Origin of the sequence: Thermocrispum sp. (genome assembly GCF_002919275.1) — a bacterium.
GTDB lineage: Bacteria > Actinomycetota > Actinomycetes > Mycobacteriales > Pseudonocardiaceae > Thermocrispum > Thermocrispum agreste.
Genome location: NZ_PKFA01000071.1, coordinates 1 through 42,043, shown reverse-complemented (window position 1 = coordinate 42,043; position 42,043 = coordinate 1). Strand labels below are relative to the sequence as shown.

Genomic DNA, 42,043 nt, shown 5'->3' with positions numbered 1-42,043 from the left:
AAACAAAAAACCCAAAGAAACCCAAAAACAGGGCCCAAACAACTGGCTCAAAAGCTCACAAACACACTGTTGAGTTCTCAAACAACACGCTGAGTGCGCGCCGAACTCGTCACATATCGTGAGTCGTTCGGTGGGCTTTCCCCTCGGCGCACACCACTACTCCGATATTCGACATCGGGAGTGATGACAACCTCGGGGCGGACGCTCTACTCTACCCGGTCCGTTTCGCAGTGTCAACCTGCTCGTCCCGGGCGCTTCGGCTGTCCGGCTATCAACCTTACCAGCCTCTGCCCGGCTCCCGCCACCGGGCTCTTGCCCGGTCTTGCGAGCCGCTTGATCGCGTCTGGTGAGTAGATTACACACCCCGCAACCCCCGTTTGAAGGGGGGGTACCTTTTGGCGAAACCGCAGGTCAGAGCCATGATCGCGGCTCGGTCCCCGGCTTAGGGCCGCGATCGGCGGGCGACGGCGGGACCTGTCCTGCTGATCACACTCGCCGTCCGGCGCGGCGGCTTGCCCCGGCGAGCGCTTCGACGCCCTTCGCAACAGGTACCGGAGCCAATCGGAGCCCCCGCCCCGCCGAACGGCCCGGGCTACAGCATCGGCAGCAGCGTCCGCAGTTCGTACGGCGTCACCTCGCGGCGGTAGTTGTCCCACTCTTGCCGCTTGTTCCGCAGGAAGAAGTCGTAGACGTGCTCGCCCAGGACCTCCGGCAGCAGCTCCGAGCGATCCATCTCGGCCAGCGCCTCGCCCAGGTTCTGCGGCAGTTGCTCGTACCCGGCCGCCCGCCGCTCTGCCTCGGTCAGCTGCCAGATGTCGTCCTCCGCGGGCGGCGGCAGCTCGTAGCCCTTCTCGATGCCGCGCAGGCCGGCGGCGATGATCACCGAGTACGCCAGGTACGGGTTGCAAGCCGAGTCCAGCGTGCGTACCTCGACGCGCCGCGACGACGCCTTGCCCGGCGAGTACATCGGCACGCGCACCAAGGCCGAGCGGTTCGCCCGCCCCCAGGACACCGTGGTGGGTGCTTCCCCGCCCGCGGTCAAGCGCTTGTAGGAGTTGACCCACTGGTTGGTCACCGCCGAGATCTCCCTGGCGTGGGTGAGCAACCCGGCCACGAACTTCTTGCCGATGTCGGACAGCTCGTCCGGGTCCTCCGGGTCGAAGAACGCGTTCCGGTCGCCCTCGAACAGGCTGATGTGCGTGTGCATGCCCGAACCCGGCTGGTCGGTGAACGGCTTCGGCATGAAGGTCGCCCGCACCCCCTGGCGCAGCGCGACCTCCTTGATGACGTAGCGGAACGTCATCACGTTGTCGGCCATCGTCAGCGCATCGGCGTAGCGCAGGTCGATCTCCTGCTGCCCGGGTGCGACCTCGTGGTGGCTGAACTCCACCGAGATGCCCATGGCCTCCAGCGTCTCGATCGCGTGCCGCCGGAAGTGGGTGGCCGTGGCGTGCGACGCCTGGTCGAAGTAGCCGCCGTTGTCCGCGGGCCGGGGCGGGGTGCCGTCCTCCGGCAGGTCCTCCAGCAGGAAGAACTCGATCTCGGGGTGGACGTAGCAGGTGAAGCCCGCTTCGCTCGCCTTGGCCAGCTGCCTGCGCAGCACGTGCCGCGGATCGGCCCACGACGGTGACCCGTCCGGCATCGCGATGTCGCAGAACATGCGCGCGGAGTACGCACCGCCCTCCGGCGTCTCCCACGGCAGCACCACGAACGTGGACGGATCCGGCTTGGCCACCATGTCCGACTCGTACACCCGGGCGAAACCCTCGATGGCGGACCCGTCGAAGCCGATGCCTTCGCTGAACGCGCCCTCCAGCTCGGCCGGGGCCACCGCGACGGACTTGAGGAAACCGAGCACGTCGGTGAACCACAACCGAACGAACCGAATGTCGCGCTCTTCGAGCGTACGCAGCACGAACTCTTGCTGGCGATCCATGGCGCGAGCGTAGCCCGGCTTCGCGCGCCGCGACAGCACACGTGCTCCGGCGTGCCCAGTGTTTACCCGTCGTTATCCGTTCTTGCAGCGCAGGCCCTGCGGCGGGAGCTCGCCTTCGATGAGGTACGCCACACCGGCGTCGTCCACGCACCGCACCCCTTGCCCGAACACCGTGTGCTGCCTGCCCTCGAACGTCAGCAGCCTGCCGCCGAGCGCCTTGGCCAGTTGCACCCCGGCCTGGTACGGCGTCGCCGGATCCCCGGTCGTCGAGATGACCAGGACCGGCGGCAAGCCCTCCACGTCCGGCAGGTGGGGCTTGGCCGTGGGTTCGACCGGCCAGAACGCGCACACGTCCCGGTAAGTCACGGAAGGCCGGCCCGGGTCGAGGAACGGCGCGACCTTGAGGTATCGCCGTTCGGCCTCGGCCCGCTTCGCCCTGTCGGTCTCCCTGCGGTCGTCGACACAACGCACCGCCACCAGCACGTCCTGCGTGTTGGCGTACGTCCCGTCGTCCTCGCGGTCCAAGTACTCGTCGGCGAGCGCGATCAGTTGCTCACCCCGGTTGCGCTTCAGCTCGTTGAGCGCGGCGTTGAGGTCTTCCCACCTCGACTCGGTGTAGAGCGCGTAGATGGTGCCCGTGGTCGCGTCCTCGAAGGAGAGCTTCCGGCCGTCCGCCAGGTCGATCTTGTGATCGATCAGCGGGCGCACCAGCTTCTGGTAGGCGCGCACCGCGTGGGGTGCCGACCGCCCGAGCGCACAGTCCGGCCGCTCGACACACCACCGGGCGAACTCGGTGAACGCTCTGCCGAAGCCGGCGCCCTGCTTGACCAGCGAATCCACCACGTCCTGCGTGGGATCCAGCGCGCCATCCAACACCATCGCCCGGACCTTGTCCGGGAACTGCTCGGCGTAGGTGTAGCCGATCCGGGTGCCGTACGAGTAGCCCAGGTACGTCAGCTTCGCGTCGCCCAGAGCCGAGCGCATGACGTCCATGTCCCGCGCGACGTCCTTGCTGCCCAGCGTCTGCAGGAATTGCTTCCCGTACTTCGTGCGCTGCGCGCACTTGCGCGCGAAAGCCCGTGCTTGCCGCTCGGCCGCTGCAGCCGCCGCCTTGGTCCCGGCGACCTCGACGTCGTCCGCTCGGTCGGCGTCCCGCTCGGCGGGGGTGTAGCACTTCACCTGCGGACGGCTGGCTCCGACGCCGCGGGGATCGAACCCGACGATGTCGAACCGGGCGGCGAGTTCCTTCATGGCGGGAGACAGGGTCAGCGCGGCGGCCGCCTCCACCCCGGAGGCGCCGGGGCCGCCCGGGTTGACGAGCAACGAACCGATGCGCTTGCCCGGACCCCGTGCGGGTTGGCGCAGCAGAGCGACGTCGACCGTGGGCCCGTCGGGCTCGTCGTAGTCCAGCGGAACCTTCAGCCGCGTGCACTGCAGCCCGTTGGCCACGCGCAGCACCCGTTCGCCGAGGTCCGTCGAGGCGTAACCGTCACACGGTCCCCACCGGACCTGCTGCCCGTAGAAGCCGCGCAGCTCGGCCGGTCCGTCCGCCAGCGGCTTCGGCGTCACCGGAGCCGGCGTCGGCCGCTGCCCCTGCTCGTCGCCGGTACAGGCCGCCAGGCTCGGCACGGACACCAGCGCAGCGATCAAGACGATCGCGCGAATTCGTGGTCGCACGGGTAGATCGTGCCACCAAACGGTCCGCGAACCCCGCACGGTGGGGAACCCGGTGGAAGAATGCGTCGTTGGAGCTCGCAGGGCGGCAACCCCGTCGCGGGTCTCCGCTGAGACGTCGGACAGCGAACGAAGTACGGAGAGGTCGATGGCGCTCGCGCGAACACCGGTGACGAAGCGGATCGGGCAGGTGTTGCGCCGGTTGATCGAGCGGCCGGCCAGCGTCTCGCTGGCCAAGTACGAGAAGCTGCTGCCGCAGATCGAGCAGCGCGAGGACGAGGTGCGCGCGCTGAGCGACGACGAGCTGACCGCCAGGGCGGGCAAGCTGCGTGACGGGGAGCCCTCCGATTCGTTCAGCAACGAGCAGCTGATCGAGATCTGCGCACTCGGCAGGGAGGCGGGCAGGCGCGCGCTCGGCGAACGCGCTTTCGACGTGCAGTTGCTCGGGGTCATGGGCCTGCTGACCGGCCACGTGGTGGAGATGGCCACCGGTGAGGGCAAGACGCTGGTGGGCGCCTTGGCCGCCAGCGGCTATGCGCTGCGGGGCAAGCGGGTACACGTCATTTCCGTCAACGACTACTTGGCCCGTCGTGACGCCGAATGGATGCGGCCGGTGTTCGAGCTGCTCGGCGTGACGGTCGGCTGGGTGGAACCGTCGCGCACTCACGAAGAGCGGCGCAATGCCTACCACTGCGACGTCACCTACGGCGCGGTCTCCGAGATCGGGTTCGACGTGCTGCGCGACCGCTTGGTGACCGACGTCGAGCAGCGGGTGATGGCCAAAGCGGACGTGGCCATCGTCGACGAGGCGGACTCGGTGCTGGTGGACGAGGCACGCGTGCCGCTGGTGATGGCCGGCTCGGTGGACGCCAACGACGCCGACGAGGAAGTGGCCAAGATCGTCCGCCGTCTCCGGCCCGGCCTGCACTACGAGACCGACCCGGACGGCCGCAACGCATGGCTCACCCCGGCCGGTGCGTCCGTGGTGGAGAAGGCGCTCGGCGGCATCAACCTCTACGACGAGGAAGGTTCCGAGCGGCTGGCCGCGGTGAACGTGGCGCTGCACGCGCACGCGCTGCTGACCAGGGACGTCGACTACATCGTCCGGGACGGCAAGGTGCAGCTGATCAACGCGTCCCGCGGGCGGGTCGCCGAGCTGCAGCGCTGGCCGGACGGATTGCAGGCCGCGGTCGAGGTGAAGGAGCAGCTGCCGCCGTCCGACCGCGGGGAGGTGCTGGATTCCATCACCGTGCAGGCGCTGGTCGGCAGCTATCCCACGGTGGCCGGCATGACGGGGACCGCGGTGGCGGTCGCCGAGACGTTGCGCGAGTTCTACCGGCTGGAGGTCGCGGTCATCCCGCCGAACGCCCCGGTCGTCCGGGTCGACGAGGACGACCGGATCTTCGATTCCCCGTCGAGCAAGCTGCGCGCGATCGTCGCCGAGATCAAGCGGGTGCACGCCGAGGGCAGGCCCATCCTGGTCGGTACGCAGGACGTGGCCGAGTCCGAGGAGCTGGCGGAGAAGCTGCGCAAGGCGGGGCTGGAGTGCACCGTGCTCAACGCGCGCAACGACGCCGAGGAAGCCGAGATCATCGCCGAGGCAGGCAAGAAGGGCGCGATCACCGTCTCGACCCAGATGGCCGGCCGGGGCACCGACATCAAGCTGGGCGGCAGCAACGGCACGCCGGAGGAGCGCGCGGAAGTGGTCGAGCTCGGCGGGCTGTACGTCATCGGTACCGCGCGGTATCCGTCCTCCCGGCTGGACGACCAGCTGCGCGGGCGGGCCGGGCGGCAGGGCGACCCGGGCGGTTCGATCTTCTTCGCCAGCCTCAACGACGACCTGGTCGTCTCCGGCGCCCCGGACGTGCCGGACGGCCTGGTGCCGGACGACGACGGCGAGATCAGCCACCCGGCAGCCAAGCGCCACATCGATCACGCGCAGCGGGTGATGGAGGGCGCCAACCTGGAGATCCACCGCAACACCTGGCGCTACACCCGGCTCATCGAACGGCAACGCAGCGACCTGCTGGAGTTCCGCGAGAAGGTGCTCACCACCGACGTCGCCGCGGAGTACCTGCAGTCGGAGGAGTCCGAGGCAAGCAAGCACTACGACGACGTCGTCGAGAAGCTGGGCGAGGACAAGGCCCGGCGCATGGCGCGCGAGGTGCTGCTGTTCCACCTCGACCAGCTGTGGTCGGACCACCTGGCGTTCCTGGCCGACGTGCGTGAGTCGATCCACCTGCGCGCGCTGGGCAAGGAGACGCCGATCGACGAGTTCCACCGGGCCGCCATCCCCGAGTACCACAAGATCATCCCGACCGCGAAGGAACGCCTGGCGGAGACGTTCCGGGACGCCGAGGTGGTGGACGGCGAGCTGGACGTCGCCGCCGTCGGCGTCCGCCGCCCGACGTCGACGTGGACGTACCTGGTGCACGACAACCCGTTCGACTCCGACGCCGAGCAGGCGTTGAAGAAGGTGCGCGGACTGCTTCGCAAGAAGCGTTGGTGAGCCGAGCCGGCGTGCGACACCACGCCGTCCGGTGCACCCGCTGGTGAGGCACAGCACGAAACAGGTATCTGCACGTCGCACCCCAGGTGCGAAAGAATGGCGACGTGCCTGCACTGCGGATCGCTCTTGCTCAGCTCAATCCCACCGTCGGCGACCTGGCCGGCAACGCCGATCTGATCGTCGACGCCACCCGGGAAGCGGCGGCCGCGGGCGCGCATGTCGTCGTCTGCTCGGAGATGGTGCTGACCGGCTACCCGGTGGAAGATCTCGCACTCCGGCAGACGTTCACCTCAGCTTCCCGCGACGCGCTGCCCGACCTGGCTGCTCGGCTCGCCGCGGAGGGCTGCGGCGACGTCCTCACCGTCGTCGGATATCTGGACGACGAGGGCGGGCCACGCAACGCGGTAGCGGCGCTGTGGCGTGGTGAGGTGGTCGCCAGGCAGTTCAAGCACCACCTGCCGAACTACGGTGTCTTCGACGAACACCGCTGGTTCAAGCCGGGCGACGAGCTGACCGTCCTGCGGTTCCACGGTGTCGACATCGGCATGGTGATCTGCGAAGACCTGTGGCAGGACGGCGGCCCGATCGCCGCGCTCGGCGCTGCCGGGGTGGACCTGGTCGTCGCGCCCAACGCCTCGCCCTACGAGCGGAAGAAGGACGACGTGCGGCTGGAGCTGGCCGCGCGGCGGGCGGCGGAGGCGGGCGCGCCCCTGGTCTACTGCAACCAGGTGGGCGGTCAGGACGATCTGGTGTTCGACGGCGGCTCGTTCGTCGTGGACCCGTCCGGCGACGTGGTGGCCAGTGCCGAGCAGTTCGTCAGCAAGGTCGTGGTGGCCGACCTCGACCTCCCCACCGGATCCGGGCACCGCAGCGGAACGTTCGCCGGGCTGCGGGTGGAACGCAAGGTGCTGGTGCCCGATCCGCTCCCGCCGTACCGGAAGCTGGCCAATCCGCAGGCACCGCCGCTGTCGGACGAGGCCGAGGTGTGGTCGGCGCTGGTCCTCGGCCTGCGCGACTACGTGCGCAAGAACGGCTTCTCCTCGGTCATCTTCGGATTCTCCGGCGGCATCGACTCCGCCGTGTGCGCCGCACTGGCCGTCGACGCGCTGGGGCCGGACAACGTGCACGGTGTGGCCATGCCGTCGAAGTACTCGTCGGCGCACTCCCTGGCCGACGCCGAGGAGCTGGCCAAGCGGCTGGGCTGCGGGTTCCGGGTCCAGCCGATCAACGACATGGTGGCCACCTACGTGGAGACCCTCGGCCTGCACGGGCTGGCCGAGGAGAACGTGCAGGCCCGGGTCCGCGGCGTGCTGTTGATGGCGCTGTCGAACGCCGAAGGCCACCTCGTGCTGGCCACCGGCAACAAGACGGAGATCGCCGTCGGCTACTCGACCATGTACGGCGACGCGGTCGGCGCTTTCGCGCCGATCAAGGACGTTTTCAAGACGCACGTCTGGCAGCTGGCCCGCTGGCGCAACGCCGAAGCGGAACGGCGCGGCGAGACACCGCCGATCCCGGAGAACTCCATCACCAAACCGCCGTCGGCCGAGTTGCGGCCCGGTCAGCTGGACACCGATTCGCTCCCCGACTACCCGCTGCTGGACGACATCCTGGACGACTACGTGGAAGGCGACCGCGGCTACGCCGACTTGGTCGCGGCGGGGTTCGACCCCGCCGTCATCGACCGCGTGGTGCGCATGGTCGACATCGCCGAGTACAAGCGCCGCCAGTACCCGCCCGGCACCAAGATCACCTTCAAGGCGTTCGGCCGGGACCGCAGGCTGCCGATCACCAACCGCTGGCGCGAGCACCACTAGCCGGGCTCGGACCGGCGGCGAGCATCACGAGCCCGGATGCACGCCACAGCGGGCACCGCGTCACCGGCGCGAGTTCCCGCCGCGGCGGATTCACGCCGGAGCCGGCACCAGCAGCCGCCGGGCGATTGGAGCACGCGCCCGGGCCGCGCCACCAGCCGCAGCGGCCCGGGCGGCGGGTCTGTCAGTGGAACTCGTGCTCGGGACCGGGGAAGTTCCCGCTCCGCACGTCCTCGGCGAATGCCTTCGCCGCTTCGGTCAGCACGCCCGCCACGTCGGCGTACCTCTTGACGAACCGTGGCACCCTGCCGCGCCGGAGACCGGCCATGTCCTGCCACACCAGCACCTGCGCGTCGCAGTGCGCACCCGCGCCGATGCCGATGGTGGGGATCGTCAGCTCGTGGGTGATCTTCTTGGCCACCTCGGCGGTGACCATCTCCATCACCACGGCGAACGCGCCTGCTTCCTCCAGCGCCTTGGCGTCGGCGAGCAGCTCCTCACCGGCCTTGTCCCGGCCCTGCACCCGGTAACCGCCCAGCGCGTGTTCCGACTGCGGCGTGAAACCGATGTGCGCCATGACCGGGATGCCTGCCGTGACCAGCGCCTTCACCTGTGGGGCGATCGCCCGGCCACCCTCCAGCTTCACCGCGTGCGCCAGGCCTTCCTTCATGAAGCGCACGCCGGTGGCCACGGCCTGCTGCGGGCTCTGCTCGTAGGAGCCGAACGGGAAGTCGGCCACCACCAGCGCGCGCTTGACGGCTCCGCTGACCGCGCGTACCAGCGGGATCAGCTCGTCCACCGTGACCGGGAGCGAAGTGGCGTGCCCGTAGACGTTGTTGGCTGCCGAGTCGCCGACCAGGAGTACCGGAATGCCGGCCTCGTCGAAGATCTGGGCGGTGTACATGTCGTACGCGGTCAGCATCGGCCACGGTTCACCGCGCTCCTTGAACTCGCGCAGGTGGTGGATGCGGATCCGTTTCGGCAGCGTGCTGGTGCCGGTGGACGAAGATCCGGTGCCGTACGGCGCGGGCTCCTCGGCCCGGTTCGGCACCGCGGCAGTTGTCGAGGTGTTCGCGGGCATGACATCCGTCCTTCCTCGAGGCCCTTGTCGGGTCCCCGGGTCGTGACCGAAATGCGCCGACGCCGCTTCACCGCCTGGCCGCCACCGGAGTGGTCGGCCGGCGTCCGCCGCGTCGTCGCGGGGTTGTTGCCCGTTCAGCCTGGCACCGCTGCGGCCCCCGCGCACCCACCATGGGACCAGAGTCACATCCGGAATCGATCACCCGCGCAGCGCGCGGTTCAGCGCGTCGTGCGCTTCCAGCAGCGACGGCCCGTACCAGGTGAGGTGACGGCCACTGACCAGCGCGTACGGCACACCGGGGAAGGCATCGGGTCCGTCCTCGTGGGTGAACTTCCACGGTTCGTCCGGCAGCACCAGCAGGCTCGCCTCGCCCGCCTGGAACCGCCCGCGCAGCTCCTCCAGCTTCGGTCGGGGGTAACGCTCGCGGTGGTCCGCGTAGGCGTGTGCGAAGCCGAGCCTGCGCAGCACGTCACCGCCGAAGGTGTCCCGGCCGAGCACCACCCACGGTTTCCGCCACACCGGCACGATCACCGTCCGCTCCACCGGCGGCACCTCGGCCCACAGCTCCTCGGCCTGTACCAGCCAGTCGGGCTCGGCCAGCCCGAACGCCTGGGTGAGCAACCTGCGCAGCGATCCGAGTGCCGCGGGCACCGTCGCCGGTGCCTCCATCACCCACACCGGGATGCCGTCCGCCCGCAAGCGGCCGACGTCCTCCGGCCGGTTCTCCTCCGAGTTGGCCAGCACCAGGTCGGGCCGGATCGCGCGGACGCGCTCGACGTCGGGGTACTTCGAGCCGCCCACCCGCTCCACCGGCAGATCGGCGGGGTGCGTGCAGTAGTCCGTCACCCCGACCAGCAGTCCCGGCCTGCTGGCTTCCAGCGCCTCGGTCAGGCACGGCACCAGGGAGACCACCCGCTCCGGCGTCTTGCGCAACCGGACTTCCTCACCCAGATCGTCGATCATCGGCGTCAAGCCCTTTCGAAACTCACCGTGCGCCGGTCGACGTCGACATCGACCAACCGGACAGCCACGCGCTGCCCTTCCGTCATCCCGGTCGCCGGGCACTTCGCCAGCACCGGCGGATCGTCCAGCAGGATCTCCGCCTTGCCTTTGCGCGGCTCGTGGTCGCCGCCCAGTTCCGCACCCCGGGCCTTGTCGTCGTCCGACCCGTGGTTGCCGTCGACCCGCAGCACCACCGCCTCGAACGTCTCCCCCACGCGCGGCGCGAGCAGCCAGACCTCGGCCAGGTCGATGCAGGCTCGTTCCACCCGCCCGGCCAGCGTGTCCGAGGCCGACATCACCTCGGGCAGCCTGGGCAGCGCGGCCTTGACCCACTCCGGCACCTCCCGCCCGGCGTTCACCGCCAGGCAGATCTCCGTGCCGTATCGGTCGACCAGGCGCCGGATCGGGGCTGTGACGTGCGCGTACGGCCCGCCGATGCCGGCGTGGCCGTCTTCGGCAGGGGGCGTGCCGTCGAACGCGGTGTAGTCGGCACCGCGCAGCAGCCGGGTGGTGTCGGAGAACAGGGCGAGCGATTCCGGCCGGTCCGGGTCCAGGCTGGCCAGCATCTTCGCCGTGTCCGCGCCGTCCGGCCACGGAATTCCCAGCGCCTGGGCGGAACGCTGCAACCAGCGCTCCGCCTCCGGCTCGGCGTCCGGCAGAGTGCGCAAAATGCCGACCCCGGCCTCGAGCATGATCTGCGCCGCGCACATGCCGGTCATCAGCGAGATCTCCGCGTTCCACGCGTCGACGTCCCCGCGTGGGCGCAGCGTGATCGACCAGCTGCCGTTGCCGTCCGGGACGACCTCTTGCTCCGGCAGCTGCAGCTCGATCGCTCCGCGCTGCACGGCCAGTTCGCGGCGCAGCGGCCCGAGCTCGGCGAGCGCGCGCACAGGTTCAGGAGCCGAGTCGGTGGCGAAGGCGCGTTCCACCGTTTCGTAGTCGTACTGCGCGGTGGACCGGACCAGAGCGCGGCGTACGTCGACGTCGACCGGCTGACCGTGGGCGTCGGTGTCGATCGTCCACAGCACGGCCCGCCGGACTTCGCCGGGCAACAGGCTGGCCGCCGACTCGGACAACGATGGCGGGTGCAGGGGCACCGAACCGTCCGGCAGGTAGACCGTCTGCCCGCGGGTGCCTGCCTCCTGGTCGAGCGCGCCTTCCGGCCGGACGAACGCCGCCAGGTCGGCGATCGCGTAGTGCACGCGGAATCCGCTCCGCCGCCGCTGCACGGCGAGCGCTTGATCGAGGTCCTTGGCGCCGGGCGGGTCGATGGTCACCAGCGGCAGATCCGTGGCGTCGGCGAGCGGCTCCGGCCCGGGCCGGTGGGCGGCTCGGGCGGCCTCCTCGGCCTCGGTCAGCGCCGCGGCGGAGAACCGTGCGGGCAGGTCGAACTCCTCGCGGATGACCGAGAAGTCCGTACCAGCCACTAGTCGCCGTCCCACTCCCGATCGGCCCGGTCGGCTTCCTCGGTGCGCCTGCGGGCGATCTCCAGCGCCCGGCGCGCCGTCTCCTCGTCCGGGTACGGCCCGAGCAGGTCGATCGACCGGGACCGCTTGAGGTGCTCGACCTGACCGGTGCGGGTGTTGTAGTACCAGCCGCGGTCGGGATCAGGGTCGTCGTTGGTCATGGCGCGCTCCTCGTCCGGGCCCTTTGCCGACCACCTTAGCCATCGTCGCGGCATGACGCTGGTCCTCGCGGCGACGATCACCGGTCCGGCCGGTACGGCCGCTCGGTCGGCTCACCGGTCGGTCCGAACTCGAACGGTATGCCTCCGGGTGGAGTCTGGGGTGCGGGCACCACCAGCCCGTTCACGCCGCCGGGCGGAGTGTTCGGCGCAAAGCCACCCGGCGGGGTGTGCGGAGCGAATCCGCCCGGTGGGGTGTTAGGGGCTGCGACACCCGGTGGGGCCGCCGGGACGCCGCCGGGTGGCGTCCCCGGACCGCCGGGCACCCCGTTCGGCCCGGTGGACGCGGCGCTGTCCTCCGCAGGCCGTCCGGACCGCGCCGATGCCCCCGACGGCGGATTGCCGCGCGACGGGGCCGCCTGATCGTGCTGGGCGGGGCCCCGCTTCGGCTGGTCCTGACCGGCGGGCGCGAACGACAGCGGTGGTTCGTGGTGGGCCTTGTTCGGGACCGGCTCCCACACCGGCTCGGGGCCGACGTTCATCGCGGCAGGCCCGGCCTCGGCGGCCGGGTGCGCGCGGCGCGACTGGATCGGGTCCAGACAGGTGACCAGCACCCAGGTCTGTTCCGGGTTCTCCACCTTGCGACCGTTGCGCTCCCGGTAGACCAGGTCGCCGTTGCTGTCCATCTCCACCAGGTATCCGGCCTCGGCGAGCTGTTCCTCGTCCAGGTTGACCAGCAGCTCCTCCCGGGACGGCAACACCCGGTAGCGGGGCCAGTCGAGGTGCTGGTGCATGTGCTGGAACTGCGCCAGCACGGCGGCGGCCTGGTGCTGCCAGGGCAGCGGCATCTGCTCGGCCAGGGCACGCGGAAGGACGATGTAGTCCTCGGTCACGCCGGGCCCGCCCAAGCTGAGCTGATCGGCCAGCGGGGTGCTCGACGCGGGCGGGCCGGACGGCCGCGGCAGCGGGGCAATGGCGTACGAGCTGCGCGGATCGAACGGCTGCGACTGTGGCTTGCCGCGGCGGGCCTTGCCGCGCTTGCCGAAGAGTTTCGCCATGGTCAGCCGCCTCGTCGTCGTGTCGGTGCGCTTTGCTCTTGCTGTCGTTATACCCCGGGCCGCACCGCGACAGGCAGCAACTCGGGCTCGTTGAAGTCGATTTTCCTGGTGTGCACCGGGACACCGCTCTGCTGTGCCTCGACGATCCGCCCGTTGCCCAGGTACATCGCCACGTGGTGAATGGTGGCGGGGTTCGACTTGTCGTAGGCCCAGAACACCAGGTCGCCCGGTTTGGCTCGCTCGATCGGGAGCATCGCGCCCGCCTTGTACTGATCACGGGACACACGCGGCAGGGTGATGCCGGCCGCCTCGTAGGCGCGCAGCATCAGCCCGGAGCAGTCGTAGGCGTTCGGTCCGGTGGCACCCCACACGTACGGCTTGCCGCGCTGGGAGAGCGCGAACTCGATCGCCTTGGCCGCCCTCGGGTTGGGCGGCAGCAGGTTGCCGGTGCCGCGGCCGCACCCGCTGGCGTCAGAGACCTTGCCGAGGTTTTCCACCAGGTAGACGGCCATCGCCTCCCACCGGTGGTAGCGATCCGGGAAGGCCGACCGTTCGACCGCCTGGGCGGCGTCGCCGGGGCGCATGCTCTCCCAGTTCGGCACGCCCTGGAGCACGTTGTAGAACTTGTTGATCGCGTACTCGGGGTCGGTGACCTGCGCGGGCGTGCCCCAGCCCATCGACGGCCGCATCTGGAAGATGCCGAGCGAGTCCCGGTCGCCGTAGTTCAGGTTGCGCAGGCCCGACTCGGTCATCCCGGCCTGGATGGCGATCTGCCATGCGCGCGGGCTGAGATCGCGCTCCTTGCCGATGGCGATGATCTGCTGCACCGTGCGCAGCTGCTCGTCGTCCAGCTTGCTCGCGGCCGCCGCCCCGGCCTGCCGGTCGCCGGGATTGGTCGGGCCGATCATCGCGTCGCAGCTGGCCGGAGCAATGCCCTGGGCGGCGGCCCGCTCGCTCTGCGACACCACGTCGACGACCATCACCACGCTGGTGATCAGTGCGAACAAGACGGCGAGGCAGCCACCCATCAGGACGCCGGCGCGCACGTCTCATTCCCCCTCGGTGTACTCGTTGACGCGCCAGCCGTCCGGCCTCTTGATCACCGTGATCAGCAGCGTCGGGCCGTCGGTGGGCACGCGAACCTGAACCGAGCTGCGGGTGCTGTGCACCGGGCGCACCGTGCCGGTGACCTTGGTCGCGGGGATGTTGCGCAGGTCGACGGTGCGCAGTTGCGGCAGGTACTCCTCGGTGGTGAGCGGTCGCAGCCGCGCCAGCCACTTCGCCTTGGTGGTACCGCGGGGGTGTTCGACCCATGCCTCTGCCCACTTGCGGGCCGCCAGCAACGCCTCCGAGGCGGGCGGCGCCGACTTCGGGGTCAACGGCGACGCCGTGAGCCTGGTCTCGGTCACCTTGGGGGTCGTGGTCGTGGTGGTCTGTTCGACCGTTCCCGCGGTGTTCCTGGGCTCCTGCTGGCCGGCCTTGCCCGGCAGCACCTTGGGCAGCAGAAAGCCTGCCGACGCGATCAACGCCACCAGCACGACCACCGTGGCGATCAGGTGCTTCGGCGACCGCAGCGGTGCGCCCCAGATGCGCCGGTAGACCGCGGCCCGGCCCCTGTTGGTGCGGATCGGCATCTCCTCACCTCACCACCGCATCCGTGTCACGAACGGCCTGCCGGACCTCCAGGCCGCGGGAAGGCCGGTACAGCACGTAGACGGGTTTGCCGTTGACCAGTTCGGGATCCACCCGGCGCGGTTCCGGCCGATCCGGCGGGCTCATCGCCGCGGCGGCGCTCACGTACGGCTGCGCCTGCCTGCGCGGCGGCTCCACCTGGGGGGCCTGCGCCTCCGGCTGGTAGCCGTTCGCCGAGGACGCCCCGAGGATCCGCGAAGGCACGACCACTTGCTCCGCGTCGAGATAGCCCCGGCTGACCGGCTGGCTCGGGATCCGGGGCTCCCACGCCGTGGTCACGTCCGGCCGCCGCGGCGCCTGCGGCAAGGCGGCGCGGACCTGCTGGGCGCTGCCCCCGGTGGGCGGCCCGGTGAAGGCCATCCTGGCGGCGTCCGGGGTTCCCGCAGCGGGCAGGGCCTTCCGGCCGTCCAGGCGCTGCGCCGTCGCGGTGATCATCTGGCCACCGCCTTCCGGCCGCAGTCGGCGCCCGGACGCGGTCGCGGTGCCCAGCGCTCCCGGCGCCTCGACCGAGGTGTCGTCCATCGCACGCACGTTCTGCCAGAACTCGTCCTGTGGCGACGGCCCGTCCGGCTTGCGACGGAACCGCGACAGGAGGCCGGGCGATGCGGGCAGCGCGGAGCCCACGGCCCGCGTGGTGACGTCCACCATCTGCCACAGGCGGCGCACCGGGCGGCCGACGACGAACATCAGGATGGTGACGATGCCCGCGATGGCCACCTGGGTCAGCATCGACAGCGTTCCCGAGGCCGCGAAGATGGCGTTGAGCAGCAGCGCGTGGATACCGGCCAGCACGGACAGCACGACGAGGTTGAACGCGACCGTGCCGACCACCTTGCCGACTTTGCGCAACGTGTCGTGGTGCAGGATGGCGATCAGGCCGAGCAGCGGCGCGGTCAGCGTGAGCAACCGGATCAGCACCTGCGCCAGCAGCACCGCGGCCTTCGCCAGCAGCTGGAACAGCGAGTACGCCATGCTCTGCAGCAGCGCGATGAAGCCCGCCCCGGTTCGCGAGCCGTCCTCGCCGGTGAAGTAGCCCGCCGCCGGTCCCAGGTCGTTGGCCACCCGCTTGAACTCGGCGTTCTTCTGCCGGATGACCGCCTCGTCGCCGTCGTCGCCACGCGCCATCTCACGCCAGGTGAACGCCTGGGCGTCCAGCAGGGCCCTGCCGTGCTTGCGCGCTTCCCGGGAATCCACCTTGCCGAACTCGCCACGCAGCCAGTTCTTGTAGACGATCTCCCGGTGCAGGTTGGTCGGCAGCACGTGCCGCACCACACGCTCCTCGGACTCGTCGACGAAGCCGGCCTGGATGCCGGTGGTGGTGCGCACGATGGCCCGGTCCACGTCGTCGATGTACGACAACAGTGCGAACGACGACGACGCCAGCCACACTGCCCCGATGGCGAACAGCGCCTTCTTGCTCACCGTGGCCAGATCGCCGTTCCAGATGTGCCGGAACAGCCAGATCGCCAGCAGCAGCGCGGCCAGCCCGAAGAACTGGACGTAGATGTTGTTGTAGACCGCCTCGGTGCCCTTTTCGATCGCCTTGTAGATGGGATCGAACAGGCCACCTTCCATCACCGTGTAGTGCAGGCCGTTCGTCGCGCCGACGATGACCTTGGCGACGTTGAACAGCTGATTGCCCGCCCAGGTGTCCAGCGTGGTGTTGGCGTCGGTGACGCCGGACAGCGGCCCGCAATCGGTCTGGTAGACGTGCCACACCATGCCGGCGTAGCCGTAATCGCGGTAGGCGCTGCCCTTCTCCCCTCGCGCTTCGGCCGAGTCCAAGGCGCCGACCATGCCGGTGCCGGGACGCTCCGGGTTGGGCGGCTCACCACACTGCTGCGCCATCGCCGGCGTCGCGCCCAGCACGACGTTGAACGCCAGGATGGCGATCACCACCACCAGCGCACGCGAGCGGGGTGTGCCGGTCCTGGCGGCGCGGCGCGCCGCCCGGACTGCGGCAACGGCGGCGACCAGCGCCACCGTGACCAGCAGCCCGGTCATGCGGCATCCCTGCCGGGCCCGCCGGACTCGGTCCGGCCGACCTTCGCGTGAGCCTGCTCCGGACGTGCTTCGCCTTGGCCTGCGCGGACCGCACCGTTCTCCGCCACGGCCTCGACCTGGATGGCGTCCTCGGACAGACCCAGCTCGCGCTCCGCCGCGCGCTCGAAGTCCTCGTCCGCCACCGGCGGCGCAGGCTGCTGCGCCGCCGCCTGCGTGCCCTGCTCGGCGGGCGGCTGGTCCTCGCGCACGGGCGCAGCCGCCCTGGGCATGGCACCCGGGGTGGTGTCGAGCGCCGCGCGCAGGTGATCAAGATGCGGACCGGAGAAGTCGACCCGGATGCGCTCGATGCCACCCGCGCCGTCGTTGAAGATGAACTGCCGCGGCTCCCGGTCGCGTTCGGTGGACCGGGCAGCGCCCGGCCTGCGGCCGAGTGCCGCGATCACTTGCTCGTACCCGACGCCCACCGGCACCTTGAGCAGGCGCAACGCGTCCGCCTGGACTTCCTCGTCGTCCAGCCTGCCGACGAACACCGAGTCGAGGAGCGAGACGAAGCCCTGGATGCGCAGGAAGTCCGCTGGCACCTGTGAGCTGAGCAGCACTCGCACATTCCACTTACGGGAGTCACGGGCGAAACGGTTCATCAGGACCCGTCCGGTCGGCACCTCGGACAGGAAGAACGCCTCGTCGATCCAGACGCCCTTGCGCTCCTCCTTCGGCCGCTCGTACACCGACCGCTGGGTGAGCCAGGCCGCCAGATTGAGCATCTCCACACCGAGGGCTTCGGCGTCGGTCCAGTGCTCCCGGCCGACGCCGTCCTTCGGCAGCGTCAGCCCGGCCATGGTCAGCACCGTCAGCCGGTCGTCCCGCGCACCGGAGTACGGGTCGTCGTCGTCCGACTCCGGGATCAGCAACGTCATGCGCTCACGCAGCTCGTCGAGGAAGTCGGCGACCACCACCGCGTGGTCGTGGTGCTCGCTGGCGTCCCGGCGCAGCGCGTCGATGACCTGACCGGGGTTGGCGTCGTACCGGCCGCCAACCGCGCGGACCGCCCGCAGCAGCACGATGCGCGTTTGCGGCAACCTGGCCACTTCGTACGGCAGCACACCGGTCAGCACGTCCAGCACCAGGCGCCTGCGGGTGGCGCCCGCCAGCGCGCACTCACGGCGCCAGGCGCGCTCCGGATCCTCCTCGTCCATGAAGTGTTCCAGCTGCGGCTCGGCCACCACCCGGTACGGGTTGAGGATGCCCGGCTGGGCGTTGAGCAGGTTGATGGGCCGGGCGAACGGCCGCAGCTCCGGCAGGTCGCACAGCGCCGACAACGGACCGGACGGGTCCAGGATCGTCCAGTGCGCCCCGGACCGCAGCGTCTTGTACACGATGCCGCCGCCGAGGAACGACTTCCCGCCACCCAGGCCGGCCACCATCGCGGTCAACCCGGACCCGTCCCTGACCTCCTGGGCCATCCACGGGTCCCACGCCACCGGGCGGCGAGTGGCCGTGCACGTCTCGCCGAGCAGGATGCCGCGCCGGTCACCGACCTCGGCGGTCGCCGTGGGCACCGCGGCGGCGGCCCACACCACCGAGCCGCGCCGCTTGTACGCACTGGACGCGATCGGCTCGCCGGGGATGAACTCCCTGGCCAGCGCGTACTGCGCCTCGGGGTGCTCGATCGCGATCTTCGGCTTGTACAGCTCGAGCAGCTGCTGCGCGTACCGCAGCGCCTCCCGCTCGGTCTGCCCGGAGACCGCCAGCCGCCACCACGAGTACACCCTGGTGGCCAGCGCGGTGAAGCCGGAGGTCATCTCGTCGTCGATCTCCAGCACCCGGGACGCCTGGCGGGCCAGCGACTGCGGCGGCTCCAGCTCGTGCTCCTCGGTGTAGTGCTTGACCTGGGAGCGCACCTTGTTCATCTGCCTGCCGAGCTCGCCTGCGACCTCCTCCGGCCTGCGCACGTAGATCCGGGCGGACCACTCGACCGGGACCGGAAGCCGGTCGGCGTGCTGCACCCAGGGGTCGTCCACCTCCGGGATCTGCAGGCCGTGCATCTGCCCGACGGTCAGCACCACGACATGGCTGCTCACCCCGGCGTTGGACCCGGTGCGGCCGCGCACCGTCAGCGTCGGCGCATACGGCTCGGCGTAGAAGTCCGCCGCATCGGTGAACGAGGCGAGGTCCTCCGGCTCCCACGAGGTGCCCGGGACGGCGGGCATGCTGCGCGGCGCGGGCAAGCCCAGCGCACACGACCGGTGCATCAGCCAGGACATCTCCGCCGCGGTGGCCGGCCGACCTTCCAGCCCTGGGCCGCCGATGATCTGGTCCAGGTGCTCGATCTCGGAATCGAGCGCGATCAGCTCGGCGTCGACCGCCTCCGGCAGGATCTTGCGCAGCAGCGGCGCGGTGCGCTCCACCACCCGGTCCACGGTGCTGCGGGTCTGCACCTGGACGCCGAGGTAGACCTCCTTCTCGGCCATCGAGCGACCGAGCACCTGCTGCTGCTCGCCGATCAGGTAGTCGTCGAACGACAGCGCGCCCGGCACGTCCGGCAGCCGGTTGATCGCGTTGTGCACGTGCGCCTCGGCCCACATGCGGATCGGGTACGGGCGCGTGGTGACGCGCAGGTGCAGCCAGCGTCCCTGCAGTTCGGCGTACTGGCCGGCGATGGCCGCGATCAGGTCCCGGCGCTGCGCGTCCGACCGGAAGGACCACCGCTGCGGGGCGAGCCGGTACCAGGCATAGATCTCTGTCGACGTGCGCACCAGATGCCCGTCGATACTGCGGGCTGCGATCGACGGGGTGTAGGCGGGAATCTGCGCCTCACCCGGAAGCCGGCTGCTCTTGCGCCGCGCGGTATGTCTGCGCCCGGACTTGCCGCCCGAGCGCTGCCGTGGCGCCGGCTGCCCGGGGTCACCCCCTTGCCTCTTGCCGCGGCCGAACACGCGCTACCTCCCTGCCCACATCTGCTGCTGACCCCACTGCGGATAGTGCGACTGCTGACGGTGGTAGTGGTACTGGGTCGCGGGTACCGGCCCGCGGTGCGAGACCGGGGCCGCGGGACGCCGGGCGGTCTTGGGCCGCGGGCGCGGGCGCTCGGCACGCACCCGCACCTTGCTCGCGCTGACCGCGCCGCCTTCCCCGGACACCCGCTCCCGTGGTGTGTTCAGCTCGCGGAACGCCATCACCAGCACGGATCCCAACGGGCGCTCGTGCCCGATGCGCGAGGTGATCAGCCGGGTGATCGCGATCGTGATGACGACTGCCCACGCCGTGGAGAAGAACCCGAACTTGATGCCCAGCTGCCGTTCGGCCGTGAGCACCAGGAGGAACACCACGGCCCCCACGCCCCAGGCGACGTAGCGCGCACGCCAGGGGAAGGTAGCCTTGGGCGGCCCGAGCCACACCGCGTCGACTCGGTACACCTCGTCGTCGGTTCGTATGCGCACTCAGATCCCTGCTTTAGCCCGTGAACAGACCGGAGAGCCACTCTCCGATGTCCACCCCGGCGCCGGACACCGCGAACCCGATGATGGCCAGCGCGACCACCACGCCGCCCACCCGGCGCATCACACCGGCGTTGTCGCCCTTCCCTCCGCCGATCCACAGCAGCAGTACGGCCACGGCGAGCAGCAGCAACGGAACGACGTTCTCCTGCAGCCACAGCTGCAGCCCGCCGGTGCTGATCTCCTTGCCCTGCGCTACCACGTCGGCCAGGGTGGTCATGGTGCTCATCGTGAACTCCGTAGTGCGAGGAGTGTGTCCAAGCGGAGCATCGCACGTGCCCCGCTGCCGGTCCAGGTCGTCAGGGTCGCCAGTTCCGTCACCTAAGGTAGCCTTCCGATCCCGTTCTGTTAAGTCGTCGGCCCGCTCGAGCTGCTCGTCATCACTGCATTGTGACGACCCTCAGGCCGCATTCAATAGTGCGGACCACACCGCCACCATCAGCATCGGAGCCCGGAAACCACTGGATCGGAGCAGCACCTCCTCCCGCGAGCGGGCCGCGCGGTGCCCGCCGCGACATGCCGTCGCCCACCTGTCTCACCACCTCGCCAGTACCGAATCCGATACGGAGAGTAGCGGGCGGACGAGTTGGCATGTAAGCCGGATTCTGTACCCGAAGGTGTACTTCGGGTGGCGGCCATCCATCTGGGCCTGCCGTCGCCGACAGGCTCTAGCGGCCTACCCGCGAGCAGGACGGGCCGCCCTGTCGCTCGCGCAGGCGCCCTGGTGGGCGCCCTCTTGGCCTTGCTCCGGGTGGGGTTTACCGAGCCGCCCCGGTCACCCGGGACGCTGGTGGTCTCTTACACCACCGTTTCACCCTTACCTGAGCACCGGGCCCAGGCGGTCTGTTTTCTGTGGCACTGTCCCGCGGGTCACCCCGGGTTGCCGTTAGCAACCACCCTGCCCTGCGGAGTCCGGACTTTCCTCGACCGGGAGGAGCGCTCCCGGCCGCGGCCGCCCTGCCAACTCGTCCGCTACCTCAGAGTACGAGCCGGGCGTCCGGATGGTTCATTCCGGTCCGTGTCGCGGACCGACCGAGCGTCCGGCCACCCGCCGCGGGGCGCACCGGCCGCTGCACCGAACAGGCCGAGCCGGGCTACTCCAGATGGGCGGTGTCGTTGACCAACCGGACGCAGGCGTGCCCGTCCGGGTAGAACTCCACGACCGACAGGGAAGCGATGTCCAGGTGCAGCCGGAACATCAGCTCCGGCCCCACGTTCAGCGCCATCCGCAGCAGGCACTTGATCGGCGTGACATGCGTCACGACCACGATCGTGCGGCCGCCGTAGCGGGCGAGCAGCTCGTCGCGTGCCCGGCGCACCCGCCCGTGGACGACGTCGAAGCTCTCCCCGCCGGGCGGGGCGACGGAGGTGTCGCCCAGCCAGGCCGCGTGCAGCTCCGTGTCGCGCGCGGCCGCCTCGGCGAACGTCAGGCCCTCCCACTGCCCGAAGTCGGTCTCCAGCAGGCCGGGATGCTGTTCCACGGTCGAGCCGAGCGCGGCCGCGACCTGTTCGGCGGTGGCCACCGCCCGGGACAGCGGCGAGCTGATCACCGGCACCGGACCGTCGGGGGCGTCCTCGCCGGTGCGCCACCTGGCGGGGTTCATGGCGGCGAATCGCTTGGCCGCGGCTTGCGCCTGCGCCCGGCCGTGGTCGGTCAGCGGCACGTCGCCCCGCCCGCTGTACCGGCGCTCCAGCGACATCGCCGTCTCGCCGTGCCGCAGCAGGAACATCCGCGTCGGTGCGCCTTGCGCGCCGGTCCATTGCGCAGGCGCGGGCCGGGAATCCGCCTCGGTGGAGGCCGTCTCCAGCGGGATCATGGTCTGTTCCGGCTCGGGCCGCCGCTTCTCCTGCCGCGCGGACCCTCCCGCGGACTGGGAGTCCATGGCCTGATTGGCCAGCCGGTCGGCACGCGCGTTCTGCGCCCGCGGCACCCACTGGTAGGTCACCTCGTCGAACCGTGCTGCGAGCTGCCGCGCCTGCCCGGCCAACGGCTGCAGCGCCGGGTGCTTGATCTTCCACCGGCCGCACATCTGCTCGACGACCAGCTTGGAGTCCATCCGGACGTCCACCCGCGTCGCCCCGAGTTCGGCCGCGGCCCGCAGGCCTTCGATCAACCCGGTGTACTCGGCGACGTTGTTGGTGGTCACCCCCAGGCCGCCCTGCCGCTCGGCCAGCACCCGCCGGCCGTCGGCGTCCAGCACCACAGCACCGTAACCAGCGGGCCCCGGGTTGCCGCGGGACCCGCCGTCCGCCTCGACGATCACCTGCACGTGGTCACAACCCCGATTCGGCGGTGCGCACCAAGATCGCGCCGCAGTTGTCGCACGTCACGACCTCGTCGTCGGCCGCGGCCTTGACCTTGGACAGCGCCACCCGGTCCAGTTCCAGCTGACATGCCCCGCAGCGCCGGGCGCGCAGCAGGCCGGCGCCTCGGCCGCGCGCCTGCCGCACCCGGTCGTACCGCTCGACCAGCTGCGCGGGCAGCTCCTCGCGCAGCTTCGCCCGCTCCGCCTCGCACTTCTCCTCCGTCCGCGCCAGCTCGGCCTGCGCGGACTCCACGGCGGCGCGCGCCTCGGCGACCTCCTGCTCGGCGGCCGCCACGGCTTCGCCCGACTTGCGCTCGTTGATGCCGACGGCTTCCCGTTGCTCCATCAGCTCGAGCAGGTCGTCCTCCAGCGTCTGCTGCCGCTTCTGCAGCGTGCCGATCTCGTGCTCCAGGTCGGTCAGCTGCTTGGCGGACACCGAGCCGGATTCCATCAGCTTGCGGTCCCGGTCGGCCCGGGCCCGCACCGTCTCGATCTCCCGCTCCCGCCGCTTGACCTCGCGGTCCAGATCCGACGCCAGCATCTGAGCCTGCACCAGCGCGTCCTGCGCGGACCGCAACGCGGCCGCGCGCTCGTCCAGCACCTGTTGCTCGGGCAGATTCTCGCGCCGATGCCGGACGCGGTCCAGCTCACCGTCCAGCTCGGCCAGCTCGAGCAGCCGGGCCTGTGTCGCCGGATCAACCTTCACTGCGCCAATCCTCCCTGCTCGCCTGCCGCTCCGCGGATCGTCCACGGGTCGGTGTTGCGCCGCGAGACGTGAACTTCGACGGTACCCTCGCACGCCGCCCGGATGACGCCTGCCGCCTGCTCGCACCACGGCCATTCGCTGGCCCAGTGCGTGACGTTCACCAGCGCGGGCACGTCGCCGTCCGCGAGGTGCTCGCTCGCGGGATGGTGCCGCAGATCCGCGGTGACGAACGCGTCGACACGCGCAGCGGTGGCCACTCCGAGATAGGAGTCCCCCGCGCCGCCGGACACGGCGACGGTCCTGATCACCCGGTCCGGATCCCCGGCGGCCACCACTCCCGGCTCGGTCGGCGGCAACGCGGCGGCCACCCGGGCGGTGAACTCCCGCAGCGTCATCGCCTCCGGCAGCTCGCCGATGCGGCCGATCCCGACCGGCTCCTCCGGGGTGGCCAGCGGGTGCGTGTTCAGCGGGCGCAGCTCGGTCAGCCCGATGGCTTCGGCCAGCGCGTCGGACACCCCGGGGTTGGCCGCGTCCGCGTTGGTGTGGGCGCAGAACAACGCGATGCCGTTGCGGATCATCCGGTGCACCAGCGAGCCCTTGCGGGTGTCCGCGGCCACCGAGTTCACCCCGCGCAGCAGCAGCGGATGGTGCGCGACGATCAGCTGGGCACCGAGCTGTTCAGCCTCGGCCACGGTGGCACGGACCGGGTCGACGCACACCAGCACGCGCTCCACCTCGTCGTCCGGGTCGCCGCACACCAGGCCGACCGCGTCCCACTCCTCGGCCAGCTCCGGGGGGTAGGCGGCCTGCAGAACTCCGATCAGTTCACGGACCTTCGGCATGCCGGCGATCCTCGCACAGCCGCTCCCCGGGGGCGCGACGGCTGCCCGCCTGGTCACCACCCGTGTGCCCGCGGCCTCATCCGTGCAGGCGACGCCGCCCGGCGGCGGGGCCACTCTCTAGGCTGGCAGGCATGCCAGATCGTGACGCGCGCCTTTCGGTCGTCTTCGTCTGCACCGGCAACATCTGCCGCTCCCCCATGGCCGCCGCGGTGTTCAGCGAGCACCTGCGCCGCGTGGGCCTGGCCGACCGGGTGCGGGTCAGCAGCGCCGGGACCGGTTCGTGGCACGTCGGCGAGCCCGCCGACCCACGGGCCGTCGCGGTGCTGAAGGAACACGGCTACCCGATCACGCACACCGCAGCACAGGTCGGTCCCGAGCATCTGTCCGCGGATCTGCTGGTGGCGCTGGACTCCGGGCATCTGCGCAGCTTGCGGCGGATGACCGAGGACCACGCCCGGATTCGCACGCTGCGGTCGTTCGACCCCGCCGCGGGCGACGACGCCGACGTCCCGGATCCGTACTACGGCAGCGACGACGGCTTCACCGACGTGCTGGAGATGATCGAGGCGGCCATGCCGGGACTGATCGACTGGGTGCGCGAGCGACTGTGAGGGTGGAACAGCTGCCCGACGGGCGTCGCGTGGTGGTCAAGCGCGATCCCAGCGCGCAGGCCGAAGCGGCCGGGCTGCGCTGGCTGGCGGAATCCGGTGACGTGGCCGTGCCGGAGGTGCACGCCGTAGACGGCGACATGCTGCAGACGCAGTACCTGCCGCCGTCGAGCCCGACCGAGGCGGCTGCCCGTGAGTTCGGCGCCGGGTTGGCAGCGCTGCATCTGCGTGGCGCGGACGCATTCGGCTGCCCCCCGCCGGGAGGTCCGGCCGATGCGTGGATCGGGCGGGCCCGCATGCGTAACGAGCCGCGCGAGGACTGGGCCACCTTCTATGCCGAGCTGCGCGTCGAGCCGTACTTGCGGCAGGCGCGCGACAGCGGGGCGTTGAGTTCCGGACAGGCCGCGGTGATCTCCCGGGCGTGCGACGTGCTGCGGGAAGCCGCCGGAGAAGAAAGCGCAGCGGAGCCGCCCGCCCGGTTGCACGGCGACCTGTGGAGCGGCAACGTGCACTTCTCCCAAGGGCGCGCGTGGCTGATCGACCCCGCTGCGCACGGCGGGCACCGGGAGACCGACCTGGCCATGCTGCAGCTGTTCGGCGCTCCCCACCTGACCGTCATCCTGGCCGCGTACGCCGAAGCGGCTGCACAGGCGGGCGCCCCGCTGGCCGACGGATGGCAGGAACGGACGCCGATGCATCAGCTGTTTCCGCTGCTGGTGCACACGGTGCTGTTCGGCGGCGGGTACGCGGCGCAGGCCGAGGCCGCCGCCCGGCGGACACTCGCGCTGGCCTGAGCCGTACGGTGGAATCGTGCGGTTGAGGTTCCTGCTGCAGCCCAGCTGGCTGGCGTTGACGGTGGCCGTCTTCGCCTTCGCCGCTGCCTGCTTCACGCTGCTCGCGCCGTGGCAGCTGGGCAGGCACGACGAGCGCCAGGCCACCAACGACGCGCTGCAAGCCTCGCTGGAGGCACCGCCGCGCCCGTTGGCCGAGGTGCTGCCCGGCGGGGCCGCGCCGGACTCCCGCACCCAGTGGAGCCGGGTGACCATCACCGGCGAATACCTGCCGGAGCACGAACTGGTCGCCAGGCTGCGCACGGTCAACGGCCAACCCGCGTACGAGATCCTCGTCCCGCTGCGCACCGACGACGGGGAGCTGGTGCTCATCGACCGCGGCTACGTGGAACCCGGGGACGATGCACAGTTCGCGAAGTTCCCCCCGGTGCCGGAAGGGCGGGTCACCGTCCAGGCCAGGGCGCGCATCGACGAGCCTCCGACCCGGCCTGCCGAGCCGCGCGGCGAACAGCTGCACGTCTACGGGGTCGGCTCCACGGTGGCGGAGCGGGCCACCGGCCTGGATTTCCGGCCCGGCTACTTCCAGCTGGAACGCAACCAGCCCGGCGCGCTGGAGCCGTTGCCGCTGCCGCAGCTGGAGTCCGGTCCGTTCCTGTCCTACGGCATGCAGTGGATCGCCTTCGGGGTGATGGCGCTCGTCGGCTGGGGGTACTTCACGTGGCGGGAGCTGAAGCCGGGCGGCGCCCTGCACGAAGCCGGTCAGCGGCCACGACGGAAGACGGTGGCCGAGATGCTGGCCGAGGACGACGAAGACACCGGAGAACGCGAAACCACCGAGGCACGCGAAGGCGCCGAGGCCGCACCAGGCGGCGAACAGCCCGCAACCCGCGGGCACCGGGCCAGTTCCGGCGAGGCCGGCGCCAGCGGTGCGGACACCACGAACGCGACCTCGCGCTGACGGTCCGGCAGCACGACCGCGCCGAGCACGGGTCGTCTGCGGGCACGCATTCTCACGGCTCCGCGGCCGCCCACGACTCCAGCATCAACCGGGCGATGGACGAGTTGGTGGGCAGCCGGAGCTCGGCGTCCCCCTCCTTCGGCGGCCGGTCCGCCCTGGCGAACGCGTCCCGGATCTCGTCCCTGGTGAACCAGCGCGCCGTCTCGATCTCCCCTTCGGCAAGCTTCAGCGGGGCGTCCCGATCGGCACGGGCGGCGAAACCGAGCATGATCGACCGCGGGAACGGCCACGGCTGGCTGCCGAGGTAACGCACGTCCCGCACGGTGATGCCGACTTCCTCCCTGATCTCCCGGACCACGCAGGCTTCCAGCGACTCACCTGCCTCGACGAACCCGGCCAGCACCGACCGGGCTCCCGCCGGCCAGCCCGCCCCGCGGGCCAGCAGCACCCGCTCGCCGTTGACGCCGACGTCGTCGTGCACCAGGCAGATGACCGCCGGATCGGTGCGCGGATACTCCTCCCGGCCGCATCCGGTGCAGCGCGAGGCCCAGCCGGCGTGGACGATCTCCGTCGCAGCGCCGCACCGGGCGCAGTGCGCGGCGCGCCGATACCAGCTGCGCAAGGCCAGCGCGGTGGTGAACAGGCCCGCCCCGGTGTCGTCGAGATCGTCGCCGTACTCACGCAGGCCGACCCATCGTTCCCCGTCGGCGAGGATGTGAGTCACCGCCACGCCGAAACGGCCCGGCACCTCGACGACCTGCCCCTCGGGTTCCGGAACGTCGAGCACCGCCCAGTAGTCGGCTTCCGGCGACCGGCCGAGAAAGATCGCACCCTCCGGTGGCTCCGGCGCGATGTCCATGGCTTTGCGGAGCGCCAGACGGCCGTCGTCCTCCAGTACCGGGGTGCGGCCACGCTTGTCCAGCACCAGCACCCGAGCGGTCGGCCACCCTTCGCGAAGGGCATCGCGGTCCTGCCGGAGCCACTCGCTCCGATCCACCGTCACCCGCGCCAGCGCGGGCACGCTGTGCAGCCGGAACGGCTCGGTGCTGCCCGCGGTCACGGCAGGACGACTCCTCCCAGTGCCGCCAGTCCGTCGGTGAGCGCGTCCGGGTCACCGACCACCACGCCGGTGAACCGCTCGGGGGCGAAGAACTCCCGTGCCGCCGCCACCACCTGCTCGGTGGTGACCTGCTGCAGCCGCTGCGGGTGGCCGGTCAGCCAGTCGACCCCGAGCCCCGCCCCGGTGAGCGCGGCCAGCTGCGAGGCCAGCCCGGTCTGCGACGACGTGGAAATCAGCAGCGAGCCGACGGCGTACTGGCGCACCGCGGCGACCTCCTCCTCGCTGGGCGGGACGACCCGCAGCCGGGTGAGCTCGTACCGGGTCTCCATCAGTGCGGCCGCGGTCACCTCGGACGCGGTGTCCGCGTCGATGTCCAACGTCGCGGTCTCCCCGGTGAACTCGAAACCGGAGTGCGCGCCGTAGGTGTAGCCCTTGTCCTCCCGGATGTTCTCCACCAGCCGCGAGGAGAAGTACCCGCCGAAGACCAGGTTGGCCAGCTGCAACGCGGCATACCGTTCGTCGGTGCGCGGCACCGCCTGAGCGGACAGCCTGATCTGCGACTGCACCGCACCGGCACGCGGGACCAGCAGCACGTCGCCACCTTGCACGTCCGGAAGCGGCTGCAACGGGGTGGTTTCCTTCTCCGACGACCAGCCCCCGACCGCGGCGACGACGTCGTCGACCACCTTCTCCGGGTCCAGATCGCCGACCAGGACCAGCACCGACCCTCTGGGCAGCACCGCGGCCGCATGCAGCGCACGCACCGCGTCCGGATCCACGGTGGCCACGTCCTCGGCCTCGGGCATCTCGCGCACCACCGGGTGGTCGCCGTAGCGGCGTCGCTGCAGGGCCTCCCTGGCGATCACCCGCGGCTGGGTGCGGGCCACCGCGATCCGCTCGGCCAGCCGTTCCCGCTCCCTGGCCACCTCGTTGTCCGGGTAGGTGGCGTCGATCAGCACGTCGGCGAGCACGTCCAGCAGCGTCGGCAGGCCTTCCGCCAGCGAGCTGCCCGACACCGACAGCCGCTCCGGGTCGACCGCGGTGCCCAGCTCGCCGCCGATGAGCGCCAGTTCGGTGTCGATCGCCACCCGGTCCCGGCGCGTGGTGCCGGTCAGCAGGGTCTCGGCCAGCACCTCCGCCCGCGCCGAGTGCAGCGGGTCGGTGCCGCCGAACGGGATGCGCAGCCGCAGCTCCACCGTCGGCACGCTGGCGTGCCGCACCGCCAGCACCCGCAGTCCGTTCGGCAGCACCGTGTCCACCGACGCCAGGTCGGCCGCCGGGCGCTGCTCGCCCAGCTCCGGCACCGGTCGCGGGCCGAGGGTGGTGCGGCCGATCTCCTCGGCGCTGCGGTACGACTTCGCCACGGTCACTGGTCCTCCTGCTGGGTCCGGGGTTGCACCAGAAGCACGGCACGGGAATCGGGCCGGAGCGCTTTGGCGGCGGCGGAGACGTCCTCCGGGGTCACCGCGCCGAACTTCTCCGGCAGCTCGTACATCAGCCCGGCGTCGCCGTAGAGCAGTTCGAGCGAGCCCAGCGCAAGCGTGCGCGACATCAGCTTGTCGTGCTCGCCGTGCAGGTTCGCTTTCCACCGCGCAGTCACCTTGGCCAGCTCCTCGGCCGTCGGCGGCGTCGCGGCCAGCTTCTCCAGCTCGTCGTCGACCGCGTCCAGCACCTGCCGGTCGGTGACCTCGGCCGGGTGGATCGCGGTGATGGAGAACGTGTCCGGGTCCCGCGCCTCGAACGGCCCGAACAGGCCCGCGCCCGCGCTGATGTCGGTGACCAGGCCGTCCTTGTGCACCAGCCGCTGCTCCAGGCGGGAGCCGTCGCCGTCGGTCAGCACACCGGCCAGCACCAGGTGGGCCAGGTAGGCGTCCAGCTCCCCGATCGGGTCCGGCATCCGGTAGCCGATGGCCAGCGCGGGCAGCGGGGCGTGGTTGTCCACGTGCGTGCCGCGCTTCTCGGTCTCCGGCCGGGGCTCGGCGAACGACGGCCGCTCCGGCCGCGGCCGGGCAGGCACGTCACCGAAGTGCTTGACCACGAGGTCCTTGGCGTGCGAGACCTCGAAGTCCCCGGCCACCGTCAGCACCGCGTTCGACGGGGCGTAGTAGGTGTCGAAGAACTCGGCACAGTCGTCCAGCGTCGCCTGCTCCAGGTCGACGAAGTCGCCGTAGCCGTTGTGCGCGTTCGGGAACGTCTCGTACAGCACCGGGGGCAGCCAGATCCACGGGAAGCCACCGTAGGGGCGGTTGAGCACGTTCAGCCGGATCTCTTCCTTGACCACGTCGATCTGGTTGGCCAGGTTCTCCGCGGTGAGCTTCGGTGCCCGCATCCGGTCGGCTTCCAGGAACAGCGCGCGCTCCAGCGCCGCGCTCGGCAGCACCTCGTAGTAGTCGGTGTAGTCCGGGTGCGTCGACCCGTTGAAGATCCCCCCGCTGCCCTGCACGTGCCGGAAATGAGCCAGCTTCTCCAAGCTCTCGCTGCCCTGGAACATCAGGTGCTCGAACAGGTGCGCGAAACCGGTGCGCCCTTCCGGCTCGGAACGGAAGCCGACGTCGTAGTGCACGCTCACCGCCACCACCGGCGCGGCTCGATCCGGCGCGAGCACCACCCGGAGGCCGTTGTCGATGGTGAACTTCTCGATCTGCCCCACGGTTCTCCTTCGCATCTTGCGGTTTCTCGCTGCGCCGATGTACCTGCCAACGTACCTGGATCACCCCGGTGCGTGCCCATGGACGTCACGCGTCGGGACGCTGCCGTATGCTCCACCACCATGCCGGAGCCTGACGGATCCGAGTTGACCGGGAAGCCGGACCGTGTCCATCGGCTGGTCGTCGTCGCCGTCTGCGCAGCCATCATCGCAGCACTGGCGGGCGGGATCATCATGCTCGTCGACGTGCTCGGCTCCGACGACCACTCGCCGGCCGCGCAGCATGCCCGCAAGCGGGAGCCGGGCGGGGCGGGCGCGGCGGGGTCGAACCAGACCGCCGGGCCGGAGGCCGAGCCGCCGCGCAAGATCATCAAGCTCGCCGACCACCCGCTGGTGACCACGCCGGGCCTCGGGTTGCCGAACAACGCCTGCCGGTTGCCGGAGTGGGACAACTCGCAGGCGACCGCCAAGCGGTTCTTCCGGGCCGCGACCCGGTGCCTGGACCGGGCGTGGGAGCCGGTGCTGCGCGAACTGGGCCTGCCGTTCACCCCACCGCGGCTGTACTTCCCGGAGGGGCAGAGCTTCGCCAGCGATTGCGGCACCATCGAGGTCGGCATCCAGACCGCGGCCTACTACTGCGAGGGCGAACTGTTCCTGCCGTTCGCCGGGCTGCAGCTGGACCAGTACCAGGACAACCCCGGCGTGTACCTGGCGCTGATCGCCCACGAGTACGGCCACCACGTGCAGGAGCTGGCCGGGATCATGGACGCGGCGTGGCGGCAGATCTACCAGGCGGGCGAGGGCACGGCTCGCGCGCAGGAGATCAGCAGGCGCAAGGAGCTGCAGGCGCAGTGCTTCTCCGGGCTGTTCCTCGGCTCGCACGTGGACCGGGGCGGCTCGATCGACCGGCAGATGTACGACCGGGCCTGGCACGACCAGGAGACCCGCGGGGACGACACGTCCGGCGGCCACGACCACGGCAGCAACGAGAACTACGCGAAGTGGTGGCGCAAGGGCGCGCTGGACAACCGGCTGACCGACTGCAACACGTTCAAGGCTCCGGCAAGCGAGGTCAGCTGACCGTGTGCCGACGGCCCACGCGGCCTGCGACGGCCTACCGGGCTCGGCGCCGCCTGCGGGTGACCAGCCAGGCGTAGAGCCCGCCACTCATGCACGCCAGGCTCATCAACCCCAGCCCGATCGACCTCCGCACGCTGTCGAACCCGGTGACGGTCTGCGCGCTGCGCACCGTCAGCGCGCCGAGCGGAACCTGCGCAGGCACCACGACGTTGAGCTTCTCCCCCTTCTCGTGACCGCACGCGGACAGCGTCGCGTCCCGCTGCTCCTCGCCCAGGGTCACGGTGACCTTCTCGGTGGGGTTGGGCTCGGTGCACGGCGTGGACTCGACGACCTTGGCGGGCACCACTCGCTCGGCGACCGGTTCCTCGGCGAACACCTCGTGCCCGTACGAGCCGGTGACGAACAGCACGACGAAGCCGACAACCGCTGCGAGCAGCACACCGCGCACGGTCGCCGACATCGAGCTCACCTCGCCCGCACCCGATCGCACGCCACGATCGTTCCAGATCGGCATCGGATTCTCAGCCCCCATTCGCCGCGACCTTCACCATCGCAGGCCGCGGCGGTTGCCGCTCACGCATCGCCGGCGGCGGGCACCGAGCGGAGCAGGTCGCGCAGCCCGTCGGCGTCCAGCAGGTCCACCGGGCGCACGGTGCGGTTCGACCGCACGTAGTGGAACGCGGCCCGGACCTTGCCGACCGGTATCCGGTTCAGCGACGCCCAAGCCACCCGGTAGGCGGCCAGCTGCACCGACAGCGCCCGCTGCTGGGATTCCGGTGGCATCTGCCCGGTCTTCCAGTCGACCACCGTCCACCCGCCGTCCGGATCGGCGAACACGGCGTCCATGCGCCCGCGAAGCAGTACTCCGTCCACCTCGCAGACGAACGGCACCTCCACGTCGTACGGCGTGCGATGGGCCCATTCGCTTCGCTCGAAGGCTTCCCGCAGCGCCTCGGCGTCGGCATCGGCCTCCGCATCGGTGTCGGCGGCACCGGGCAGGTCGTCGAAGTCCAGCAGCCGGGCGACGCCGAACCGGCGCTCGAGCCAGGCATGGAAGGCGGTGCCGCGCCTGGCCACCGTGTTCGGCGCTTGCGGCAGCGGCCTGCGCAGCCGGCGGGCCAGCGCGCCGGGGTCCGCGGCCAGGTCGACCAGCTGGCTGACCGACATGTGGTCGGGCAGCACGACCCGGGTGGTCTCCTGCTGGCCGCGAGCGCGCTCGGCCAGCAGCACGTCGGTGTCGGCGGCCCAGCTCTCCGGATCGTCGTCGGGGCCGTGTTCGGAACCGGGGACCTGATCGGCGGCCTCGTCCTGGGCGTCGAGCCGGGCCAGTTCCTCCAGCACCATCGCCGCCCCGGTGGCCACCGCTTCCCGCCGCTGCCCCAGCGGGTCGGCCGGCCAGTGCGCCTCGCGCGTCTGCGCCAGGTACGGGTTCTGCTCCTCGTCCGGCCGTTCCGCCCACTCGACCACCGAGCCGCGTGACGGGTCGTCGCGCAGCTTGTCGGCCACCTCGGTGAGGAACACCGACGGCCCGAGCGGCTTCTTGGCGGTCTCGCCCCACCAGTGCCCGGACAGCAGCAACGTGTGCTCGGACCTGGTCAGCGCGACGTAGCACAGGCGGCGCTCCTCGTCGGCGTGCCGCTGGGCGAAATCTTCCTGGTGGCGCTGAATGGCCTCGGCCACCTGCTTGCGGTCCTCGCCGCCGTGCAGCCGCAGCTCCGGCAGGTCGATCCGGTCGCCGCGCAGCGCGGCGGGCAGTTCGGTCACCGAGGTCAGCCAGCAACCACCCCGCCGCTTCGCGGGGAACACCCCCTCGACCAGATGCGGCACCGCCACCAGCTGCCATTCCAGGCCTTTGGCCGCGTGCACGGTGAGGATCTGCACCCGATCGGTGGCGACCACGACCTCGCCGGGTTCCAGACCGTCCTCGGCGTGCTCGGCCGCGGCCAAGTAGTCGACGAAGGCCGACAACGTCGGCGACGAGGACGATTCCGCGAACTCGGTGACCACGTCCGCGAACGCGTCCAGGTGAACCCGGCCGACGCTGCCCGGCCGGGCGGCCGCCTCCACGTCGAGCAGCATGGTGCGCTCGATGTCGGCGACCAGCTCCGGCAACGTCTGGTCCAGCCGCGAGCGCAGGCCGGCCAGTTCGCGGCTCAGCGCGGTGATGCGCCGGTAGCCCTCCGCCGAGTAGCGCTCGGCCGGGCCGGGGTCGTCGATGGCGTCGACCAGGCCGGTCAGCTCCGCCCGCTCGGCCACCGCCGCGTCCAGCGCCGAGTCCTCGTTGCCCTCCGGCACCGCGGCCAGCTCCCTGGCCCGGCGCCACAGGGCGGCCAGATCGGCCGCGCCGATGCGCCACCGTGCACCGGTGAGCAATCGCGCGGCCGCACTCCCGGCCAGCGGGTCGGCAAGCACCCGCAACGTCGCGACGAGATCCGCCACCTCGGGCTCGGCCAGCAACCCGCCGAGGCCGACGACTTCGACCGGAACCCCGCGCGCTCGCAACTCGGCGGCGATGGGCGCCATGTCCGCTCTGCGGCGGACCAGCACCGCCGCGGTCGGCGGCGATCCGGATGCGGTGGCGGCGTGCCAGCGCTCCGCGATCTCCTCGGCGAGCCAGGCGCGTTCGGCGCCGACGCTCGGCAGGAGAGCACATCGGACATCGGCGCGCGGGGCGCTCGGCAGCGGCCGCAACTCCCCGGCGCCGCTGCTCGCCCGCAACGGCGCCGACACCGCGTTGGCCAGGGCCAGCACCTGCGGTGGGTTGCGGAACGAGGTCAGCAGGCCGTACTTCGCCGCGGGGCGGCCGCCAGAGCGCGGGAAGTCGCTGGTGAATCGGGGCAGGTTGGCCGCGCTGGCACCGCGCCAGCCGTAGATCGCCTGCACCGGGTCACCGACGGCGGTCACCGGCATCGGCGGCGGCTGCGGCGTGCGCCCCGGCTGGGCGCCGAACAGTGCGCGGAGCAGGACACGCTGCGCGTGCCCGGTGTCCTGGTACTCGTCCAGCAGCACCGCGCCGAAGCGCTGTCGTTCGATCTCCACCACCTCGGGGTGTTCGGCGGCCAGCCGCGCGGCCAGCGCCATCTGATCGGCGAAGTCGAGCGCTCCTTCGGCGAACTTGCGCCGCCGGTATTCCTCCACCAGCGGCAGCAGCCGGAGCCGCAGCCGCTGCTGGTCGACGATCCGCTGCAGGTCGGACCGCAGCTGCGCCCGCTGTCCCTTGGCGCGCGGGGCGTTCAGGATCAGGTCGGTCAGCCACTCGGTGTAGGCGCGCAGCTGGTCGACGTCCACCAGGTGCTCACCGAGTTCCCCGGCCAGCTGCAGAACCTGCTCGGTGATGCTCTGCGGGACGTAGTCGGTCTCCAGGTCCTCGTCCCACGAAGCCACGACCTTGTGCGCCAGCTGCCAGCACGCCGTCTCCGACAACAGCCGGACGCCCGGCTGCACCGGAATCCGCAGGCCGTGCTCGGACAGCAGCCGTCCGGCGTAGGCGTGGTAGGTCAGCACCGTGGGCTCGCCCGCCACCAGTGCGGCTTTGATCCCGCCGCTCGGGTCCACCTCGTCGAGCAGGCCGGAGCCGGCCAGCCGCCGCAGCCGGGCCCGCACGCGCTCGCCGAGCTGACGTGCGGCCTTGCGGGTGAACGTGAGGCCCAGGATCCGCTCCGGCGCGACGTAGCCGTTGGCCACCAGCCACACCACCCGTGCGGCCATGGTCTCGGTCTTGCCTGCACCCGCACCGGCCACCACCAGGGCAGGCTCGGCAGGAGCAGCGATGACCGCGGCCTGCTCCGGGGTCGGCCTCGGCAGGCCGAGGGCTTCCGCGATGCGCTCCGGGCTGGCCTGTGCCCGGAGCCGCGGCGATGTGGTCGACGTGGTCATGACGGCACCTGCCTGCCTTCGGGCTGGAGCGGGCAGCAGGCCCGGACCGGGCAGCGGCCGCAGTCCGTGCTCGCCCTGGCGACATACACCGGGCCGACCCCTGCCCTGGCTGCGGACCGAACCCGATGCAGCCACTCCTGCCTGCCTTGCTCGTCCAGCGGCGGCTGGCTGACGACTTTCCCGGCACCGGTCTTCTTGTCCGGTTTGGCCAGATACAGCAGCTGGCCGCCGCCGGGCTCACCGCCGCTGAGCCACACCGCAAGCTGGTAGGTGGCCAGTTGGGTGTGCTCGGCCGCCTCCTGGGCGCTGACCGGTGACTTGCTCGTCTTGATGTCGACGACGACCTGGCGCCCCGAACCGTCCTTCTCCAGCCGGTCCACCCGCCCGCGGATGCGTACCCGCTGCACGCCGTCGGCCGCCGGGGGCAACTCGACCGTGATGTCGAACTCCACGGCCAGTTCGGTCAGCTGGTCGCGGCTGCGCCGCAACCATTCCAGGAAGGCGTCCAGCATGTGGTGCACCCGCTCGCGCTCGCGCCTGGCGAACCAGGGCGCGCCCACGTCCAGCTTGCGCCACGCCGTGTCCAGCTCCTTGCGCAGCTGCTCGACCGTAGCTCCGTCGGCTGCTCGCTGCGCCAGCCAGTGCACCAGCGAGCCGGTCACCGCGGCCAGCTGCGCGGGGTCGGTGCCGCCGTGCCGCTCCAACAGCCACCGCAGTGGGCAGCGATCCAGCAGATCGACGGTCGACGGGGACACGGTCAGCTGCTCGTCCGGCCCGGCAAGCGGCCTGTCGGTGGACGGTTCGGCCAACCCGTACCAGCTGTCCGGGTGCGCGCCGGGCACGCGGGCGGCCGCCAGCCGGGCCAGCTGCCGCGCCGCCCTGCGGCGGCGCCCGGGATCGGCCTGCTCGTCGCAGACGGCGGCACGGAGCTCGCCGACCAGCCGGGACAGCACCAGCGGCCGCTGCACGGCCTGCCCCGCACTGCTGGTCACCTCCACCGGTTCGACGCCCAGCTCGTCGATGAAGCGGGACGGCTGCTCGTCGTCTCCGGCACACGCGCTGACCAGCAGCCGGCTGCGCGCCCGGCTGCAGGCCACGTGGAACAGGCGCCGTTCCTCGGCCAGCACCGGCGCGATCGCGGAAACCGTGTCGGCGTCGACCCCGGACAGCACGTCGACCAACCGCTCGACGCCGAGCAGCGAACCGCGCGGGCGGAGATCGGGCCAGCTGCCTTCCTGCACGGCCGGCACCGCGACGACGGTCCACTCGCGCCCGGCCGCACCGTGCGCCGTGGTCAGCTCCACCCCCGCCGACGTCACCGCCGACGGCGCCAGGCTGTCCCCGGCGATCCGCTGCGACAACAGGTAGTCGGCGAACCCGTCCACCCCTTCCTGCGGGAGACGGTCGGCATACGTCGCCGCGGCGTGGAACAGCGCGACGACGGCGTCCAGCTCGGCGTCCGCCTGGCGGCCGAGCGATCCGCCCCGCTCGGACAGCCGCAGCCACCGCTGCTGCAGCCCGGAGGCCTGCCACATGTCCCAGAGCACCTGCTCGACGTCGGCCTTGCGGTCGATCGCGGCACGGCCTGCCGACAGCACCGCAGCCAGCCTGCGCAGCGGGCCCGCTTCGCTGTCGGCCAGCGCGGTGAGCGGGTCGTTGTCGCGGATGGCCTGGACCAGCAGCTCGTCGCTGGACCGGTCGCCGCCGGTGGTCAGCTCGAGGCGGCGCAGGCCGCGCCGCAACCTGCGCAGCGCGAGCGGGTCCGCGCCGCCGAGCGGTGAGGACAACAGCTCGTCGGCCAGCTCGGGGGTCAGCTGCTCGGGGTGGGCGACCACGCGCAGTGCGGTGAGCAGCGGGCGGACGGCGGGGTTGCGCGCCAGCGGCAGGTGATCGGCGGCCGACGCGATGGGCACTCCGGCCCATCGCAGTGCCCGCTGCAACACCGGGAAGGTCCGGCCGGGAGACCGGACGACGACGGCCATCTCGTCCCAGGGAATGCCGTCGACGAGGTGGGCCCGGCGGAGCTGGTCGGCGACCCATGCCGCTTCCGCGGCCGGGGACCGGAACAGGCGGACCGCGACACCCAGGTCCGGCTGATCCGGCGCGACGTCGGGCACCCGGTGCGGCCGCGGCGCCGCCTCGGCCAGGCGCGCGACGGCCTCACGCACCGAACGCGCCATCCGCCTGCCTTGCCGCAGCGTCACGGTGTGCTTGCCGTCCGGGTCGGCCTCGACGAACTCGACCGGCTCGGCTCCGCGGAAGGAGAACACCGTTTGATCGGCGTCACCCGCCACGACGAACTGCTTCGCGCCGGTGCCGATGAGCCGGATCAGCCGCCACTGCAACGGGGCGAGGTGCTGCGCATCGTCCACGAACAGATGCCGGATGCGCTCGCGCTCCCGAGCCAGCAGCTTGTCGTCGTCCATCAGCGACAGCAATGCCGCCGTCACCAGCTCCGCGGCGTCGTACGCGGCGGCAGGCGGCACCGCCAGCGCACTGCCTCCGGCCGCGCGCAAACGGGTGACCTGCTCGTACTGCTGCCAGAACGTCCCCGCGGCGACCCATTCGTCGCGCTTCTTCCGGCGCCCGAGGCGCACCAGGTCTTCCGGGCTCAGCCCCCGCTCGGCTGCCCGCATCAGCAGATCCCGTAGTTCCTCGGCGAAGCCGGGAACGGTCAGGGCCGGCCTGAGCCGTTCGGGCCAGTAGCTGTCGTGGCCGTCCATGGCGTCCGCCAGATCACCCGCGAGCAGTTCCCGGACCACGGCATCCTGTTCCGGCCCGGACAACAGGCGCGGCGGTGGCGAGCCCTCCTCGGCTGCCTGGGCACGCAGCACGCCGAAGGCGTAGGAGTGGACGGTGCGCACCATCGGCTCCCGGACCGCGCGCGGAGCGGAGGCTTGCTCTCCGGACAGGTGGGTCAACAGGCGGGCGATCTGCGAGCGAAGGGCCTCGGCGGCCTTTCTGGTGCTGGTCAGCACCAGCACACGGTCCGGCCCGTCGTCGAGCATGCGCCGAGCGGCCGCCTCGGCCAGCAGCGACGTCTTGCCCGTGCCGGGGCCGCCGACGACGCGTACGAACCCTTCGCGGCCGTCGAGCAGCTGCTGGGCTTCGCCGTCCCATTGCCAGCCGGCCGGCCGCGCCCGGTCCGCTCTGACGAGCGTCGGCGCCGGTCCACCCGTGGCGCTGGGCATGCCGGGCTCAGCGAGCAGGTGGGGGTCGGGCATGAGTTGATGGAACCATGCCGGGCCGACGGTGTCCGGAGCACACTCCGGGTACGTCCGAGGTCGGTGCCCGGCCGTAGGCTCGGCTCGTGGACGAGGAGCTGCACGAGCGCATCAGGCACGTCGTGGCGAGCATTCCTCCTGGCCGGGTGAGCACCTACGGCGACGTCGCGGCCGTCGCGGGCGCTTCGACGCCTCGGCTGGTCGGCAGGGTGCTGCGGGAAGACGGTCATGACCTGCCGTGGCACCGGGTGCTCCGGGCGGACGGCACCCCTGCCCCGCATCTGCGGCGCGAGCAGCTCGAGCGGTTGCGCGCCGAGGGGGTGCTGGCCGACCGGCAGCGCGTCGACATGCGCACTTATCGCTGGCTGCCCGCCGAGCCGGAGTCGTAGGCGGCTGCCATGCGGCGGACGGCTTCGGCCAGCTCGGCACGCAGGTCGGCGGGCTCGAGCACTTCGATCTCCGGTCCGAAGCGCAGCAGTTCGCCGATCGCCGGCCTGCCCTGTTCGACCGGGAGCTCCACTTCCTGCCAGCCTTCGGCGTCGACATCGGCGCCTGCGGCCTCGGCCTCTTCCACGGCCTTCTGCCCGACCGCGCCGAGATACACCGGTGCCAGCGCGCGCCCCAGCTTCGACATCCGCACGCGCGCGGTGCGTGGGTAGAGCCGCTGCTCGAACTGTTCGGAGAAGGACGACCAGAACTCCGCGAGGTCGAAGCCGGCGGCCACCCGGTCGCGATCGAACTGGCCGAGGACGTCCACCGACTGAATCCGCCCGACACGATAGGTGGTCGCCGTGTTGCCGACCCGCGCCACCAGATACCACTGGCCGGCCTTGAGGACCAGCCCGAGCGGTTCGACCGTCCGCTCGACTTCTCGCCTGCCCCACTTCACGTACCGGATACGCAGTACGCGTTCGTTCCACACCGCATCGGCTACCGCGGCCAGGTGCGGCGGGCTCTCCACGTCGTGGAACCAGCCGGGCACGTCGAGGTGGAAACGCTGGGCAACGGTGTTCGCGCGCGCCCGGAGCTCGGGCGGCAGCGCCGCGCTGAGTTTGAGCTGAGCGGCCGCGAGCGTGGCGCCGAGTCCCAGCTCGGCTGCGGCGTCCGGCAGGCCGGACAGGGCCAGCGCCTGTGCCTCGGCTTCGGTCAGTCCGGTCAGCCTGGTGCGGAAACCGCCGACGAGCTGGATGCCACCGGAGCGTCCGCGCTCGGCGTAGACCGGGACACCCGCGGCTGACAGGGCGTCGATGTCGCGATACACGGTGCGCACCGACACCTCGAGTTCCTGGGCAAGTTGCTCAGCGGTGAGCCTGCCCCGGTTCTGCAGCAACAGGAGCACCGACAGCAGCCGGCTGGCGCGCATGTCGGCAATTCTCCCAGAAAACATGACAGAAGTTGTCAGGAAATGAGCGGACGATGAGCTCATGACCGACAACACCCTCACCGTGCAGACCTGGGACGAGCACATCGTCAGCGGCAGCAAGGGCACGCCACGAGTCGCTCATGCCCACGCCACGTACGAGTACGCCGGGCTCATCGAGGGCGCGTCGATCGCCGACGCTCTGCTCTACTACGCCGAGACCGGTGACGACGGCGACAGCACGTCGTTCGCCTTGGAGCGGATCGAGGGCACAGTGGAGGGGAGGAAGGGCTCGTTCATCGTGCGCCACGAATACCGCATTTCGGCCGCCACGCACCACGTGAGCAGCACGTTCACCGTGGTGCCTGGTTCCGCCACCGGTGAGCTCACCGGGATGACCGGCAGTGGCACGACCTCCGGGTCGTCGCAGACGATGAACTACACCTTCGAGCCCGTTTTCGGCTGAGTCCACCGGGAGCCACCGTGTTGCACGTCGACCGCCAGCAGGTTCTGGCGTTCCGTATCGCCGCTCAGGAGTTGCATCGCCCGCACGACGAGCCGGGAAAGCTCGCCGTGCTGCGGTTGGGGGTGCAGGATGCCTCGCAGGTGGCTGCCCGCCTGGCGCTGGCCACCCGGCTCGCGGGAGACCCGGAACGGTTCGCCGGGGCGGGATTCGCCGAGGAGCTGCGGGCCGCCGACCTGACGCTGGCGTGGTCGCACCGTGGTGCTCCGCATCTGCACCATGCCGCCGATCTTCCGTGGGTGGCCCAGTCGCTGGTGCCGTTGGACGACGGCGACGCGCAGGCCAGAATGGCGTGGCAGCGCCGGGACGTCGCTGAGGCCGGGATGCCGGTCACCGAAGCGTTGACGACGGCGGCCGAGCGGCTGCGCGAGGTCGTTGGGGCCACGATGACCAAGGGCGCGGCCAGCGAGGCGGTGACCAAGGTGTTGCCACCCGGGCTGGTCCGCTGGTGCCGGAGATGTCAAGCCACGCACATCCACGAGCAGCTGATGCGGCTGGCCACGCTGCGTGCGGGTGTCCGGCTCGAACCGGACGTCTCACCGGCCACCTTGACCCCGATCGACGGGTGGGAGGACGTCACGAGGGAGCCCGATCCGGCGACCGGCAGGCGGGTCATCGAGGAGTATCTGCGCGTGCATGGCCCGGCGACCCCGGCCGAAGCGTCCGGCTTCCTGGGGACGACGCAGTCGGTGGCGAAGCGCATGTGGCCCGACGGGCTTGCCGCGGTCGACGTCGACGGGAAGACCGCGTACTTGCCCGAGGACGCGCTTCCGGCGTTGGAGAGCCCCGCCGAGCCCTCGTTCGTGCGGCTGCTTCCTCCGGCCGACCCGTTGCTCCAGGCACGGGACCGGGCGGTCCTGGTGCCGGAGAAGGAGAATCACAAGCAGGTGTGGCGGATCCTCGGCAACCCGGGGGTGGTGGTGGCCGACGGCGAGATCGTGGCCACGTGGCGCGCTCGGGCCCGCGGGCAGCGGCTGGAGGTGACGGTCAGCCCGTTGACCGGCAGGCACCGGCCGGACGTGAGCGAGCTGGAGGCCGAGGCGACGCGGACGGCACGCGCCCGCGGGCTCGACCAGGCGACCGTCGGCTTCGCCTAGCGCGGTGCTCGCGCGCCCACACCCGTGGGTGGCCAGTCAGCGTTCGGGCTGGGTTCAGAACGCCGGCTGGGTAAGGGTGGCTTTCAGGTCGGCAAGCGCTTTGCGGACGTGGTCGGCGGTGGCCGGGCCGCCGTAGAAGCGTTCGTCCCGTCCCTCGCCCACGGTGTAGGTGAGGAAGTGACCCCAGTCCAGCGCGGCGATGTGCAGCGGCCGCTCGGTGTGGATCACCTTGCCGCTGTCGTCGCGGACTCCCACCACGATCTCGATGGCGGGACCGGCTTGGGGACGCTGGATGAAGGACCGCAGCTGCTGGTGCTCGAAGCTCACCGGCGCCACGGCCCCGCGCTCGTTCGCCTCCTTGACGTCGTGCAGGTTCACGCTCACCAGGGGGCCGCTGCCGGGTTGCAGCTCGAGCAGGTCGAGCAGAGCGCCGATGAGGTCGTCGGGGTCGACCTCACGGAAGCGCACGATGTCCGTGCCGGCCTTCTGGTTGCGCTCCCGCACCGCGAGCACTCCGCTCCGGTTCTTCCGGGCGGCCAGGGCGGTGTACTTGCTGTCCTCGACCCGGAAGTCCGCCACGTACTCCAGCGACGGCTCGCACAGGGCAGGAAGCACGTCGAGGACGGCATCCACGGCCCGATTCTTGCTTTCCAGCAGACCGCGGTCGGCGAGTTCCTTGGCCGGATCGGGGCGTGCGTCACCGTCACCGTAGAACACCGCCACCGGCCGCAGGACCGGGTTGAGCCGGCCGGCTCGTTCCCACTCGGCGACCAGCTCGAGGGCATGGGGCGAGGCGGTCAGGATCGGACCGTACACGTCCTAGGCGTCCTTGTCCTTGTACTGGGTGTGCGGCTTCACTTGCTGCGACGACGGCGCTTCGGGCGCCGCACCGATCACCGGGTTGACGACAGTGTGGCCCGTCGTCTCGTCGATGGCCTTGGCGCCCAGCTCGTCGTACTCGACCTTCAGGCCTTCGTCGAACTCTTCCTTGACCGCGTACTTGTCCTTGTGCTCGGAGTCCTCGGCACCCTTGCCACGCTGGCCGGCCGCGCCGGCGACGCCGCCCATGCCGGG

At 71.2% G+C, this 42,043-nt stretch carries 33 protein-coding genes, 1 other RNA gene and 1 pseudogene; 9 read left to right on the top strand and 26 right to left on the bottom strand.

The window, feature by feature from the left end; genetic code table 11:
* Positions 1–592: 592 nt before the first annotated feature.
* Together CXP56_RS18825 and CXP56_RS18820 are read right to left on the bottom strand one after the other, a co-directional pair.
* Positions 593–1,936 carry a glutamine synthetase family protein gene (locus CXP56_RS18825; protein ID WP_028848972.1) on the bottom strand — a complete coding sequence of 448 codons (1,344 nt, stop codon included), beginning with the start codon at positions 1,934–1,936 and terminating at the stop codon, positions 593–595.
* A 72-nt stretch (positions 1,937–2,008) separates the two neighbouring features.
* Entirely contained in the window at positions 2,009–3,613 is a 1,605-nt protein-coding gene (locus tag CXP56_RS18820; protein ID WP_245566738.1) for an alpha/beta hydrolase, read from the bottom strand.
* 145 nt (positions 3,614–3,758) lie between these two features.
* Here CXP56_RS18820 and secA2 point away from each other — a divergent pair, with 145 nt between their 5' ends.
* Positions 3,759–6,119 carry an accessory Sec system translocase SecA2 gene (gene secA2 / locus CXP56_RS18815; RefSeq protein WP_286902202.1) on the top strand — a complete coding sequence of 787 codons (2,361 nt, stop codon included), beginning with the start codon at positions 3,759–3,761 and terminating at the stop codon, positions 6,117–6,119.
* 104 nt (positions 6,120–6,223) lie between these two features.
* Complete coding sequence (locus CXP56_RS18810) at positions 6,224–7,936, top strand: NAD+ synthase (RefSeq protein ID WP_028848969.1); 1,713 nt, start codon at positions 6,224–6,226, stop codon at positions 7,934–7,936.
* 181 nt (positions 7,937–8,117) lie between these two features.
* On the opposite strand, the gene panB is transcribed toward CXP56_RS18810, so the two are convergent.
* The 15 genes from panB to CXP56_RS18735 all read right to left on the bottom strand — a co-directional run bounded on the left by panB (position 8,118) and on the right by CXP56_RS18735 (position 23,745).
* On the bottom strand, positions 8,118–9,014 hold the full coding sequence (panB, locus tag CXP56_RS18805) for a 3-methyl-2-oxobutanoate hydroxymethyltransferase (protein WP_051310432.1): 897 nt from the start codon (positions 9,012–9,014) through the stop codon (positions 8,118–8,120).
* Positions 9,015–9,212: 198 nt separating this feature from the next.
* The gene (locus CXP56_RS18800; protein WP_286902200.1) at positions 9,213–9,977 is read right to left on the bottom strand and encodes a helical backbone metal receptor; all 765 of its coding nucleotides are present in this window, start codon (positions 9,975–9,977) and stop codon (positions 9,213–9,215) included.
* Between the two features lie 5 nt (positions 9,978–9,982).
* Positions 9,983–11,443 (bottom strand): RNB domain-containing ribonuclease, encoded by a 1,461-nt coding sequence (locus tag CXP56_RS18795; protein WP_286902199.1) that lies wholly within the window; start codon positions 11,441–11,443, stop codon positions 9,983–9,985.
* Positions 11,443–11,643: a hypothetical protein gene (locus tag CXP56_RS18790; RefSeq protein WP_028848965.1), complete on the bottom strand. Its 201-nt coding sequence runs from the start codon at positions 11,641–11,643 to the stop codon at positions 11,443–11,445. The genes CXP56_RS18795 and CXP56_RS18790 overlap by 1 nt, the downstream gene beginning before the upstream one ends.
* A gap of 77 nt (positions 11,644–11,720) precedes the next feature.
* Positions 11,721–12,698: a hypothetical protein gene (locus CXP56_RS18785; RefSeq protein ID WP_286902195.1), complete on the bottom strand. Its 978-nt coding sequence runs from the start codon at positions 12,696–12,698 to the stop codon at positions 11,721–11,723.
* Positions 12,699–12,745: 47 nt separating this feature from the next.
* Positions 12,746–13,744: a C40 family peptidase gene (locus tag CXP56_RS18780; protein ID WP_028848963.1), complete on the bottom strand. Its 999-nt coding sequence runs from the start codon at positions 13,742–13,744 to the stop codon at positions 12,746–12,748.
* Between the two features lie 3 nt (positions 13,745–13,747).
* The gene (locus CXP56_RS18775) at positions 13,748–14,332 is read right to left on the bottom strand and encodes a hypothetical protein (RefSeq protein ID WP_028848962.1); all 585 of its coding nucleotides are present in this window, start codon (positions 14,330–14,332) and stop codon (positions 13,748–13,750) included.
* A 4-nt stretch (positions 14,333–14,336) separates the two neighbouring features.
* Complete coding sequence (locus CXP56_RS18770; protein ID WP_286902193.1) at positions 14,337–16,394, bottom strand: magnesium transporter; 2,058 nt, start codon at positions 16,392–16,394, stop codon at positions 14,337–14,339.
* Complete coding sequence (locus CXP56_RS18765; RefSeq protein WP_028848960.1) at positions 16,391–19,330, bottom strand: ATP-binding protein; 2,940 nt, start codon at positions 19,328–19,330, stop codon at positions 16,391–16,393. The genes CXP56_RS18770 and CXP56_RS18765 overlap by 4 nt, the downstream gene beginning before the upstream one ends.
* A gap of 3 nt (positions 19,331–19,333) precedes the next feature.
* Positions 19,334–19,834, bottom strand: coding sequence for a hypothetical protein (locus CXP56_RS18760; protein ID WP_084609367.1), 501 nt, complete (start codon positions 19,832–19,834; stop codon positions 19,334–19,336).
* 13 nt (positions 19,835–19,847) lie between these two features.
* Positions 19,848–20,120, bottom strand: a complete 273-nt coding sequence (locus CXP56_RS18755; protein WP_028848959.1) for a hypothetical protein — start codon at positions 20,118–20,120, stop codon at positions 19,848–19,850.
* A 349-nt stretch (positions 20,121–20,469) separates the two neighbouring features.
* Positions 20,470–20,859, bottom strand: an RNA gene (gene rnpB, locus CXP56_RS18750) — RNase P RNA component class A.
* A 126-nt stretch (positions 20,860–20,985) separates the two neighbouring features.
* Complete coding sequence (locus CXP56_RS18745) at positions 20,986–22,155, bottom strand: bifunctional RNase H/acid phosphatase (RefSeq protein WP_028848958.1); 1,170 nt, start codon at positions 22,153–22,155, stop codon at positions 20,986–20,988.
* A gap of 10 nt (positions 22,156–22,165) precedes the next feature.
* On the bottom strand, positions 22,166–22,903 hold the full coding sequence (locus CXP56_RS18740) for a zinc ribbon domain-containing protein (protein WP_028848957.1): 738 nt from the start codon (positions 22,901–22,903) through the stop codon (positions 22,166–22,168).
* Complete coding sequence (locus CXP56_RS18735; RefSeq protein WP_028848956.1) at positions 22,900–23,745, bottom strand: Nif3-like dinuclear metal center hexameric protein; 846 nt, start codon at positions 23,743–23,745, stop codon at positions 22,900–22,902. Before CXP56_RS18735 ends, CXP56_RS18740 begins: the two co-directional genes overlap by 4 nt.
* A 131-nt stretch (positions 23,746–23,876) precedes the next feature.
* Here CXP56_RS18735 and CXP56_RS18730 point away from each other — a divergent pair, with 131 nt between their 5' ends.
* From CXP56_RS18730 to CXP56_RS18720, 3 genes are read left to right on the top strand one after another with little or no spacing between them, the layout of a single operon-like run.
* On the top strand, positions 23,877–24,356 hold the full coding sequence (locus tag CXP56_RS18730) for a low molecular weight protein-tyrosine-phosphatase (RefSeq protein ID WP_038045559.1): 480 nt from the start codon (positions 23,877–23,879) through the stop codon (positions 24,354–24,356).
* Positions 24,353–25,147, top strand: coding sequence for a fructosamine kinase family protein (locus tag CXP56_RS18725; RefSeq protein ID WP_425426148.1), 795 nt, complete (start codon positions 24,353–24,355; stop codon positions 25,145–25,147). Before CXP56_RS18730 ends, CXP56_RS18725 begins: the two co-directional genes overlap by 4 nt.
* A 16-nt stretch (positions 25,148–25,163) precedes the next feature.
* Positions 25,164–26,102, top strand: a complete 939-nt coding sequence (locus CXP56_RS18720; protein ID WP_084609366.1) for an SURF1 family cytochrome oxidase biogenesis protein — start codon at positions 25,164–25,166, stop codon at positions 26,100–26,102.
* A gap of 52 nt (positions 26,103–26,154) precedes the next feature.
* Here the strand turns inward: CXP56_RS18720 and nudC are convergent, their stop codons facing one another.
* Genes nudC through CXP56_RS18705 form a run of 3 tightly spaced genes read right to left on the bottom strand, consistent with a single transcriptional unit; the run spans position 26,155 to position 29,812 of the window.
* On the bottom strand, positions 26,155–27,162 hold the full coding sequence (nudC, locus tag CXP56_RS18715; RefSeq protein ID WP_028848954.1) for an NAD(+) diphosphatase: 1,008 nt from the start codon (positions 27,160–27,162) through the stop codon (positions 26,155–26,157).
* On the bottom strand, positions 27,159–28,532 hold the full coding sequence (locus CXP56_RS18710) for a M16 family metallopeptidase (RefSeq protein WP_479267958.1): 1,374 nt from the start codon (positions 28,530–28,532) through the stop codon (positions 27,159–27,161). Before CXP56_RS18710 ends, nudC begins: the two co-directional genes overlap by 4 nt.
* The gene (locus CXP56_RS18705) at positions 28,529–29,812 is read right to left on the bottom strand and encodes a M16 family metallopeptidase (RefSeq protein ID WP_028848952.1); all 1,284 of its coding nucleotides are present in this window, start codon (positions 29,810–29,812) and stop codon (positions 28,529–28,531) included. Before CXP56_RS18705 ends, CXP56_RS18710 begins: the two co-directional genes overlap by 4 nt.
* 120 nt (positions 29,813–29,932) lie before the next feature.
* On the opposite strand from CXP56_RS18705, the gene CXP56_RS18700 reads away from it, so the two are divergent.
* Entirely contained in the window at positions 29,933–30,889 is a 957-nt protein-coding gene (locus CXP56_RS18700; RefSeq protein ID WP_051310431.1) for a neutral zinc metallopeptidase, read from the top strand.
* Between the two features lie 34 nt (positions 30,890–30,923).
* Here CXP56_RS18700 and CXP56_RS18695 read toward each other — a convergent pair whose 3' ends face one another.
* From CXP56_RS18695 to CXP56_RS18685, 3 genes are all read right to left on the bottom strand, one after another.
* The gene (locus CXP56_RS18695) at positions 30,924–31,349 is read right to left on the bottom strand and encodes a hypothetical protein (protein WP_156899381.1); all 426 of its coding nucleotides are present in this window, start codon (positions 31,347–31,349) and stop codon (positions 30,924–30,926) included.
* Positions 31,350–31,462: 113 nt separating this feature from the next.
* Positions 31,463–34,765 carry an ATP-dependent helicase gene (locus CXP56_RS18690; protein ID WP_051310429.1) on the bottom strand — a complete coding sequence of 1,101 codons (3,303 nt, stop codon included), beginning with the start codon at positions 34,763–34,765 and terminating at the stop codon, positions 31,463–31,465.
* Positions 34,762–37,989 carry an ATP-dependent helicase gene (locus tag CXP56_RS18685; protein ID WP_245566736.1) on the bottom strand — a complete coding sequence of 1,076 codons (3,228 nt, stop codon included), beginning with the start codon at positions 37,987–37,989 and terminating at the stop codon, positions 34,762–34,764. The genes CXP56_RS18690 and CXP56_RS18685 overlap by 4 nt, the downstream gene beginning before the upstream one ends.
* An 86-nt stretch (positions 37,990–38,075) precedes the next feature.
* Here CXP56_RS18685 and CXP56_RS18680 point away from each other — a divergent pair, with 86 nt between their 5' ends.
* Positions 38,076–38,378: an MGMT family protein gene (locus tag CXP56_RS18680; RefSeq protein WP_028848948.1), complete on the top strand. Its 303-nt coding sequence runs from the start codon at positions 38,076–38,078 to the stop codon at positions 38,376–38,378.
* Here CXP56_RS18680 and CXP56_RS18675 read toward each other — a convergent pair.
* Positions 38,345–39,352 carry a helix-turn-helix transcriptional regulator gene (locus tag CXP56_RS18675; protein ID WP_286902186.1) on the bottom strand — a complete coding sequence of 336 codons (1,008 nt, stop codon included), beginning with the start codon at positions 39,350–39,352 and terminating at the stop codon, positions 38,345–38,347. The two genes, CXP56_RS18680 and CXP56_RS18675, sit on opposite strands and share 34 nt — an antisense overlap.
* A 61-nt stretch (positions 39,353–39,413) precedes the next feature.
* Here CXP56_RS18675 and CXP56_RS18670 point away from each other — a divergent pair, with 61 nt between their 5' ends.
* Positions 39,414–39,815, top strand: a complete 402-nt coding sequence (locus CXP56_RS18670; RefSeq protein ID WP_028848946.1) for a DUF3224 domain-containing protein — start codon at positions 39,414–39,416, stop codon at positions 39,813–39,815.
* Positions 39,816–39,832: 17 nt separating this feature from the next.
* On the top strand, positions 39,833–40,969 hold the full coding sequence (locus CXP56_RS18665) for a winged helix DNA-binding domain-containing protein (RefSeq protein ID WP_286902185.1): 1,137 nt from the start codon (positions 39,833–39,835) through the stop codon (positions 40,967–40,969).
* Positions 40,970–41,023: 54 nt separating this feature from the next.
* Here CXP56_RS18665 and CXP56_RS18660 read toward each other — a convergent pair whose 3' ends face one another.
* Positions 41,024–41,785, bottom strand: a complete 762-nt coding sequence (locus CXP56_RS18660; protein WP_028848945.1) for an ESX secretion-associated protein EspG — start codon at positions 41,783–41,785, stop codon at positions 41,024–41,026.
* Between the two features lie 3 nt (positions 41,786–41,788).
* Positions 41,789–42,043 (bottom strand): annotated as a pseudogene (locus CXP56_RS18655) (hypothetical protein); the annotation flags it as partial.

Coding starts and splice junctions, on each gene's coding strand:
- CXP56_RS18825 (WP_028848972.1), bottom strand. CDS start 1,936: ATGGATCGCCAGCAAGAGTTCGTGCTGCGTACGCTCGAAGAGCGCGAC.
- secA2 (WP_286902202.1), top strand. CDS start 3,759: ATGGCGCTCGCGCGAACACCGGTGACGAAGCGGATCGGGCAGGTGTTG.
- panB (WP_051310432.1), bottom strand. CDS start 9,014: ATGCCCGCGAACACCTCGACAACTGCCGCGGTGCCGAACCGGGCCGAG.
- CXP56_RS18800 (WP_286902200.1), bottom strand. CDS start 9,977: ATGATCGACGATCTGGGTGAGGAAGTCCGGTTGCGCAAGACGCCGGAG.
- CXP56_RS18790 (WP_028848965.1), bottom strand. CDS start 11,643: ATGACCAACGACGACCCTGATCCCGACCGCGGCTGGTACTACAACACC.
- CXP56_RS18785 (WP_286902195.1), bottom strand. CDS start 12,698: ATGGCGAAACTCTTCGGCAAGCGCGGCAAGGCCCGCCGCGGCAAGCCA.
- CXP56_RS18775 (WP_028848962.1), bottom strand. CDS start 14,332: ATGCCGATCCGCACCAACAGGGGCCGGGCCGCGGTCTACCGGCGCATC.
- CXP56_RS18770 (WP_286902193.1), bottom strand. CDS start 16,394: ATGACCGGGCTGCTGGTCACGGTGGCGCTGGTCGCCGCCGTTGCCGCA.
- CXP56_RS18755 (WP_028848959.1), bottom strand. CDS start 20,120: ATGAGCACCATGACCACCCTGGCCGACGTGGTAGCGCAGGGCAAGGAG.
- CXP56_RS18735 (WP_028848956.1), bottom strand. CDS start 23,745: ATGCCGAAGGTCCGTGAACTGATCGGAGTTCTGCAGGCCGCCTACCCC.
- CXP56_RS18730 (WP_038045559.1), top strand. CDS start 23,877: ATGCCAGATCGTGACGCGCGCCTTTCGGTCGTCTTCGTCTGCACCGGC.
- CXP56_RS18700 (WP_051310431.1), top strand. CDS start 29,933: ATGCCGGAGCCTGACGGATCCGAGTTGACCGGGAAGCCGGACCGTGTC.
- CXP56_RS18695 (WP_156899381.1), bottom strand. CDS start 31,349: ATGTCGGCGACCGTGCGCGGTGTGCTGCTCGCAGCGGTTGTCGGCTTC.
- CXP56_RS18690 (WP_051310429.1), bottom strand. CDS start 34,765: ATGACCACGTCGACCACATCGCCGCGGCTCCGGGCACAGGCCAGCCCG.
- CXP56_RS18685 (WP_245566736.1), bottom strand. CDS start 37,989: ATGCCCGACCCCCACCTGCTCGCTGAGCCCGGCATGCCCAGCGCCACG.
- CXP56_RS18675 (WP_286902186.1), bottom strand. CDS start 39,352: ATGCGCGCCAGCCGGCTGCTGTCGGTGCTCCTGTTGCTGCAGAACCGG.
- CXP56_RS18670 (WP_028848946.1), top strand. CDS start 39,414: ATGACCGACAACACCCTCACCGTGCAGACCTGGGACGAGCACATCGTC.